Here is a 57,671-nt window from a genome sequence, read left to right as displayed (position 1 = left end):
GCCGGGTATGCGCCCGACCCTGCCGTGCGGCCCAGCGCGAAGCAGTGGGTCTTCGAGGTGCAGTACGCGAAGGGGAGGGGGTCGGTCGCGCGTGTCCGCCCGGTGACGCTCGACCGGCCGGCGGCGACGGCGAGGGTGATGGGCCGGTTCGCGCTCGAGCTGTACGTCGGCCAGGAGCTGCTCGATCGGGTCCGGTTCGACGTGCCGCTCACGGGCGACGCGCCCGAGCGGTCGACGAACATCCTCTATCGCCGGCCGGCGTTCGACGAGGGGGTGACGGCGCGGCTTCGCGTGCAGATGGCGGACAACCCGCGCGCGAGCTGGGCCAAGCTCGTCGACCGGAAGACGGGCGCGGAGGAGCGCTTCCTCTGGCCGCCGGATCCGGACGGCCGGCTCGTGTCGCTGAGCGCGCAGGGCGCGGCGGCGGTCGACGGCGGCCTGCCGGCGGACGGCGGGAGGCCGCCGGCGGACGCGGGCCGACCGGATGGCGGGTGGCCGCCGGCGGACGCGGGCCGACCGGATGGCGGGTGGCCGCCGACGGATGCGGGGCCGCCGGATGGCGGGTGGCCGCCGGTGGACGCGGGTCGCCCGGACGGCGGGTGGCCGCCGACGGACGCGGGGGTGCCGGATGGCGGGTGGCCGCCGGTGGACGCGGGGCGCCCGGATGCTGGGCAGCCGCCGGACCCGTTCAGGGCTCCGCGGCGGTAGCCTGCCGGGCCATCGGGGTCGCGCATGCCGGTCCGAGGTCCGGCGGCGTGCTGGGTCGGGCGCCGTCGCGCGCCTTGCTCCGGGCGGCGGGGACCGTCGCTCGTCGGTGCAGCAAGGTTTCCCCTTCGGGCCGTGGCTGCGGTACCTTGGCGGGCATGCAGGACCGCTCGCTTGCCGTCATCGCGTCGCTTGCTCTCGCTGTCGTCGTCTCTGCTTCGCCCGCGGCCGCCCAGCAGACGCCGCCTGCGGCGCCGGAGGCCGCGCCGGCCGCTGCCGCTCCGCCGCGCAAGGATCCCAGCGGGCACACCGGCATCAGCCCCTACACGGAGCAGATCCTGAAGGGCAACGCGTCGTTCGTGGCGCGCGACATCCCCGGCGCGATCGCGGCGTTCCAGGAGGCGATCAAGCAGGATCCCTCGAAGATGCTCGGCTTCTACCGGCTCGGCGAGGCGATGCTCGAGTCGGGCAATGCGGCGGAGGCCGAGACGGCGTGGACGACGGCGCTCGGCAAGAAGGGCTCGGAGGAGCTTCAGGCGAAGGTGCTCTTCTGCCTCGCGGATCTCCGCGAGCGCCAGAAGAACTGGCAGACGGCGCGGGAGGCGTGGGGCGCCTACGCCGCGTACCTGACCAGCAACCCCAAGGCGGGCGGTTACCCGGCGACGGCGACCGAGCGGCAGAAGCAGATCGATCGGCGGGTGAAGGACGAGAAGGACTACGCCACGGTCAAGGAGCGCATCGTCCAGCGCGAGGCCGAGCGCCAGAAAGAGGCCGAAGAGAACGCCAAGAAGGACAAGCTGAACCGGTAACCGGTTCGCGCGTCCGCCGCTGCGCGGGGGCGTCCGAGGGAGGCGCCTCCGCAGGGGTCGTGCGGTGCTTGGGGAACCGCCAAGGCGCCAAGGACGCCAAGAAATCTCAATCAACTGGCGTCCGTCGCGGGGACGAAGGCGTCCGCCGCGGGGACGAGGGCTTCCGTCGCGGGGACGAGGGCTTCCGTCGCGGGGACGAAGGCTTCCGACGCATGCCGGAAGCTTCCGGCGCGGGGCGGGACGCGGAATTCGCCGGAAATTCGACCTCCGGCGGACGCCGGAAGGCGTCGGGAGCAGGGCCGGCGCTCCTAAGTACGCGAAATGTCGTGCTCCGGAGCGCGCCGAAGGGCTTCATTTCGGCGACGGAAGCTTCCGGAGCGCGTCGGAAGGTCTCGGACGCGCGCCGGAAGCGCTTGTTGGTGTGCCAGATTACTCCAGATCGATCGCGTCGGCGTCGTCGAGCGGGTCGGCGGGCTCGGCGGGCTCGGCGGGGGCTTTGCGCTGGGGGGCCTTGCGGTTCGCGAGGCCGAGGCGGATGAGGTACCCCCGCTTCTTGACGACCGCGCGCGCCGTGGTTGACCACTCGTCGAACCAGCCGCGCAGTTTGACGAGCGCCTCGCGCCTGCGCGCGGTCTCCGGGAGCTCGGTTTGCTCGGGCAGAGGCGATGTCGGGCCGAGCGCGACGTCGACGAGCCCCTGGAGGCGCTTGCGTTCTGCCTTGTCGAGGCCGCGGGGGCCGAGGAACGCGACCGCCTTCTTGTCGCTCTGCTTGGTCCCGGCGCGACCCGGGTCGGCGCCGCTCTCGAGGGCGTCGAGCCGCGCGAGCAAGGTGGCCACTCCCCGGACGGCGGCAGCGCCGGTGGAGGGCGCGAGGTCCTTGAACACGTAATCGTGCACGTCTGGGAAACGCCGACGGAGCGCGGCGCCATAACGGGCATAATTGGGCTCGTCCCACTGGTCGAGCTCCGCCGTCGCGGCGCGCTGCGCCCTGGCATCCGCGGTATCGGGCGCCGCGCCGGCCCTGCGGGGCGCGGCGAGGACGTCGAGGAGGAGCGTGCGGCCCTCCACGATGTCGTCATCGGTCATCCCCGCCTCGGCCATCAACGTGCGAATCGCGGCGACGGCGCCAATCCCCAACAGGAACTTGGTGACGCGCTCGGGCGTGGCCTCGAGGACCTCATTCGAATAATCCATGTCGATTCCTCCCTGCCGGCCGGCAAAGCCGGACGGCGGCAATGAAACGGGAAGATACAATGGGAATCGGGGCAGTTGAAAAGAGCTTTGTCGCTCGCGCTGCCGTCGGGTTCTTGCTGCGTCGACGAGGCCCGTGTTCGGGGGCTGGCATAGGATCCGTCTCTCGTCTCCCGTCTCCCGTCTCCCGTCTCTCGTCTCCCGTCTCCCGTCTCCCGTCTCCCGTGCTCCTCTTCGTGCGCGTGCGCGTGCGCATTCCCGTGCTCCCTCCGGTCCAGCGCACCGGTGCCTCTCTACCAAGGACGGAGCGATGACGTCCCGGAGCGTTCTTGCTCGGCTGAGCAATGTCCTACTGCCCCCGTATGGACGCTTGCATCCGGTGGGCCTGCGGGCGAGCGTGCGCCATTGAGAAAAGTTGCAGGGGGAGGGAATGAAAATGAGAAGGAACACGAGGCGACCGAAGGCAATCCTCGTGGCGGCCGTAGCTGCCCTGGTGGCGCTCGGCGCGGTGGGGGTCGGGTGCTTGTGGGAGCGGGAGGATCACACGTTCGGGAGCTTCTGCGCGGTGGCGGAGGGCGGCGAGGAGCATTGCGTGGGCGAGAACCTTGGCCCGGCGGTCGCGTGGAGCCAGGCCGAGAAGGACGGCGCGCTGCCGATCGAGATGTGGGCCACGCGGCCAAACAACAAGACGCTGGATGAGATCGTCGCGAGCAGCTACTCGCTCGACGTTTGGTTCCGCCACCTCGATGAGGCGATCGAGCACGTTCGGGACGACGCGAGGAACGCCGAGTCGCTGCGGGCGACGCTCGCGGGCAAGCTCGCGTCGCTGCTCGACGAGGCAACACAGCGCCAGAGAGCGCTGCTCTCGCGGACACCGGTCGACGCGGCCGGCAACTTCAAGGCGGCGATGATCGACAGGGCGAGCGCCGAGGAGGAGCAGCGCGCCGCCGCGCTCGCGGCGGACAAGCAGGCGATGTCGGCCGTGCAGACGATCTTCGACCAGGCCCGGAGCGACGCCGCCCCGCTGCGATCGACGTACGCGGGCGTCGCGGCGCGGTTCGCCGCGTACCGCGCGACCGAGGCGGCGGAGACGGCGGCGTACGCGGCGCTGTCGGAGCAGGCGTCGCGGTCGGACATCGACGGCCTCGACGGCGTGGAGCAGGCGGTGCTCGCGGCGGCGCGCGAGGCGAGCCGCGCGCCCGGCGAGCTCACCGCGGAGATCCTGAGGTCGTCGGCGGCGCTCCAGGTCTTCGCGGCCTCCTTCGACGAGGCGATGGCGCCACACGGGGAGCTCCTCGCCACGCACGGCGCGGTGCTGCCGGACACAACGTCGGGGGCTCTGCGCTCGCTGAACGCGATGCTGGGTTACGTGCAGCGGCGCGTCACCCGGAGCGACGCGACCGCGGCGGCGCTGCTCGGCGGTATCGCGCTGCGCCGGCAGGCGCTCCGCGTGCTGCAGATGGACGAGGGGGCGCGCGAGGCGATCGCGCGGTCGCGGGCCCGCAAGGCATCGGATGCCTTCGAGCAGCGTGCGCGCGCGCAGGTCGCGGCGCTGTCGGCGGCGCCGCCGGTGAGCGAGAAGCTCGGGCTGCCGCTCTTGGCCGAGCGGTGCGGGGCGCTGCTGGCGGTGGTGCAGCTTCGGCCGCTCTGCGACGCGGCGGGGTCGTCGTGGCGCGAGGCCGGGTGCGCCGAGCTTCGAGGGCGGTTCGACGCCGCGGTGGCCGAGCTCAGGACGGACCTGCCGCGGAAGATCGCGGCGGGCCTCGCGGCGCTGCGGGAGAAGGGGATGACCGCGGCGGCGCTCGACGCCGTCGAGGCGAGGCTCGACGCGGGCGACGTGAAGGGCGCCGCGATCGCGTACGACGCGGCGGTGCGCGGCGCGGAGGGGAGATGAGAGGCTCCAAGGACGTTGCGCGGCCTGGCTGGCGTGCCGCGGCGCTGCAGAAGCTCGTCGCGCTGATCGCCGCGGTGGCGTTGGTGGCGCCCTCGTTCGCGTGGGCCGGCACGCCGTACACCCTCGACTGGGTCTCCACCCAGTTCAACCCGGGGTGCCTGACGCCCGAGCTCGCCGACCCAGGCGCGGCGTACTTCCGCGTGAACCAGACGCCGCTTCCCACCTACGAAGTCCCGGGCGAGTTCGCGTTCCATGACGACGGCTCGGAGAGCAACCGGATGGAGGCGACGTTCGATTCGGTGCTGCTCGGGATGGGCATGAACGACTTCCACTTTCACGTCAGCAGGGAGGGGGGCGACAACACCTGCGTCGACGCGCGCGAGGTGGTGCGCCTCGTGTCGGTGCCGCTCGGGTTGAACAAGCCGCTCTTCGACATCCGGCGCCGCGGGGTGGCGTTCTCCGGCGACACGACCCTCGACCTGAGCCTCGCGGAGATCAACCCGGCGCTGGCGCGCGACATCGAGATCCTGCTGGCCGAGCTCGCCAAGGAGCGCAAGGCGCTCGTGGGGAACGCGCCGCGGGTGGAGCGCCTGGCGGAGAAGATGGATTTGCTCCAGCAGCTCGACACCGAGCTGAAGGACCTGGTCGGCCGGCCGCTGGACGAGATCTCGCGGACCGACCTCGACGCGATCCTGGACCGGTACAAGGACGTGGTCGGCGCGGAGACGCGGGCGGCGATGGAGCAGCTCGTCGACGATCTGAAGAAGAGCGTCAGCGATCTCGCGGCGGAGCTCGCGCGGCTGATCGACGAGTTCGGCGCGCAGGCGGACGAGGTGGCGGACCTGGCGACGCAGGACGCGCGCGCCGAGGGGTGGAACCCGGACGATCCGCAGGCGTACGCGCTCGGGGAGAGCGAGGTGCCGTGGGTCGAGGTGCCGGACATCGCGGAGGTGGACGGGGCGTTCGACGAGGGGAGGGACCCGTACGCGGCATACGCGGACGCGGTGCTCGCGGCGCTGGAGGCCGACGTGAGCGGCGGGGTGGTGGTGCTCCGGGCGGATTTCGTGGCGAACGTGAGAGCGTGGCGGGCCAACAGCGCGGCGCTGGAGATCGCGCTGCGCGACCGGATGGGGCTATCGCTGGCGGAGACGAACGCGTTCCTGAACGCGCAGAACCGGATCACCGGGTTCGTGCGGCAGTTCATGGATGCGTCGGACTGGTTCGAGGACTCGCCGGTGCCGGCGGACCTGCGAGCGCAAGTGGATACGGTGCTCAAGCCGCGGTTCGATGCGCTCGCGGACCAGATGAAGGACAGCCTGAACCTGTGGAGGGGGGACGGGCTCGACCTGGAACAGACGCAGCTCTACCAGACGATCAGCGCGTTCGCGGGGGCGATGTCGACGGTCGGCGAGGGCGTCGAGGCGTACGCGGAGGTGATGCAGACGCTGGTGCACGCGACGACGCGCATCGGGGTGGGGTTCGTGCCGGTGGTGGGACCGGCGCTCGACCTCTGCGAGGCGGTGACGGGGAAGGCGTTCTGCCTGCCGTCGGGGCAGGAGCTCAGCGACGAGGAGCGGATCTTCTCGGGGGTGGGGTTCGGGCTCGGGGCGGTCGGGCCGATGTGGCGCGCGGTCAAGACCAGCAGCGGGCTGCGGCCGGCCGCGATCCGGGTGGCCGGGGAGATCGCCGAGATCGAGGAGGCGTTCGCGCAGATCGTGAAGACGAACCGCGTCAGGGGGTACAAGACGCTCACCGGGGCGATCACGACGAAGCCGGTGGACATCTTCGAGAAGAAGGCGGCGAAGTTCCTGGTGGACGACGGGAGATCGCTCATCGGGGTCGGCGACGACGGCGTGCGCGACGTGCTCAGGATTCCGAAGACGTCAAGCCCTGGTGGTACCGAGGGGGCGGCGCCCGACTTCTTGTCGATATCCAGCGGGCACAAGCTCATCATCAGCGAGGCGAAGGGCGGCGGAACGATCGAGGTCAGGAAGGTGCGCAACCAGCTATCGAACGCGATGAAGGCGCTGAAGCAGAAGGGGCTGGATGGAGACGTGGCCCGGGTCGAGCTCATCATGGAGCAGGGCGCCAAGTTTGATGACCCGAACATCACGGTTCGAGACGGCTACCTGTTCGACTGGAAAGCGGGCAAAACAGTGACCCTGATAGGCTCCGACGAATTCATCATGGTGATCCGGCTATGAGTCAATCAGAGCCTTGGTTTTATGCGTGGTGTGACGAGTCAGGACGGCTCGACGCGTTCGCAGCGGCCCTGTCGGCCCTCGTCGACCCGGGGGCGCTCCTCAGCCTGATGATGAGCCATCAGGAAGGGTGCGAGACGCGCTCCGTGGACGAAGTGCTCGCGATGATTCGCGACCACTTCGGAGAAACGAACAACGCTCATCTCGGGTCTGGCGTGAGGCTGCGCGATTCGGAGCGCACCATGATGTTCGAGCTCAAGTGCTACACTGACGAAAGCGAACGTCTCCACCCCTGGGGCCCGCTCCGCTTGACTGCGGGCGAACGCACGTGGGACTTTTTTCCGTACGAGATCCTCGTGGGCAGCTACGGCCCGCGCTTCGTGGAGGCCGAGGCCGCGGTCGCCTGCCACATGGTTCAGGGTGATATCGAGGAGCTGCTGCTTCGCCTCTGCGCACCCGACGCGAGCGGGCGCGTGCCGACCGGCGCCTGCACGATCAACCAGGAATGGCGCGCCCCGGTCGAGATGTGCGCGACTTATAACGCGAGCGCCGCGGAGCTCGCGCGCGACCTCGCCCTGTCGTGGGTGAGCCTCCACGACAAGGAGAGCGTCTCGCGCACCGCGGGTATGTCGCTGGAGGCGCTCCGCGCGCGGGTCGACGCCGCGCCGCGCGGCACGCGCGTGCCCATGAAAGGCATGAGCGAGCTCACGCGTTCCCTCTCGCGCGAGGCCGTCCTCAAGGCGCTCGCGACGCCGCCGGCCACGCTGCTCGAAGCGCTCGAGGCCGCGGCGGTGCCTGATGATGTGTGGCGCGCGGCCGAGCCAAAGGCGCACGAGATCATGGACCTGCTCCGGCAGATCGGGGAGGCTCCCGAGGGCGAGGGCCCGCCTGCATTTCGGGCAGACGTCACGACGCGCGGGCACACTCGATTCCTCGAAGAGCATGCTCCCTTCCGCGTGCGCCGCTTACCTAACGGCGGCGTGGTGCTGGCGACGCATCCCTTCCGCACGCTCTGGCCGCTCTGGTCCGACGCCCTCTTCGTGCTCGGCCTGATGTCCTGACGCAGGTCGTGCACCCCCTCGCTTCTCCGGATTTCACATCCGGGCAGCAGGTACCAGTCGGCGCACCCCTCCCTGAGCGCGCGGAGCGCGCGATTAGGGAGGGGCGGACCGCGCGCAGGCGCGAAGCGCCGAGCACGGGCCGGGGGTGGGCATCCGCTATCCGCTCGCCGACCAGATGAAGGACAGCCTCAACCTGTGCAGGGGGGACGGGCTCGACCTGGAGCACACCCGCTGCGCTCTCTACCCCCGCCGCCAGCCTCCACCCTCGATGGGCTGGGCCCCCGCCTCCGTCCACCGGTAGAACCCCTCCCCCGTCTTCTTCCCGAGCCTCCCCGCCCGCACCATCTGCCGCAGGATCACCGGCGGCCGGAACTGCTCCCCCACCTCGCGGTGGAGGTGCTCCAGGATCGCGAGCCGCACGTCCAGCCCCACGAGGTCCGTCAGCTTCAGCGGCCCCATCGGGTGCCGGTACCCGAGCTCCATCGCCCGATCGATGTCCACCGCCGACGCCACCCCGGACTCCAGCATCCGCATCGCCTCGGCGCCGAGCGCCACGCCCAGCCGGCTCGTCGCGAACCCAGGCGTGTCGTTCACCACGATCGGCGCCTTGGCCAGGCGCCTCGCCACCGAGAGCGCCGCCGTCACCGTCGACTCGTCGGTCTCGAGCCCCCGCACCACCTCGAGCAGCTCCATCACCGGCGGCGGGTTGAAGAAGTGCAGGCCGATCGTGCGCGCCCCCGCCCCGAGCCGGCGGCCGAGCTCCGTGATGCTCAGGCTCGACGTGTTCGACGCGAGCAGCGCCCCCGCCGGCGCCGCCGCCTTCGCCCGACCGAGCACCTCCACCTTGAGGTCCATCTGCTCGGGCACCGCCTCGATCACGAGATCGGCGTCCGCCGCCGCGCGCGCGAGATCCGGCGACGCGACGAGCATCCCGATCATCTCGCTGCGCGCCTCGTTGAGCATCTTGCCCTTCTGCACGAGGCGATCGGTCGCGCGCTTGATGTCCTCGATCGCCGCGCCGACGCGCGCGGCGTCGACGTCGTGGAGGCGGGTCACGTAGCCGGCGACCGCGGTGACCTGCGCGATCCCCTGGCCCATCGTGCCCGCGCCGAGCACGAGCACCGTGCGCATCCGCGCGGCGGCGTTGTCCACCACCGTCGCGCTCACTTCGGCGGCGCTGGCGGCGGCGCGTTCGAGGCGCCCTTCTGCCGCCCCTCGATGCGCTTGCGCACCGCCTCCACCTCCTGGGGCGTCAGCTTGCGCAGGTTCGGCGAGCCCGGCGCGGCAGCGCCCGCGGCGTGGTCGTGCCCCTCGTGCCCGGGCGCCGCGCGCATGGCCCCCCCGGCCGGCCCAGGCTCGGGCGCCGCCGGCGCGGCCGGGCGCGCCCGAGCCGGGCGCGCGTCGGCCCCGGGCGCCGGGCGCGCGTCGGCCCCGGGCGCCGGGCGCGCGGCCGCCGGACGCGCGTCGGCCCCGGGCGCCGGGCGCGCGGCCGCCGGACGGGCGTCGGCCGGGACCGGGCGCGCGCCGGCCGGCGCGGCCTCACCCGCGGCGTCGCCGTCGCCGCTCATCGCGAGGAACAGGACGCCCGCCACCGCGAAGACCGCGAGCCCCAGCGCAGGGACCCAGTTCGGGGTGGGCGGCTCGTCGGCCGGCAGCGCGCGAGCGGGCTCCCCGTCGAAGCCGTGGTGGTCGCTCACGTCGTGCGCCGCGGCCGCGTGAGCCTCTTGATGGGCCGTGCTCATGCGCGGACAGTTGCCGCACTTCGCAAGCGGCGTCGAGGGGGTTCCACGATCCGGCCGAAAGGGCGGCCGGCCGCGCTCAGCCCGCGAGCCGTCGGTGGCTGTCGAGCGCCGCGCGCTGATCCTCGAGATCGTCGCCGTACACCGCCTCGATCGCCTCGGCCGCGAGGCGGTGCTGCCGCTCCGCCGTAGCCTTCGGCTGCATCCCGTACGCCGCGTCGCGGATCAGCACCGTGCAGAACTCGAAGCGGTGCTCCCCCATCCGCGACCAGATCCGCTGCGCCTCGCCGAAGCGCAGGTGATCCACGAGGACCGACGCGTCCGGGATCATCCGGGCGAGCACGCGGGTGTCGAACTCGCGCCCGAGCACCGCCGCGGAGATCACCGTCTGCCGCGTCCGCGGCTCCAGCCGCTCGAGCCGCGCGACGAGCAGGCTGTTCACGGTCCGCGGCGGCATGAACCGGCTCGAGCGCGCGGCCTCGTGGGTCGACCCGTACCGGCCGTCCTCCAGCCAGTACGCGAGGATCTCCTGCGCGAAGAACGGGTTGCCGCCGGCGGTCTGGCCGAGCAGCGACTCGAGCATCGTCGGGATCGGGCCGCCGAAGAACGGCTCCGCCAGCGCGAGCAGCCGCTCCTGGGGCAGCGGCGCGAGCTCGATGACCTGCGACGGGATGCCGGCCTCGAGCGGGATGCGCACGTCCGCCCCCTCGCCGGCGGCCGCGGGCCGCGCCGAGCAGAGCACCGCGAGCGGCAGATCCCGGCAGGCGGCCGTGATCGCGCGCACGGCCTCGAGCGAGGTCGGGTCGGCCCACTGCGCGTCGTCGAGGTGCACCACCACCGGCTGCAGCGAGCTCTCGGCGACGAGCAGCGCGGAGAGCGCAGCGAGCGCCTCCTCGCGCCGCCCGGCCTCGGCCTCCGGCGTCGCCGGCTCCTCGCCCCGCAGCCGGAGCAGCCGCGCGAGCGCCTCGCGCGACCGGTCGATCCCCTGCCGCACCTCGGTCCAGGCCTCGGGCAGCCGCTCCAGGAGCAGCTGGAGCGCGAGATCGAGCCCCGCCTGCTTGGCGCGCTGGCCGAGCTCCGACGAGATCCCGAGGTACTCCTTGAGCGCGAACTCGAACGCGTAGAGCGGGGTCTTCAGCGTCTGGTCGCAGCGGGCCTCGATCCACAGGAGCGGGCGCATGTCCATGAGCTGCGCGCGCTGGTGGCGGTAGCTGTGCACGAGGTAGCTCTTGCCGATGCCCGCCTCGCCGAGGATGTACACGACCCCGGCGGAGCGCCCGGCGAAGAGGGGCTCGAGCGCGCGCGTGAGCCGCTCGAGCTCGGCCTCGCGGCCGATCGGGCCGAGGTCGTAGAACTCCTCCTGCACGGCGATGCGGCGCCGCTCGAGCGAGTAGACGAGGATCGGCAGGTCGAACCCGTCGAACCGGAAGATGTTCTCGGTGGACCACTGGTGGCTCGCCTCGCCCGCGAGGAACGCGCGCTCGTCCGCCCAGATCGACGACGGCGCGGCCTTGCGCGCGATCTGCGCGGCGAGGTGGACGGCGCGGCCGAGGCAGGCGAACTCGCGGCGGCCCCCGGCGCCGAAGAAGCCGGACAGGCAGCGCGCGCGGGTGATGCCCACCGCGAGCCGGGGCACGCCGAGGCCGTTGCTCTTCAGCTCGAGCGCGAAGTCGAGGGCGCGATCGTGGTCGCTCTCGTGCGCGACCGGCACGCCGAAGTAGAACAGCGCGCCGAAGCCGCGCTCGGTCACGTTCATGCCGGCGAACGTGGCGCCGAACATCGCCGAGATCTCGTGCAGCTGCTGGATGAGCTCCGTCGGGCTCGCCACCCGATCGAGCGAGAGCGCGACCGTCGTCACCTCGCGGATCTCGCCCTCCGGCGCGAGATCGCCCGCGCCCGGCGGCAGGAACGCCTCGGCGTCCGCGTCCGTCGGGGCCACCGTGACCGTCAGCGAGGGCGGACCGGTCAGGAGATCCGCCTCGTCGAGCTCCGCCACGCTCTCGCGGGCGCTGGCGGCGGGGAGCCGCTCGCGGAAGCTGCGATCGAGGTGCAGCTCGCTGTCGTCCGCCCCGCGATCGGTCGCCTGGCAGGCCTCGATCGCGGGGCCGTAGAGCAGAGAGTAGGCGCGATCCCGGGCGATCCGCACGATCGTCCAGTGGACCGAGCCCCACGCGAGCCCGATCCTGAACGGCATCGGCGCGCCGCCGGCGCCGAGCGCCCGCCGCGCGGCGAGCTCGAGGAGGCTGCGCCGCATCGCCAGGGCCGCGCTGCGCGCGAGGCGGGTGACGTTCCGCCCCGGCCGATCGGGGAAGAGCGCGGTGAACCCGCCGCCGGGCGAGAACGCCGCGACGAACCCGCCCGACTGGTGCACGGCCTCGAAGAGCGGCTCGAAGAGCGACCGCAGCGCGTCCGGATCGATCGCCTGACGCGCGATCATCTGCTCGGCGAGCTCCACGACGGCCGGGAGCGAGACATGCAGGACGGCCGCGTCGACCGCCCCCGCGTATTGCCCTTCGGCATCCTGTTCGAGGATGAAGTCCGGGACGAGCGGGTTCATGTCGAAACTGTATCGGGGATCTCCTCCCGACACGAGGGTGGCCGGGGGGGCTCCTCGAACCCCGGGCGAGCGCCCTCGAGAGTGCGCGGAAAAGGCCGTTCCGGCGGTGCGCCGGGCGGGTCGTTCAGGGCGAGGGGGCAGCGCGTGGGCGGGGGTCAGTCCCGGATGAACGGCGGGGGCGGCGGGACGTCGTCGACCGGCACCAGGCGGGAGGTGAAGAAGACGCGCACCGTGCCGAGCTCGAGGCGCGCGCCCTCGAGCGTGAACGGCACCTTGCGGGTCTCCCCCGCGAGGCGCAGGGTCAGCTCGCCGCGCACGGCGCCCGGCGCGCCGGCGAGCGCGGGCGCCGAGGCGCCGTCCCCGGCCGAGGCGCGCGCGATCTCGACGACGTAGCTCCCCTTGGGGAGGTTCCGCAGCGCGAGCGACTCCGCGCGCGCGCTCGTCGCGTCGCGCGAGCGCACGCCCACCGGCCCGAGCGTCGCGCCCATCCAGGAGAGGCGCCGCCCCCGCGCGTCGATGAGGGCGAGGTCGAGATCGGCGCCGCCGGTCCACGCGGCGCTGAGCTGCACGTCGCCCGGCAGGTCCGCGGAGGGCGGCGCGTCCGGCTGCGCGAGCAGCCGGTCGACCGTCGCCCGGACGGCAGACGTCAGATCGAGGCGGAGCTGGCCCGCGAGCTCGCTCATGCCGCCCTCGCCGGCGCACCGGATCGCGGCGGCGGCGAGCTTCGCGTCGGCGGGCGCGAGCTCGGCGAGCGTCACCCGGTGCTGGCACGCGTACGCGGGCCGGCCCGCCGCGTCCCAGAGCTCGGCGAGGCGCGCCTGGGCCGCCCGGTCGCCGGGGCGCACGTCGGCGAGGCCGCCGAGGATGCGCACCGCGCGGTCGCGATCGCCCTGCCGGGCCGCGAGGTCGGCGCGGGCGACGAGCGCGTCGGGGTCGAGCGCGTCGCGGCCGCTCCAGCGCGCGGTCAGCTCCTGGGCCTCGCCGAGGCGGCCGTCGTGGCGTAGAGGGCGTAGAGGCCCACGGTCCGGTCGCGGCTGTCCGGGGCCGCGGCGAGCGCCGCCTCGGCCTCCGCGGTCCTCGCCGCGCTCTCGGGCGCGAGCGTGTTCGTCGCGTCGAAGCTCACCTTGCGGTCGAACACCCGGCGCATCGGGATCATCCGCCGCGGCCGGGGCCACGGCTCGTCGGCGGCGCCGTCGGGCCAGCGCCTCTGGGCGCGGTCGTCGCTCTTGGGCTCCGGCCGCGGCGCCGCGGGCGCGGCGGTCGTCGGCGCCGGCGCCGGCCTATCGGCGTCGCGCGGGGCCGAGGGGGGGTCGAACAAGTCGGCGGGCATCTCGGGCGCGGGCCTGGCGGCCGGCGCCGGCGGGGGGAGGGGAGCCGACGCCGATTTGCGGCGCGGCGCTGCCTCCGCGGCCGCCCAACCGCGGCCGCCGCCGCCCAGGCCGCTGCCCGACACGCCGAGGCCGTTCGCGGGCCCCATCCCCTTCGCTTCCTCCTTCGCGGCGCCCTCGTCCGCCGCGTCGTCGGGCTGCTCCCCCTCGGCGCTCGCGGTCACGCCCTGGGCCTGCTCCTCGCCCGTGAAGGCGGAGGCGATGCCGTCCCGCTCCAGGCCGAACGCCTTGAACATCGCCTCGCTCTCCAGCACGAGCAGCGACGTGAACCGGCTCGCCACGGAGAAGCGCCGCGACAGCTCGATGATCGCGGGCTTCTGCGCCTCGCCGCCGGTCTCCTCGAGCTCCGCGATCTTCGCCGCGGCGTAGAGGCGCGGGACGAAGGCGTTGCCCGCGCCCGAGCCGGCGACGATGCTCACGGGGTAGGTCTGCTCGAAGCGCTCGCCCGAGACGCGGCCCCGGAGGCGGATCGCGCCGGTGACGTCGGCGCCGGAGCTCATCCGCGCCACGACGATCGCCTCGCCGCCGGCGCGGATCGGGTCGAGCCGCGCCGGCGTGACCTGCGTGAGGCCGGGCGGCAGCTCGAGCTCGGGATCGCGCAGCGCGAGGCCGTAGGCCGCGCCGAGGACCGACTGCGCCGCGCTCGCGACCTTCTGGCCGGGCACGTAGGGGACCATCACCCCGCCGCCGCCCCGCGCGAGCGCCCGGAGCGACGTCGTGTCCGCGTCGCTCCCGAGCGCGACCGCGATCACGGAGGCGCCGTCCGCGGGGACGGCGCCGCGCACCGCGGCCTCGATGTGGGAGGGGCGGGTCGGGCCGACCGAGGGCGTGCCGTCGCCGAGGTAGATGATCCGGAGCTCCTTGCCGTCGAGCGGGCCGGCGGCGGCGCGCGCCGCGATCATCGCCGCGGCGAGGTCGCTGCCGCCGTCGGGCTCGATGCCGCCGAGGAAGCGCTCGACCTCGCCGGCCGACGCGGCGCCGGGCGCCATGGGCCGCGCGGCGCCGCCCTGGGCGCCCTCGCCGAGGGAGCGGCAGAGGGTGTCGCACGCGAGCACGACGACCTCGTCGCGCCGGTCCATCTCGCGGACGATCGACGAGGCGAGCCGCGTCGCGCGGGCGAAGCGCTCGCCGACCATGGACCGGCTCGCGTCGACGACGATCGCGTGGCGCCGCGAGGTCGACTCCTCCCAGCGGGGGAGCCGGGGCCTTATCGCGATCGCGACGTAGGGCGACGCGTCGCTCGCGATGGCCCGCGCCGCGGCGAGCGACGCCTCGTGCTCGGCGCCGTCGCGCTTCAACGCGCCCGCGCCCGCGCCGCCGCTCCTCGGCGCGCTCGCGGCGCGGGGCACGGCCGGCCCCGCGGGCGGCTGCGGGGACGCGGCGGGGGGCGTCCGGTAGGCCCACGCGGTGACCGGCCGATCGCGATCGGGGAGCGCGTACTCGACCGTGAGGTCGCCGGCCGGCGTGAACCCCTGGGCGCGCAGCGTGCGCCGATCGGCCGCGCCCTCCGCGGGCGCGGCGGCGAGCTCGTAGCCGCGCGCCTCGACGCCGAACGCCCGGTCGTGGCCGAGCACCTGGAGGTCGAGCGAGAAGTCGCCGATGCTCGTCGTGCCGCTCTGGTCGTGCGCGAGCGGGTAGGTGAAGCGGCGGACGCCGCCCGACTGCTCGACGAGCTGCGTGTAGGTGAGCACGACGCGGCGCGAGCCGCGCTTCGGGATGGGGAAGATGCGGAGCTCGAACCGGCCGCCGCGCTGCCACTCGAGCAGCGCGGGGTCGCGCCACGGGCCGGGGACCCAGATGATCTCCTCGCGCGGCTTGGGCGCCTTGGGGGCGGCGTTCTGGAGGACGCCGCGCCAGATCGCGGCCCCGCGGTCGCGGTCGACGAACGCGCCCTCGATCAGCTTGCCGTCCACCTCGAGCGCGAGCCGCTCGATCTGGGCGCCCGGCGGGAGCGGGAAGCGGAAGATGCCCTCGAGCTCCTCGTCGGTGTCGTTGGCGAAGGTTTCGTCGATCTCCGTCCGGGCGACGACGTCGACGATCCGCACCTTGACCGCGTGCTTCGCGAGCCGCACGGCCCGCTCTTTCTCCTGGGTCGCGCCCGGCTTGCGCGCCCTGAGCTCGCCGAGGCCGCGGAGGGCCGGGGCGTCGGCCTCCTCGGCGGAGCGGTCGCTCCACGCGAGCGTGTCGGCGAGCGAGGTCGCGCTCGCGACGTCCGGCGCGGCGCCCTGCGCGAGCGTCGCCTCCTCGCCGGCGCGCACCTCGACGGGCTCGCCCCGCTCGCCGGTGACGCGCACGGCGCCGCGCGCGACCTCGACCGAGGCGCGCCCCGGGCTCGCGGTGACGGCGAGCTTCGTGCCGAGCACCTCGATCTCGCCGTGCGGCACCTTGATGCGCGCGGGCGGCGCGCCGGGGATCGGGGCGACGTCGAGGACGACGGCGCCCGCATCGACGCGCGCCGCGCGGGCGTCGCCGGCGATCCACACGCGAGAGCCGCGGTCGATGGCGAGCGCGGAGCCGTCCGCGAGCGCGAGGTGGGCGCGCGTCCGCGTGTCGGTGCGCAGGGTCGCGCCCTCGGGGAGCGCCGCGCCCGCTTCGAGCGGCGCGCAGGCGCCCGCGGCGTCGCACGCCTCGAGGCCCCCCGATCGGTCGGCCGACGCGCGCGAGACCGAGGCGACCTTGCCGGACCAGGGCGCGCCGGCCGTCACGGAGGCGGCCGGCTGCACCGTATCGCCGCGCCGCAGGGCGATCCCGGCCGTCACCGCCGCCGCGGCGGCCAGGGCGGCGGCGGCCATCACCGAGCGCCGCCCGAAGCCGGCGCCTCGCGCGAGGCGCGGCGCCGGCGCGGCCCGCTCCGGGCTGGAGGAGCGCGCCTCGCCGGCGTGCGCGCCGGCGGCCGCGCTGCCGGTGCGCGCGTCGGTCGCGGCGCCGCCGGCCATGTCGCCGGTGCGCGCGCCGGTCGTGTCGCCGGTGCGCGCGTCGGTCATGTCGCCGGTGCGCGCACCTGCCAGCTCCTCGCCCGCGCGCTCCTCGCTCGCGCGCTCCTCGCTCGCGCGCTCCTCGCTCGCGCGCTCCTCGCTCGCGCGCTCCTCGCTCGCGCGCTCCTCGCTCGCGCGCTCCTCGCTCGCGCGCTCCTCGCTCGTGCGCGCCTCGGGCACCGCCTTGAGCACCGCGCCGCTCGTCGCGCCCTCCGAGGGGCGGGCCGCCTCGAGCCGCCGGAGCAGCGCCTCGGCGAAGTCGCCCGCCGGCCGGAAGTCCGCGCCCGCCGCCGCCGCGACCTCCGCGGCCCGCGCCGCGTCGTGGCGGAGGTCGCGGCACGCGTCGCAGCCGGCGATGTGCTCGTACAGCGCCGGCCGCGCCGTCCCGTCGAGCACCTCCGCGAGCTGCTCCTCGACCTCGCCGCACAGCCCCGCCGAACCCGTTTCCGTCGCGCTCATCGCCCTACTCCTCGCCCAGATCGGCCCTGAGCCGCGCCAGCGCGCGGCTGACGCGCTTGCGCGCCGCCGCCTCGTCGATCCCGCACGCGATGGCCACCTCCTTGAAGGAGAGCCCCGCCTCGAAGCGCAGCACCACCGCCTCGCGCTCGCTCGGCTTGAGCCGCGCGAGCGCGGCGCGGGCGCGCTCGGCCCGCTCGCGCTCCAGCGCGAGATCGCTCGTGTCCGGCCGCGGCCGGGTGTCGTGCACGAGCCGCAGCCGCGCCTCCCGCCGCGCCCGGAGCTCCGTGTGCCGCCCGCAGATGCGCCGCGCGATCCCGAAGAGCCAGGCCCGCACGCTCCCCTCGGCGCGGTACTGCGGGAACGCGTCGAACGCCGCGAGCAGCGTCTCCTGCACCAGCTCCTCGCTCTCGGCCTGCGATCCGGTGAACGCCATGCACAGCCGCCCGAGCGGCATGGCGTAGGCCCTCGCACACCGCGACAGCGCTTCCCGGAAGTCGCCTGCCCCGATCAGCCCCTCGATCGCGCGAGCTTCGTCCGCCCGCGCGTCGCCCTCCGAGCCCACGAGCGCTAACCCAGCTGCCATCGCTGCCTCATCGCCGGCCATGTGCCCCCGTCCCCCGCGTTCGTGACCGGTTTTTTTTCGCCCCCCGCCCCGGCGGGCTCCGGTGCCCGATCCCACCGTACAGGGCGGTCCGGCCTTTGCCTTTTGCAATACGATCCCAGCCGCAGCAGAATCGGCAGTCGCCTCAGGAGCCGCGCTTATGAATGAGACACGCCCGTCTGTTTCCGCGAAGGCCACGTCGCCCGGGGGGGCCGGGCCGAGCGCTCCCGTTGACACCTCGCCTGTGAAGCGATGGCGACGGTCGCTGGCCCTCGCCCTCGCCGCGTCGCTCGCCGGCGCCCTCGCCGCGCCCGCGGCGCTCGCGCAGGGCGCGCCGGACGAGGAGCAAGCTCAGGGGGACGTCGAGGGAGAGGCCCCGCCGCCGGCCCAGAAGGCGCGCAAGCGGGGGGTGCTCCCGGCCCGGGCCGACGTGGACGTGAAGGAGAGGAAGGCGGCCCCCGCCGACCCGAAGCGGGGCCCGGCCGAGAAGGACAAGGACCGGGACAAGGCGGAGCCCCCGGTCGAGGAGCGCGCCGCGCGCGGCGTGGCGATCGTCGAGCGGGGCGGGCAGGTCCTCGGCCTCGGCGCGGTGCTCGCCGGCGACGGGCGCATCCTGACGGCGCTCTCGCCGCTCGGCGCGGGCAACGACCTCACGGCGCGCCTCGCCGACGGGACCACCGTGCGGGTGAAGCTCGGCCACCACGACCGCGTGTGGGATCTCGCGCTGCTCGTGCCGCAGACCGGCAGGTGGACCGAGGGGCTCACCGCCTCGTCGCGCGATCCGGTCCGGCAGGACGCGCAGATCCGCGCGTTCTCGGCGGCGCGCGGCAAGGTCGCGGCCGTCCCGATCGTGCTGCGATCGCACCGGACGCTCCTCGGCGGCGACGACCGGCAGCTCGACGACGCGATCGAGCTCGGGTCGCGCGTCTCGCCGCTCGACCTGGGCGCGCCCCTCATCGACGAGGACGGCCGCGTCGTCGCGATCCTCGGCCGCGGCTGCGCCCCGAACGAGGGCAAGCCGTGCACGCCGGTCGCGTTCGGGGCGCCGATCAGCGCGATCCGCGGGTTCCTCCGCGCCGTGCCCCCGACGGCGGTGCAGCCCGCGGGGTGGCTCGGGATCCAGGGCGTCAGCGAGGCCGCGCCGGTCGCCAAGGGGGTCCGGGTCACGGAGGTCCACCCCGGGAGCCCCGCGGACGAGGCCCGCCTGAAGGGCGGCGATCGCGCGGCGAGCGACATGATCCTCGCCGTCGACGGCGTGCCCGTCACGAGCCCCGAGGCGCTCGCCGACGCGATCCGCACGCACGCGGTGGGCGAGAAGGTCCCCCTGACCCTGCTGAGCGGCGGGAAGTACCGGCAGGTCACGGTCGTGCTCCGCGCCGCCCCGGATCCGAAGGCGGCCGCGGCGAAGCGGCCCGAGGCCGAGCTCCCGCCGCCGAGCTCGAGCGGCAAAGCCACCGAAGAGTACCGCAAGTAAGCGAAAAATGATGGGGGTCCGCGCCGGGATTCTATAAGCTCGGCGCTCGGGCGCGATCCGGTTGACACTGCGTCAATCAAACCTCCAGGATCGGGCCTGAGCGGCTCGATCGGGGCGCTCGCGGTTCTCATTCGGCCCCGCGCCTCGCGCGGGGCCTTCGATCGGGTGATCCGTGTCCCAAACGTTTCGAATCGAAGTGGCCGGCGAGACGAACGTCGGGCGCAAGCGCAACCACAACGAGGACAACTTCGGCATCATGGTGGAGTACGGCCTCTTCATGGTCGCCGATGGGATGGGGGGGCATGCGTCGGGCGAGGTCGCGTCGAAGATGGCTGTCGACGCGATGCAGGACTTCTTCGCCCAGACGCAGGACGACCCGGAGCGGACCTGGCCCTACAAGATGGACCGGTCCAAGGGGTATGAAGAGAACCGCCTGATCACGGGCATCAAGCTTGCCAACCTGCGTATCTACGAGACGGCGCAGCGCGAGGCGAAGAAGCGGGGAATGGGGACGACGTTCGTCGGCATCTTCACGGCGAACGACGGCGTCTACGTCGCCCACGTCGGCGACAGCCGGGTCTACCGCTTCCGCGAGGGCAGGCTCGAGATGCTCACCGAGGACCACTCGCTCCTCAACGACTACATCAAGATGAAGCGCCTCACGCCGGAGGAGATCGCGAACTTCCCGCACAAGAACGTGATCGTGCGCGCGCTCGGGATGAAGGACACGGTCAAGGTCGACACCCGGTTCGAGGTGCCGCAGCTGAACGACCTCTACGTCCTCTGCTCCGACGGCCTCTCCGGCCCGGTGAGCGACTCCGAGATGGCGCAGATCCTGTCGGACCACCAGGACATCCAGGTCGCGACCTCGAAGCTGATCGAGCGCGCGAACGAGAACGGCGGCCCCGACAACGTCACGTGCGTCCTCGTCCGCTGGACCCAGTGAGCGGCGGTCACCCGCTTCGGATACGGGCCCACCTCGACGTTTTCGGTGCTCGGCGTGCTGGAGCACGCCTGCGCGCCGAAAACGCCGATCTGGGCCCGTCTCCTGTGCGGGTGACCGCCGCTCGGCGACCGTCGCTCCGCGGGAGCGCGGCTCAGGGGAGGACGCCGCCGCTCCAGGGGACGAGGATCAGGAACACGAAGGCGATGAGGGCGAGCATGAACAGGCTCGTCATCAGGTAGGTCGAGCGCGGCGAGCGCGCGGTGCTCCAGCCGTCCCCGTAGAACTTGCCGCGGGAGCGCACGCGGATCCGACGCTGCACACCGCTGAGCAGGCTCGGCGGCGCCGCCGGGGGCGCGCGCATGGCGCCGCGGACCAGCTCGCGCAGATCGACCTCGTCGACGAGCGGCAGATCGCCGTCGTCGGGCAGATCGCCGTCGTCGGGCAGATCGCCGTCGTCGGGCAGGTCGCGCGGCGACGCGACCGCGTCGCGCGGCGGTGCAGCGCCGCCGCGCGACCGGTCCGCGGGGGGCGTCGTGGGACGGCTGCCGCTCTCCACGCCCGGAGCGGCCGGCTCCTCGGCCTGCCCCGCGCCCCTGGGGTCGTCCGCTCCGCTCATTTCCCGCCTCTCACCTTCTCGCCCATCACCTTCTCGACGAGCGCGCGGAGCTGCCCGCGCGCGCGATGGATCCGGCTCTTCACGGTCCCGTCCGGTAAACCCGTCACCGAGGCGATCTCTTCGTAGGACATGTCCTCGACGTCGCGAAGGATGAGCGCCTCCCGAAACTCGGGATCGAGCTGGCCGATGGCGTGCTTCACGACCGCCTCGAGCTGCATCCCCTCGACGAGCTCGTCGGGGCGGCTCACGTCGCCGACGCTCACGCCCTTGGCGGCGGACAGCGGCACCCGGTCGACCATGGCATCGACGTCGTCCTGGGCGCCGGCGTGCCGCCGCGAGAGGTACTTCGTCCGGTTCTTACAGAGGTTCACCGCGATGCGGTAAATCCAGGTCGAGAGCTTCGATTCGCCGCGGAACTGATCGATCGCCTTGAAGACCTGCACGAAGACCTCCTGGGACAGGTCCTCGGCCTCGTCGCGCCGGCCAAGCATCCGGTAGACCAGCGCGAACACGCGGCGCTCGTACATGATCACGAGCTCGTTGAACGCGCTCTCGTCGCGCGCGACGAGCCGCGCGATGAACTGGGCCTCGCTCACCTCGATCTGCGCCGCGGGCTCCACGCCCGCATGGATCGCGGCGCCGCGCGCGCGATCGGCGTCGGCGCGGATCGTGGCGCCGCGCATGCGATCCGCATCTGCATGGGTCGGGGAACCGCGCCCGCGATCGGCGTCGGCGCGGCTCGCAGCGCCGCGCCCGCGGTCCGCATCTGCATGGGTCGGGGATCCGCGTCCGCGGTCCCCTTCATCGCTCGCCACGCCGTCCGGTCCTCCAGGATCCAGGATCTCGCCCCCGCCCCGCGGCAGGCGCAGAGCCTTCGGTGAGACCACGGTAAACAACCCCGGCTCGACCGCGCCAGACAATAGCGAGCAGGCAGCGGCGCCGGACGCGCCCGCGACGCCGTGCGGCCGCGCCCGAGGCGCTCCCGTCAGCCCGATGGAGATCGCCCGCCACGATCCCCCTCAGAGGGCGCGGGCGCTCGATTGGTTCCGGCGCGTGGATTCGAACCACGATTAGGGGATTCAAAGTCCCCCGTCCTGCCCTTGAACGACGCCGGAGTGCCGCGGGACCGGTGCCGGCCGCCGCGCGGCGCGCACCTTAGCGCGAGTCGCGCAAGATGGCACCCGTCCCGACCGACGGGCCGGCTCCGCGGCCCGGATGGCCGATGCCGCGCGCGCCGTCCGGCTCGTACCGACCTCGCCGCAGGCGGACCTGCCCGCGCTCACGCCGACCCAGGGGCGCCGGCTTCGCGCCCGCCGCCGGAGCCTTCCCCGCCCGCTGCGGCGGCAGCTCGGGCGCATCGGCGCCCTCGGCCGGAGCCGCGCCGGCGCCCTCGGCCGGAGCCGCGCCGGCGCCCTCGGCCGGAGCCGCGCCGGCGCCCTTGGCGAGCGCCGGGGCCGGCGCGAGCGCCGGGGCCGGCGTGGGGGCCGCGGCGGGGAGGGCCGCGGCGCCGGCGCTCGCCAAGGGCGCCGGCGCGGGCGCGACGACCTGGGCGGCGGCCGCCGCGACGCCATGGGCGACCCCGAGGCGCGCCGCCGGGGCGGCCGCGGCCGTCGAGGGCGCTGCCGCAGGGGCGAGCGCGCTCAGCACCGACAGGCCCAGCGCGAGCACGATCGCCGCGCTGCCCGCCGCGAGCGAGACCGCGCTGCGCGAGGCGCGGGCGCGCCGCGCGAGCCGCGCGAGCCGCGACCAGGTGCCCGACGGGCGCCCGCGCGGCGCCTGGTCCGCGTCGCGCGCGCCGCGCGCCGGCCCGCGTCCCGGCTTCGCGGCGCCGGCCCGCGCGGTCCCGGCGCTCGGCAGCGTGTCGGGCGGCGACGACGGGACCGCCGGGAAGCACGACGGGATCTCGAGGGAGATCGGCGGCGAGGTCGTCTCGTGCCGCGCCGCCGCCTCGGCCGGCGGCAACGGGGCGAGGAGGAACGAGTCCGCGCGCTCGTCGCGGGGGCCGCCCCGGTGCGGGCGCGGCGCGACGGGCCGGAGGTGGTCGGGGGTCAGCGCGAAGCTGAGCGGGCCGGTGGACTCGGGCCCCTCGCCCGCGGCGGAGAGGGCGGGCGCCTCGTCGCGCGGGGGCGGCTGGGAGACGGTCCAGCCGAGCGCCTTCACGTCGCCGGCGGGCGTCCAGCACTCGAGGCCCTCGCGCCACACGCGCGTGCTGTGCGGAAGCTCCCCCAGCTCCAGCGCGCGCCACAGCGCGACCGTGCTCATCGCCTCCAGCCAGTCGCCGTGGTCGACGCACCAGGGCCTCGATTCCGCCGGTTCGTCCGCGCGTTCCTCCGCGCTGCTCGCGTGCGAGCTGAACGGCATCGTGGGGGCGCTGCAGAGGCTCAGATGCCCCTGCCTACGCCCCTCCACGCCGCTCGGCGCCGGCACCCCGTCGCAAAGCCCCTCCACCTTGTACGCCGCGCTCGGGCCCATCGCTGTCTCCCTAGCGAGCTGCGGCGATCCACCCGATGCTTCCGGGTCCACCTCCGCTGCTCTCGTGCGTCGGTAGCGGATGCTGGCGAGGTGGGCCAAGAAAGTGCCGGGTCGGGCCGGGCCCCCGGGACCGCCGCGCCGTGCGGGAGCGCGCGTGGCACGCGCTGCGCGTGAGGGCGCGCGCGGCACGCGCTGCGCGTGAGGGCGCGCGCGGCACGCGCTGCGCGTGAGGGCGCGCGTGCTGCTCGGCCCGGCGGCTGCGGTCAGAGATCCGTGTAGTTGTCGGAGAACATCGCGCGCTGGCCGAGGAAGCTGATCTCGAGCATGCCGCCGACGTCCGTCTCGCCGGTCGAATGCCGGTCGATGCTGAGCGCCGGCATCAGCCGGATGAGCCCGCGGTACTTCGTCCCTTCCGGCGCGCGCGCCAGCGTCACGTAGACCGGAGCGCGCAGGCTGATGCGGACGTCGTCCGGCGCCTCGTCGTTGAGCGCGACCGCGACGCGCGCGCCGAACGCCGCGCGGAACGTGGCGTTCGCGACCTTGTCGACGATCCCGGCGTGCGCCGTGAGGGTGAGCTCCTGGCTCTTCCTCGGCGCGCCGAGCACCTCGCGCTTGCAGCGCGCGGCCGGGGCGAAGGTGGTCGACTTGGTGATCGGATCGACGCCGGCGACGACGTCGCCCGCGGGCTCGCACCACTCGATCGTGTCGCTCGACGCCGTCCAGCGCGAGTCGAACGCGACCTGCCCCTCGATGGTCGGCGCGAGCTTCTTGCCGCCTTGGCCGATATAGACGGCCGCGGCGCCGGCGCTCCAGGGCACGGCGATGAGCTCGCGCGGCGCGTAGGTCGGCGGCAGGCTCGTGTCGCGCCGCCCGGGGCCGGGGCCGAGATAGTTGAACCGGGTGCGCCCGACCGCGCCGCCGACGTAGAGGATCAGCGGCGGATACGCCGAGCTGCCCTCGCCCTCGAAGTCGAGGCGCGCGAACGAGGCCGACAGGCGCAGGCTCCCGATGGGCGCCTGGGCCGTCTCGTCGGCGCTCGAGAGGCCGATCAGCGTGGCGAGGCCGTTCGCGGTCGCCACCTCGGCCTCGAGCACGGTGCTCACGTCCCACGCCGTCGGATCGGTCACCTCGCCGAAGCCGGCCAGCACCCCGAAGCCGACGCGCGCGAGCGCCGCGCCCCCCGAGGTGCCCGTGACCTCGGCCGGCACGAGGTAGACGAGCTCGCGCCCCGTGCCGGCCGGCGCGATGGGTGCGCCGGCGGCGGGCGAGGCGGGCGCGATCGGCGCGATGGGTGCGCCGGCGGCGGGCGAGGCGGGCGCGACCGGCGCGATGGGGGCGCCCGGCAGCGCGGGCGCCGCGGCTGCGCCGGCGTCCGGCGGCGGTGCGGCAGGCGCGCTCGGGGCGGCGGGCGGGGCGGGCGCCGGGGGGGCGGGCGCGGCGGGCGGCGCGGGCTCCGACGGCGGCGCCGCGCCCTGGGCGCGCGCGGGCGCCGCCAGCGAGAGCGAGAGCGACAGCAGCGCAGCGGTGTGCAGGAGCAGCAGGGATGTTCTCATGGCGCCACCGTGAACTTGAAGGTGAGGTTCTCGGCGCCGTTCGAGGTGTCGTACTCGGCGCGGGTGCTCTGGTTCGTCTTGGGGTCGAAGGCGAAGATCTGGAACTTGCCGCTGCCGTTCCGGACCCTGAAGCGGAATACGTAGCTGCCGGGCTCCAGGTCGAACTCGGGGAAGACCGTGTTGCGGATCGAGAATGGCCTCACCCCGGCCGGATCCCCGGCTGGGGCGGGGTCCTCGAACAGGTAGCCGACGGCGCTGAGGTGGTACTCGTCGCTGTGGAGCTTGAGCTTGATCCTCTTCATGGCGAGAGCGATCCTCTCACACGCGCGCGGCACGGTACAGCGGCTGGCGGCCGCGCGACACCTCGCGAAGATCACGGGATCGAGGGGTGCTCCTGCGAGGGCCCGACGGTCTGGCCACCGTCGCGCGGCGTCGCCAGCTACGTCATCCTGCCGGCGTCTCCCGAGGCGGGCACGTGCCCGGCCGGCCCCGCCGAGCGGAATCGGCTGCGAGGCGGCTCGGCAGCCCGGCCGTCCGTGACCGCGCTTCCGGCGGGCTTGGTCGCTGGCGCCGTTGGCTCCGAGATCGTCGCTGGTTCCGTGATGGGAAAGATTTGAACCACAGAGGCGCAGAGGGCACAGAGGGAGAGAGAAGAGATGAATCTTCTCTCTTTTCTTCTCTCCTCTGTGCCCTCTGCGCCTCCGTGGTTCCCCATCTCATCATTCAGGGATGAGTCTTGACGACGCGGTATCAGCAGCGGCCGCAGGTGTCGTTGCAGAACCCTTGCATTCAGGGTTCGTTGCACTCGCCCCAACCTGCCTCGCCAAGGAGCGCGCGGCAGACCACGGCACCGCCGGGGCCGGTTGCCGGCGTGAGTGGAGAATTATTTCGATAGGTTACATGGTGACTGGATACGTTTTCAGGAGGTTTTCTCGGTCGCTGTACTTCATCGGTTCATCTGGGTGGACCTTGATCCACCACCCCGCGCCCCGGGGGCCGGGGACGGTCTCGCCCGCTGGCCGCGCGCACGAGCGGCCCCCCGAATTCCCGGCGAGCCTCTTACCCCCCGGCCCGGCGGCCGCCAGGCTCGCCCCATGAGCCGCCGCTTCAATACGGCCGGTCCCTGTCGACCCGACCTGCACTACATGGTCCCTGCGGCTCTCGGCCTGGTCGCGCCGGACAGGCCGCTCCGGATCGCCAACACCGCCGGCCCGGGGCCGACCCCGAGTCGGGCACCCGCTTCGAGGAGGCGCTCACCCCGTCGGGGCGCCGGGTCACGGTCCTCCGCGCCTGATCGAAAGGCCCGACCGAAGGCGCTCCCCGCCGCGTCGACGGGCCGTAAGGCGATGGGCGCGAGCGCGCCGTCACGAGGGCGATGGGCGCGAGCGCGCCGTCACCGCCGCCGCACGACGAACATCGCCGCGAAGTACCCGTCCGTGCCGTGCACGTGCGGCAAGAGCCGGAACGCGTCCCCGCCCCCCGCGAGCTCCCGCGCGAGCTCCGCGTCGAACGGCGCCGGCTCGAGCCGGACGCCGAGGTCGTCGTCCGCCGGCCCCGCGAGCCGCGCCGCCACGGCCTCGCACTCCTCGCGCAGCACGCTGCACACCGCGAACACGAGCCGCCCGCCGTCGCGGGCGCGCGTCGCCGCGCGGCGCGCGATCGCGACCTGCAGATCGGCGAGGCGCGGGAGGTCGTCCGCCGCGCGCCGGAGCGCGATCTCCGGGCGCCGCCGCAGCGTGCCCACCCCGGAGCAGGGCGCGTCCACGAGCACCCGGTCGTAGCCCTCGGGGACGTCGCCCGCGCCCACCGTCCAGTCCACGGCGTACGTCTCGCGGACGAACGCCGCGGCCCGCTCCAGCCCGCCGCGCGCGCCTGCGCCCCCGCCCTCCGCGCCTGCGCCCCCGCCCTCCGCGCCTGCGGCCTCGCCGCCCCCGCCCTCGGCGCCTGCGCCCTCCGAGCTCGCCGGGGGCGCGCTCAGCGCCGCGCGCAGCTGCGAGAGCTTCGCGGGATACAGGTCCGCCGCGTCCACCGCGCCCCCCGGGAGCACCGCGCGCGACAGGAGCCACGACTTGTTGCCCCGGCCGGCGCACGCGTCGAGCACGCGCTCGCCAGGCCGCGCGCCGAGCGCGAACGCGAGCGCCTGCGCCCCCTCCTCCTGGCCGATCCACGCCGCGCCGAAGCCGGGGAGCCGCCGCAGATCGCCCGCCCCGCGCGCGACGATCGCGGCCGGCGAGACGCGCCCCGCCTCGAACGTCGCGGCGGGCGCGGCGCCCCGCAGCGCCGCGAGCCACGCGTCGCGGTCCTCGCCGGGCGAAAGGCAAAGGCCGGTCGGCGGCGGCACCGGGCCGGCCGACAGGAACGCCTCGGCCGCGGCGCGGCCGAGCGAGCGGCGCAGCGCCCCCCGCAGCCACCCCGGCGCCGAGGCGACCACCGCGTCGGCGAGCGGCGGGCGACCGCCGGCCTCCACGGCCGCCGCGACCTTGCGCAGCACGGCGTTCGCGAACGCGCCCACGCGCGGCCCGCCGGCCGCCTGGGCGCCGTCCACCGCCTCGGAGACGGCCGCGAACGAGGGGACGCGATCGAGGAAGCACAGCGAGTACGCGCCCATCAGCACGTGCGCGCGCACCAGCGGGTCCGCCGTCCAGCGGCCCTTCGCGGCGAGCTCGGCGATCCGCGCCTCGAGCGCCGCCTGCGCGCGCAGGACGCCGTAGACGAGCTCGGTCGCGAGGCCCACGTCCCGCGGGTCGAGCGCCGGGGCGCGGCGCAGCTCGCCGTCGAGGGCCGCCGACGCGAACGCGTCCGAGCCCCACACCCGCGCGAGCACGCGCGCGGCCACCGCGCGCGCGGCGCTCTCCCCGGAGCGCGCCGCGGCGCCGCCGCCGTCGCGCCCGCCGCGCCCGTCGCGTTGCGCCCGGTCAGCCAACGAGCTCCTTGAACTGCCCCTGGATCACGTCCCAGCGGCGCTCGACGTCGTTCTTGAACGCGATGCCCATCAGGCCGATGAGCACCATGAGCCCGACCAGGCTCGCGATCTCGCGGACGCGCAGCGGCAGCGGGCGCCGCAGCACGGCCTCGAACGTGAAGAACAGGAGATGACCGCCGTCGAGCACGGGGATGGGCAGGAGGTTGATGAGCCCAAGGTTGATCGAGATCACCGCCATCGCCCAGACGAAATAGCTGACCCCCTTCGCGCCCTCCTCGCCGATCACGTCGTACACCGTGATGGGGCCGCCCAGCGTGGAGATGCTGACCTTGCCCTCCATGATGCGGACGATCCCGACCACGATGAACCGGATGACGTCGTACGTCTCGTCGATGGCGCTCTCCAGGGCGAACTGGAACGCGGACGGGCTCTCGACGTAGGGCTCGGCCACCATCGGCGACCAGTTCGACGCGCGCAGGTAAAAGCGCGGGCGGTGCTGGCCGTACTCGTCGACCCAGTCCTCGCGCCGGAGCTCGATCGTGCCGCTCTTGCGCTGGCCCGAGCGCTGCCAGGTGATCACGTGCGGCCGGTCGGGCGCCGCGAACAGCCGCTCGACGAACGTCGACCAGGCGGTGACCTCGACCCCGTCGACCTCGGTGATGCGATCGCCCGGCCGGAGCTCGGCGTCCCACTCGGCCGAGCCCACGGGCACCTCGGCGACGTAGAGATCGGCCGGCTCGATGCCGGTCCGCGCGAGCAGATCGCCGTGGCCGCTCTCCGGGGTCAGCGCGGCGACGCCGGACTCGTAGACGGCGAGCTCGGCCAGCCCGCCGAGCGCGTGCGGCACCGGCATCGGGCGCAGGTACGTGACCGGCACCGTGGCGCCGCGGCTCTCCTCGAGCGCGAGCTCCAGGTCGGCGAACGTCTTCACCGGCGTGCCGCGCACCTCGGTCACGACGTCGAAGGTGCGGAGCCCGGCGCGGAACGCCGGCGAGTCGGGCCGCGAGACGCCGACCACGGCGGCAGGGCGGCTCGGCTTGATGCCGATCTCGCCCACCCGATCGACGATCTCGAGCGGCTTCTGGACGACCTTCTCCTCCGGGACGACCGTGACCTCGACGTGATCCTTGTTGCGGAACACCTTGAGCCGGAGCTCCTGGTTCGGGCTCTTGGCGACGATGCGGTGGAGCTCGGCGAAGGTGCTGACGCGCTCGCCGTCCACCTCGAGGATCCGATCGCCGGGGAACAGCCGGCCCTCGGCCGGGTGCCCCGGCAGGACCACGCCGACCGTCGGCGGGACGAAGCGGCTCTCCCCGATGAAGACGGCGAAATACAGGAGCACCGGGAAGAGCACGTTCATCGCCGGGCCGGACATGACGATGATCACGCGCTTCCAGAGCGCCTGGGACTCGAAGGTGCGCTTGCGATCCTCGGGGAGCACCGCCTCCTGCCGGTTCTCCTCGAGCATCTTCACGAAGCCGCCGAGGGGCAGGAGCGCGATGCAGTACTCCGTCTCCCGGCCCCGCAAGCGCAGCACCCGGGGGCCGAAGCCGATCGAGAAGGTGAGGACCTTCACGCCGAAGATCTTCGCGCACACGAAGTGGCCGAGCTCGTGCACGAAGATGAGCACGGAGCAGAGCAGCGCGAAATACAGGAGGTCCACGGCGGCGGCTCTCTTTACGCGAGGCCGGGCGCGGTGACCACTGGGGAGCGACGGCTCAGCGGGGCGGCGGCCTCGGCAGGTCGCCGTCAGCGCCGCTCGCGCCGTTCGCGCGGGCGCGCGCCCCGCGCACCCTGCGCCGGGCGCGGCGGAGCGCGAGCTCGGCGGCCTCCTCCTCGGTCCGGAAGCGGTCCTCGAGCGCCGCGAGCAGCTCGTCCGACCAGGGCTTGCCCTCGGTCGCCTCGATCGCCTCGAGGAGCAGTCGCGCCCGCGCGCGCCGCTCGATCTCGGCGCGGTAGCGCTTGCGCTGCACGAGCAGCATCGTCACCCAGACCGCGAGCGCGACCGCGGCAGCGCCGAGCAGCCACGTGATCGTGCTGACGAGCTGCGCGCCCTGATCGGCGAGGTGGCCGATGCGCGAGAGCATCGAGTCGTCCCGCCGCTCGCCCCGCTGCTGCGCCTCGATGAGCGCGTCGTTCGCGCCGGCGACCATCTCGCGGGCGACGACGCGCGCCGTGTTGCCCAGCGCGCGCTGGAATTCCTCGCTGCCGAGCAGCGACGTCACCCCGGGGCCGAGGTTCTCGGCGATGACCGCCTGGAGCGCCGGGCCGAGCTGCTCGCGCATCGCCGCCGCCACGGACGGGCCGAGATCGGCCTCGTCGAGGCTCTCCTTGAGCTGCTGGACGCTCGCCTCCACCAGCGATCCGGCCGCGCGCTGGAGCTCGCGCCGGCCGTCCTCGCCGAGCGCCCCGTCGAGCGCCCCGCGCATCGCGCTCCGCACGACCCCGCGCGCGTACTGCGCGGTGAGCGCGTCGATGCGCGCGGCCCGGTCCTCCTCGCCCAGCGAGGCGAGCGTGCCGTCGAGCAGCCCGGCGACGAGCTGCCGCTGCGCCGCCCTGATCTCCGGGCTCGCCATCATCCGCGCGACGCGCCGCTGGGTCTCCGCCTCCTCCAGCTTGCGGAGCCCCTCGTCGATCGCCGCCGGCGTCTGGACCCGGGCCACCTCCGCGTCCACCGAGGTGATCCGCGTGGGGAGGGCGCACCCGCCGGCGCCGAGCGCCAGACAGAGCGCGGTGAGGAGCCCTCCCAGGAGACCGCCGGATCGAGCGCCTCGCGCACGCATGAGAGGGCGCTTTGCATCGCCGGTGCCCGCCCCCGGTCCGTCGCGCCGCATGCGCCCGAGCCCAGCGCGCACGCGCGAGAGCTCACAAAAACCTGCAATTCCGCCTCGTGGCGAAATGCCACAGAGCACAGAAGTGAGTCAGTCGCGCGCCGGAGGCCCGCGAGACCCGCGCATCCGTGATATCTCACCGATGGAAATCGGCCGGGCGCCGCGCCCGCGAGCGGACGCCCCCGGCGGACGGTAACCGGGCCGGTTCTCGCGATGTGCCCCCCAACGAACTGCGAGGTCCCATCATGAAGCACACGATTGAGCACGACCTGAACGACAGCGAGGCGAAGGTGGCCACCGAACGAGCGATCGCGCAGTACCGAGAGCGGTACGCGGAGTACGAGCCGTTCCTCGTGTGGCGCGACGAGAAGCGCGCCGAGCTCGGCTTCTCGGTGAAGGGGGTCAAGCTGAAAGGCAGCATGGAGCTGCGCCCCGGCGCCGTGGACGTCGATCTCGACGTGCCGTTCCTCCTGCGCCCGTTCAAGGGAGTGGCGATCGCCGCCATCGATAAAGAGGTTCGCCACTTCATCCAAGAGGCGCACAAGGAACGGGCGCAGGGCGGGGGCAAGACCGCCTGAGCGAGCGGCCTGTTCCGCCGTGGACATGAGCGTCCGCCGGCGCTATGTTGGTGCGACAGAATTCACTTCGCCGGCCGAAGCACGCCTCGCAACATGACTCACTCCAGTGCTCGGCCGGCAGAGGCTGTCTCCTCGCCGCGCGCCCTTCGTCCCGCCGCGGCGCTCACGGCGCGATGGCCCTGACGGCCGTCAGCTTCTGCGAGGCGAGCACGAGGTGGATGGCCGCGATGCGGCCGCGCGCGTCGACGTCGCAGCGGATGACGTACCGAGGCGCCACCTTGTCGACGGGGGCCCCGCGCTCGACGACGAGGCCGACGAGGCCGTTGAGCAGGCGGCTCTCGTAGCGGAGGTCTCCGCCGCCCTCGTGCCGCAGCAGGCCGATGAAGAGCCGCGCGACCCGGCTCGGGCCGACGACGATCCGGCGCGCGGCCCTGTACTCGCCGTTCGCGTCGCTGACGACGCGGACCCCCTCGCTGAGGAGGGCCTCGATCGCGGCGACGTCCTGTGTGGCCAGGGTCTCCAGGAAGCGCGCGAGCGCCGCGCCCGACCGCTCGACCAGCTCGGGCGAGGGGCGGCAGCGCTCGCGCTCGTACGGCTCGAGGGCGCGGCGGGCGCGGTGGTGCGTCGTCTTCACGCTCGCCTCCGACAGGCCGAGCGCGTCGGCGGTCTCCAGCACCGAGTAGTCGAAGACGTCGCGGAGCAGGAGCACGGCGCGCTGCTGCGGGGTGAGCGCCTCGAGCGCGATGAGGAACGCGAAGGACGCGCTCTCGAGCAGGTCGTAGCGGCCCTCGGTGCCGTCCTTGCCCGGGATCTCGAACGACGGCGGCTCGGGCTCCGTCTCGATGGGCGAGGGGAGCCACGGGCCGTCGTAGGCGCGGCGCTTGCGGCGCCGCAGGGCGTCCCGACCCAGGTTGAGCGCGACGCGCGCGAGCCACGGCCGGACGGGCTCGTCCGTCCGCGCGGGCGGGCGCTCCAGCGCGCGGACGAACGTCTCCTGCACGATGTCGTCCGCGTCGGCGGCGCTGCCGGTGAGCCGGTAGCAGAGCGCCCAGAGGAAGCGCTCGTGCTCGCGGTAGCTCGCGGCGACGAAGCTCGGCGGCGGGGCGAGCGCCGCGCGGGCAGCGGAGGAGGCCGTGGAGCTGCTCATGGATCGCCCGGGTAACCCCGTCACGCCGCGCGGTCGAGCGTCCGTCGCGCGCGCGCGAGGAGGGCCGCGGCGGCGTCCCGCGCGCTGCCGAGGCTCGCGTCGGCGAGCATGCCCGTCGGCCCGACCCAGTCGCCCGCGACGTAGAGCCCGTCGACCCCGGGGACGCGGACGCCCGGGCGCCCCGCGTAGCCGCCCCCCTCCGCGGCGACCACGGCGTTGGAGACGACGAGCGAGGGCAGGAAGCGCCGCTCGACGAGCGCGTCGCGGTAGCCCGGCTGCGCGCGCTCGAGGAGGTCCTCGAGCTCGCGCTCGGGGTCGCGGCCGGCGAGCTCGGGGCCGTACTGGACGGCGTGGAACAGGGCGCCGCCCTGGGGGGCGAGGCGCGCGACCTCGGAGTGGAGCGACAGGTAGAGGGGGCGGTCGACGCCGAGCACGACGCGGCAGCGCGGGCGGGGCAGCCGGGACAGCGCGACGTCGAGGCACGCGGCGCGGACCGGGACGGCGCGCTCGGCGTACGCGGCGAGCGCCGGGACGTCGGGCGCGAGCGCGGCGGCGGCGCGCGGGCTCGCGGCGACCAGCGCGGCGCCCGTGCGGAGGCGGTCGCCGTTCGCGAGCTCCACGAAGGAGACGGCGCCGCCCTCGGCGGCGACGCGCGTCGCCCGCGCGCCCGTGAGGATCTCCACGCCGGCCGCCGCCGCGGCGGCGCGCAGGCCGTCGACGAGCGTCTGCCAGCCGCCGTCGAGGTAGAGCACGCCCTGGCTCAGGGCGAGCTGCACCTGGGCGAGCGCGGCGCCGGCGCTCTGGCGATCGGCGTCGGCGCAGTAGGTCGTCAGCCGGACGAGCATGCCGACGAAGCGGCGCACCTCGGGCGTCCGGAAGGCGTCGCGGAGCCAGGTCGAGACCGGGACCGCGTCGAGCGAGGCGGGGCGCATCGCGGCGAGGCCGCCGAGGACGCGGCCCACCTCGAGCTTCGCGGCGAGGCCGAAGAGCCCCGTCGTGAGGAGCGACAGGGCGCCGGACGGCAGGGTGTGGAGGGCGCCGCGGTCGAGCGCGAGCGCGCCCGATCCGGGCGGCGGCGCGCCGGTGTACCGGACCCCGAGCTCGCGGAGCACCTCCTGCGCCGGCCCGCCGCGGTAGAGCGCGTGGGCGCCGAGGTTCAGCGAGAAGCCGTGGCTCTCCTGCGTGACGGCGCGGCCGCCCGGCGCGTGCGCCTTCTCGATCACGGCGACCGACCGGCCCGCCCGCCCCAGGTACGCCGCGGCGGCGAGGCCCGCGAGCCCGCCGCCGACCACCACCGCATCTTTTGTGCGTTCCATCACAGTTCCCCTTTCCTGGCGGTACCACGATCGGGGGTCCGGAAAGGTTACGCGCGGCCGGTCGATTTTCGGGGGCGGGCCCGGACGGGGGAGGGGAGGCGGGCCGCGGTTCCGGTGGCGCGGACGAGGGGCGTGTCGACGAGGTGCTCGGAGAGGAACCACACGTGCATCTCGTTCGTGCGCAGGACGTCGCTCATGAGCAGGTCGGCGGTGCCGTCGTCGCGGCTGTCGGTCGTGAGCTTCACCGCCGCGCGCGTCTCCGCGAGGATCGCCTCGTGCGCGTCGAGGAGGCGCGACAGCTGGGCCGGGACCTGCTCACGACCGCGGGGCGGCCGCTCGATCTTCGTCATCTCCGCGACGTCGTGCGCCATGGCGACGGCGACGCCGCCGAGGGTCTGCACGCGCTCGCCGAGCAGGTCGATGAGCGCGGTCTGCTCCTTGAAATGCTTATCGAAGAGCAGGTGCAGCTGATAGAAGGTCGGCCCGGACACCTGCCAGTGGTGCTTCTTGTAGAGATCGCGGAGGACGAGGGTGTCGGCCAGGATCTGATTGAGCGCCTTGACGCTCGCCGCGCGGGCCTTTTCGTCGAGCGCGAGCGGATACTCCACGATCGTCCCGAAAGGCTGGATCTCTCGGCTCCGCTGGCGCAGCAGCGGCTGGGCCTCGAGGGCCCGCGTTTCTCCGTGCTTGCCACGTTGTTGTCGCTGCTTTCGGCTCGATCCCATGGTCCCCTCCGCGTCGCTCGGTACATCGGGTATCTAGAGCGGCGGCCTGGTCCGTCCAAGGGCGGAGCGGCGGGCTGCTGGCCGCGCAGCAGCCCGCGCGCCGGGGCGCATCGGCGCTCGCCTCCGGCCGGGATCTCGTGCAAAGTCCGGCGCAGCATGAAGAGGCTCCTGCTCACCAGCGCGCTCCCCTACGCCAACGGGCACATCCATATCGGCCACCTCGTCGAGTACACGCAGACGGACATCTTCGCGCGCTACTGGCGCATGGCCGGGCGTCGGTGCATTTACCTGTGCGCCGACGACACCCACGGCACGGCCATCATGATCCGCGCGCGGCAGGAGGGGCGGAGCGAGGCCGACGTCATCGCCGACATGAGCGCGGCGCACCAGCGCGATTTCGCGGCGTTCCAGATCCGGTTCGACCATTACGGCAGCACGAACTCGCCCGCGAACCGGGCGCTGTGCGAGCAGATCTGGGCGTCCTTGCGCGAGCGCGGCATGGTGACGACGAAGGACGTCACGCAGCTCTTCGACCCGAAGGAGGGCATGTTCCTGGCGGATCGGTTCGTCAAGGGCACTTGCCCGAAGTGCGGGGCGGAGGACCAGTACGGCGACAGCTGCGACCGGTGCGGCTCGACCTACGCCGCCACGGATCTGGTCGAGCCGAGGAGCGCGCTCACGGGCGCGCGGCCCGAGGTGCGGAGCGCGCAGCACCTCATGGTGGCCATCGAGCCGGAGCGGCCGTTCCTCTCGACCTGGACGCAGGGCGAGGGGCGGATGCCGAAGGAGATCGCGAACTACCTGGCGGGCCACTTCCTGTCGGAGCCGCTCCGCGACTGGGACGTGTCGCGCCCGGCGCCGTACTTCGGGTTCGAGATCCCCGACGCGCCCGGGAACTACTGGTACGTCTGGTTCGACGCGCCGATCGGGTACATGGCCGCAAGCAAGGAGTGGTGCGACCGGGAGGGCGAGGCGTTCGACGACTGGTGGCGATCCGAGGAGACGGAGATCGTCCACGTCATCGGGAAGGACATCGTCTATTTCCACACGCTCTTCTGGCCGGCGATGCTGCGGGCCGCGCGCTTCTCGCTGCCTTCCCGCGTGCAGGTGCACGGGTTCCTCACGGTGAACGGGGAGAAGATGTCGAAGAGCAAAGGCACGTTCGTGCTGGCCTCGACGTACCTGAAGCACCTCGACCCGGCGTACCTCCGCTATTACTACGCGAGCAAGCTGAGCTCGAAGGTCGACGACATCGATTTGAACCTGGAAGAGCTCGTCAACAAGGTGAACGCCGAGCTCGTGAACAAGGTGGTGAACCTGGCGAGCCGGTCGTCGCGCTTCGTGGCCCAGACGGGCCTGTCGGCGGCCTATCCGGACGACGGGGGGCTGTTCGCGGCGGCCGCGACGGAGGCGGACGCGATCGGGGCGGCGTATGCGGCGTTCGATTACGCGCGTGCGACGAGGATCATCGTGTCGCTGGCGGATCGGGCGAACGAGTATGTCGATCGGATGCAGCCGTGGGCGCTCGCGAAGCAGCCGGAGAAGAAGGCCGAGGTGCAGGCCGTGTGCACCGTGGCGCTCAACCTGTTCCGGCAGATCGTGATCTACCTGGCGCCGGTGCTGCCGAAGCTCGCCGACGACGTGGCGCGGCTGCTCGGGTGCCCCATGGACCGGTGGGAGCTCGCGAAGACGCCGCTTGTGGGGACGCCGGTCGCCGCGTATGAGCACCTCATGAAGCGGGTCGATCCGGGTGCGGTGGAGAAGATGATCGCGGAGGGCCGTCCGGCGGAGGCGCCGGCGGCGGAGGCGCAGGCGGCGGGAGCGCCGGTAGCGGCCGCGAGCCAGGCGGCGGGCGGCGGCGCGGCCGTCGAGGACGACGGCGCGGCGCTCGCCAAGGAGCCGCTCGCGCCGGAGTGCACGATCGACGACTTCACCAAGGTCGACCTGCGCGTCGCGCGCATCGTCGCGGCGGAGCACGTGCCCGAGGCGAAGAAGCTGCTCAAGCTGACCGTCTCGCTCGGCGGGGACGCGCGGCGGACGGTGTTCGCCGGGATCAAGGCGTACTACAAGCCGGAAGACCTGGTCGGGAGGCTCGTCATCGTGTGCGCCAACCTGGCGCCGCGGAAGATGAAGTTCGGCCTCAGCGAGGGGATGGTGCTCGCGGCCGGGGACGAGACGGTGCACCTCCTGGCGCCCGACTCGGGGGCGAAGCCGGGGATGCGGGTGCACTGAGGCGAGCACCTCGCTTCCCCGCTGCCTCCAGCGTTATCGTGCCGGCCTCCGGATCGCCGAGGCCCCATGAGACCGCTGGTCGCCCTCGCCTATTACCCGCTCTGGGCCGTGGCCGTGACCGTCGGCGTCACCGCGCTGCGCCTCGGGCGCAACGTGGGCCGCGGCCTCGTCGCCCTCTGCTTCTTCCTCGCCTTCTGGGTCACGGGGCTCATCCTGCTCGAGACCGACGGCACGGTCGCCCTCGCCGAGCGCGTCCTCCCGAGCGGGATCATCGTCGCCGCGGGCCTCGCCCACGCCTACGCCGACGTCGCCGGCGCCTCGCGCCGCCCCGTGGCCGTGGCCTACGCCGTCAGCGCCGCGGTGGCGCTGCTCGGGGCCGTCTCCCCGCGCGTGCTCTACGGCCCCGCCGCCCGCTCGCCGGGCCCGCTGTTCCTCCCGCTCGCCGCCGTCATGGGCGCCGCCGCGATCGCGCTCGAGGTCCAGATCGGGCGCGCCGCGCTCGCGGCCCGGGGCCTCCTGCAGCGGCGCATCGCCGCGCTCTTCTTCGGCAGCGTGCTCGCGACGCTCGGCGGCGGCTTCCTCGTGGTGCTACGCGTCCATGGGCTCGGCGACGTGCTCCTCGGCGCGCCGGTCCTGCTCCTCGCCATCCTGCTCGTGGCCTACGCCGCGCTCATCGGCGAGCTGGGGCGCTCCCGCCGCGTCTTCGCGCAGGGGCTCGCCTACGCCGGCCTCACGGCGCTCGTCTCGTCGCTCGGGCTCATGGTCTTCTTCAAGGTCCTGCCCGCGCTCGCGCCCGGCGGCGGCGCGTCGCTCCCCTGGCTCGTCTTCGTGATCTTCCTCGTCGCGCTCCCGTCCGATCCGCTGCGCCTGCTCGTCGTGGAGCACCTCGGGCGCCGGCTGTTCGAGCGGCCGATCGGCGTCCGCGACCTCGCCGAGGAGATCGAGCGCGTCGAGGTGCGCGCCGACCAGGCCGAGCGGCTCGCCGAGCTCGGGCGCCTCGCCAGCGCGGTGGCGCACGAGATCCGCAATCCGCTCGGGGTCATCGCCGCGCAGACGAAGCTGCTCGAGCGGCAGGGCGCGCGGCCCGAGACCGTGGCCTCGCTGCGCGGCCAGGTCGACCGAGCGAGGCGGTTCCTCGACGACCTGCTCCGCTACAGCCGCCCGCGGCCGCTCGAGGTGAGCGAGGTCGACGCGCTCTCCACGCTGCGGCTCGCGGCGAGCCACGTCCGGCAGATCGTCGGCGAGGGCGCGCCGCCCATCGAGATCGCGCCCGAGGCGGGCAAACCGATCTTCGTGGAGGCCGATCGCGGCGCCTTCCTCGACGTCGCGACGGCGCTGCTGCAGAACGCGGCCATCGCGCTCGACGGGGTCGCCGAGGGGCGGATCCGGGCGGTGGTCGCGCGCGAGGGCGGCTCGGTGATCGTGCGCGTGGAGGACAACGGCCCGGGGGTGCCGGCCGAGATCGAGGGGATGCTGTTCCAGCCGTTCGTGACGGGGCGGGGGCGCGACGCGAAGCACCCGGGCACGGGGCTCGGCCTGGCCGTGGCGGCGCGCTGGCTGGAGCGGCACGGGGGCGCGCTGCGCTACGAGCGCGCCCCGGGCGGCGGCGCGCGCTTCGAGGCGCGGTGGCCCGCGAGGGCGGCGGAGGCGGCGGGGTGAGGCCTGGCCGGTGACCCGTACCGATCGGCGACCGGCGCTGGTCAGCGATCAGGTCAGTGCGCGCCGTTGGCCCGCGTGAACGGCGTGGTCACACCGTTGAGGATCCGCGTCGTCTCGCAAACCCGGCGCCACGGCTCGTGGTACGAGAACATGGCGCCCGTGCCCGCGGGATCCGGCACGGTGAGCTCGGTGCCCGGGGCGGGCAGGCCGACGGCCCCGCCGGCGGGGATGGGCGGTGAGGAGAGGAACGGCGAGAGGCCGGACTGCGCGCCCGGCGGGCGCGGGTCGATGTGCGTGAACGGCGTCGCCAGCTCGGTCGGGCTGTGGCAACCGTTGCACGTGGCGAGCGCGAAATGGTGGCGCTCGATGGCCTGGAGCGGCGTCGTCGCGGTGTGATCCCAGAACGGCCCCGGCGCGGGCGGGGGCGGGGGCGAGGTCGATTCGCCGCCGAGCAGCGGGGCCGGGACCGGCGTCTGGGTGAAGTCGATCAGGTTGGGCGAGCCGGTCCAGAGCGCGTTGGCGTCGAGGTAGCCGTCGAGCGCGGCCGACGCGTTCAGGCTGTCGTCCGGCGTCTGCTTGGTCGTGTCCGGCCGGAGCAGCGCGGCGTTCGGCCCGAGGCCGACCTGCTGGAGCGTGCTCTCGCGGAGCTTCCAGTCCGGCCCGAAGATGATCTCGTTGGTGCGCACCTGGGCGATGGAGCTGCCGAAGTTGATCGCGCCGGGCTCTGCCCCCGGCGAGGTGATGTCGGTGAGCAGCGACTCGAGATACGCGAGGTACGCGGGCGAGCCGATCGGCCCGAGGGACGGGTCGCTCAGCTTGTGAAACGCGTTTGCCCAGTCGAAGGTCGTGGCCGGAGCCCCGCCGCGCTGCGACGGGAGGTTGTACTCGAGGATGACCGTGGCCGGGAGCGGGCCGCCGCTCGGCAGATCGACGATGCCGAAGACGAAGCGCACCTCGCCGGCGCTCGGAGGGCCGCCGTAGAGCGGGGAGGGGTCCTGCAGATCGGCGCGGTTGAGGATCGCGAGGAGGCGGAAGGGCGCCTGCGTGATGTCGAGCGGACAGGCGCCCGGGCCGACGATGGGCGCCCCCGGGGCGCAGCCGCTGGCGATGAGCCACGGGTCGATGAGCGTGGGCCGGATGCCCGGCCGCGCCGGCACGGGGAAGCCGTTGACGACGTTCGGCACCTCCCACGCGTGCAGCCACTCGGCCACGAACTCGTGGACGGGCGTCGCGCCGGCCATCTGGCGCATGAGCATGCCGAAGGTCCACGCGGCCGGGGTGCCGCCGGAGGGACAGGAGCCAGACCAGGTGGTGCGGCAGACGTCGTCGACGACGGCGACATCGCGGATGAGCAGCTCGCGGTCGAAGTCGACGGGCAGCGGGAGCGGCGGCCAGAGCGTCGGATTCAAGTAATCGCAATCGGTGACGAGCGACTGCGCCGCCTCGCCGAGCGGACCGTCATCCCCGGATCCCGAGGTCCCGGTGTCGAGGGTGCAAGCCCCGATCGCGAGGCTGGCCAGTGCGCACAGGATCGATGTTCTTTGCATGAATGAGGAGGCACCTTTCTCGCGTGGCGCGGCTCCATGCCCGCTGGAGCCCGCGGCACGAACGCCCTGGCTGGAGCGCCGGGCGTGGGCGCCTGTTCTAAATAAGGAATATCTGTATGTAAAGTCGCGCGAACCACGTGATCGTGGCGTCCTGCGACGGTCCCTGCGTGTGGGGGTGTGTTGGAGTGTGAGATGGCCCGCTGCGCGTCGTGGCCGGGCGCGCGGCGTCAGCCCAGGACCTCGGGGGTCACGCCTCGGTCATCTTGAGCTGGGCGGTCGTGGCTCCCGCCTCGAGGGCACGAAGGGACCATGCTCCCTCCGCGGCCTGCGGGCCGCCGGCGCCTCATTGCTCGCGGAACGTGGCGTCGGCCTGCTGGGCGCTGCCGGACACCGTGCCGACGATCATCAGAAAGCCGGAGTGCCTCATGTACTGCCCGGGCGCGCTGTAGGACTCGAAGGACGACCAGCCGCTGTTCGCCAGGCCGGGGCGGCGATGCCAGGTGGCGTCGCCCCGGAAGCCGGACGACCCGTCGTTCGTGTCCAGCCAGACCTCGCCGCCGCGATGCCGTAGGAAGCGGCCGGGGAAGTTCACCGACTCGAACGAGACGGCGCTCGAGTTGGCGAGCCCGGGCACCACGCGGAACTGCGCGTCCTGGATCGGCGACACCGCCTCATCGATCCGGGCGCGGAAGCCCTGGTGGCGCAGGTACCGGCTCTGGAAGTTGTAGGACTGGAGCTGGCGGATGGTGCCGACCGGCGTCGTGGTCGAGCCGGCCGCGTAGTTGCGGATGACGCCGAGATCCCAGGGGAGCTGCTGGTAAGGGGGACCCGACAGGTTGAGGTTCCCCTGGATGAGGAAGTCGACGCGGTTGATGTCGTTGATCTCGAGCTTCTGGTTGACGCCAGCGCGGATGAGCTCGCCGTGGGAGACGCTCGTGGTCCACCGATCTGCGTTGTACACGAGATTGCCCCGCCAGGCCCATTTCTCGGCGATCTGCCGCCACGGCCCGCCGGCGCTCGTCGACGTCCACAGCTCGTAATACCGGTTGTCCTTGAGGTCTTCGACGATGAGGTAGTACTGGCCGTCGGCGAGCGACTTGTAGACGTGCGCGCCTTCGAACGTATCGGTGATGGCCACCGAAGGTGATCCCCAGCCGCCCGGGAAGCTCCCCCGCGCCGTCTTGCGCACGTAGAGCCTGCGCGAGCCGTCGTCGGGGGTGTTGTACAGGTAGCAGCTGGCATCGTCGCAGATCACGTAGTAATCCCAGCCCATGTTGCCGGAGGCGCCCAGGGATTTCGGGCCGGACCACGAACTCGGGTCGGCGATGTTCGAGGTCGTGGCATAGGCCGCGCCGTGTTTCCCATCCTGGTAGACCAGGTACCACAGGTTGTGCGGCTCGAAGTAGAACACCTGCGGCGCGCAGAAATAGCTCTCGCCGATCTTGCTCAAGTAGATGTGCGGGGCGGTCCGGAAGCCCTCCATCGTCGTCGCGGACGAATACAGCATCTGCCATCCGCCGCTGGCGTTGGCGCCGGTGTAGAACATGTGATACTTGCCGCCTGAATACACGATCGTCGGATCTTTGACGGCGTAGTGGTCGTAGGGCTCCGCCTTGGCTTTGTACAGGACCGGCGCGTCCACGTACCAGGTCGGGTTGGCGATGGCGGCGGCGCCCTCGAGCGAGCCGGCCTCCTCGCTATCGCTCTCGATCTCCTCCGGGCCGACGACACACGACACGGCGATGGCGCCGGTCGCGGCGGCGAGCAAGGCGTGTCTGAATACGAACCCCATATCGTTCTCCTCGTCCTGCTGAACAAGTGCTACGCGATCAGCTCGCGGCTCGACGCTGCGATGACGGGCAAAGAGGGCGCAGAGGCATCGGTCGTCGATGCGCTCTGCGCCCTCTGCCGCGTCGTCAGCTCGATGTATCGACGCGCTGCGGGGGCAGCGGCCGTTCCCTCCGGGCCGTCAGCGGCCGAGGAAGTTCATGAGCCAGCTCATGGCCGGCCGCATGGTGCCGTTCGAATGCTGGAGGCCGGTGTTGTCCCTCCAGGTGGCGCCGACGATGTAACCCCAGAGGGTGATGCCGGGGACGGCGGGGTGGTTCCAGAACATCTTGAACTGCTCCTCCATCACCTGCTTCTGCCGGTTGTCGTCCGCGATGCCGATGTCGTACTCGGTGATGTACACGGGCTTGCCCAGCGAGGCGAGCTTGTCGATGTACCCCTTCACGGTGTTCGTGTTGATCTTGTAAGCGTCGTGGGCCTGCGCGCCGAGGGCGTCGACGGGGGCGCCGGCGTTGATCACCGCCCGCGCGATCCGCATGAAGTTCTGGTGATCGTTCTCGTACTCGATGTTGTTGTAATCATTGAGGATCAGGACCGCGTTCGGGCAGTACTCGCGCGCCCACTTGAAGGAGTTGACGATCCAGTCCCAGCCGCTGGCGCCTGCGCCGCCGATGCCGTTGATGTAGGAAGGCGTCGTGTGGGGCGGCGGCTCGTTGACGACGTCGATGTACTTCGTGTCCGGGTAGCGCGCGCAGAACGACCGCATCCAGTCCTTCAGGGCCGCCTGCTGCTCCGACCCGGAGAGGCTCGCCATCCAGCTCGGCTGCTGGGCCCCCCACACGAACACGTGCTGCTTGAAGATGACGTTGTTCGCCTTCGCGTAGTTGTAGATCCGGTCGAGCGCTGCCCAGTTCTTGTTCCCGCGCGTCCGCTCGACGGAGTCCCACTTGCCCTCGTTCTCGGGCGTGATCTGGTTCCAGTACCTCGAGAAGCCGTCGCGCACGGCACCGTTGGTCGTGATGTTGCCCACGAACTTCGCCCCGGTGGCGCCGCCGCCACCGCCGCCACCGCCGCCCGCGCCGCCGGAGCCGCCGGAGCCGCCGGAGCCACCCGCGCCCGAGCTGCTGGAGCTGCTGGAGCTGCTGGAGCTGCTGGAGCTGCTGGAGCTGCTGCTCGAGGTACCCCCGCCGCCGGTCCGGAGCGAGAACTTCTGGTTGTCGCCGTTCGCCCAGCCCCACTGCTGGAGGCCTGCGCCGTCCGTCCTGCCGGCAACGTCCAGGGACTTGCCGCTGTGGCGCGCCGTTATACGCACGCCGCCGTTGACGTCCGTGAACGACCACTGCTGGTTATTTCCGTTCCAGCAGGAGTATTGCTGGACGCGGGCGCCGTCGCTGGTGGAGGCGCCCGCGACGTCCAGGCAACGGTTGCTGGCCACGTTGCGGATGCGGTAGTAGCCGCCGTCTGCCGACTCCACGCGGAACTGTTGCCGCGTCGAGCCGTTGCAGGTGGCGATCTGCAAGGCCGCTCCGTCAGCGGTGCTGCCTCCTGCCACCTCGACGCACTTTCCGCTCTGCACGCCGGCGATCGTGTAGACCGCGCCCGTATCGATCGTGATGGCGCCGTCGAGCGACCCCCCCTCCTCGGTCTCGGCGTCGTACGCCTCCTCGGGGTCGATGACGCACGACACGGCGAGGATACCCGTCGCCGCCGCAAGCAAGGCCTGCATCGTTCCAAATCTCATCGTGTTCTCCTCTTCCTGTTAAGTAAGTGAAACTAGAATCTTCCCACCGCTCGACGCTGCCCTCGCGTGGGTCGGGATCGCTCTCCGCGCGCGCTGAAGGCCCCCGAGGGGCCGCCGCGCTGGGCATTGCCGCTGCGCTGGCCATTGCCGCTGCGGGTGAACCTCGAACGAGATGCGCGCGGAGCGGATAAGTTCATTCGATGCGCGTCAGGCAGCGCGTCGAGGGTGTTTCTTGCTCCGGACTGGCATGTTCGTCAAGTCGATTGTGCATCGCGAGCGGGCATGAGCCTCATCAAGGTGCGATATGCACAGATGCGAAGTCACGATGGTGGTTTGGCCCCGACATGGATCGAGGCCTCGACGGGCGCGATCGCCAGGAGCGCCAGGCGCGCGAATATGATGGAAAATCGATCGCGATCAGCGGGCTGCGCCGGCCGCGGCCGCGCTCGGCAGGCGAGCGCGTTCGAAGAGCTGGAGTGATATGGATGAGGAGCCGCGCGCCAGCAGGCGCCGCACAAGGCTCCTCCTGGCGTGAAGCGGCTCGATCCGACCGAAGCAGCGCGGACAGGCGAGCGCTGCACAGCGGCCCTGCCGCGGGGCCCGCGCTCGCTCGGCCGTATCAACCGTCTCGGCCGCCGCGCGCTGCCCTGGCTCCCCAGGGTCGCCAGCGCCCATCAGCCGCCGAGGGCATCTATGGTATGGCGGGTCGTAAGCGAGTGAAAATATCGAGTTTCATCGTACTCACCTTCGCGAGAGGGTGATGGCCGACAGACCGACCGGCATACAGCAACAAGCCGAAGAATGCGACGATTGTGAGCGCTAACAACCGGGATGTCAATTCTGATCCGTCCTCCCACGGCGTCGCGCCTGCGGAATGGCGCGCGCGTAGCGCTCGCGGAGTGATCCACCAGCGCGAAGGCAAGGTGGTGGCCGCGGAACACACATCCTGCGCCACGACAGCCCGCGCAGGCAGCGCACGGACACGGCCGCAGGCCCTCTGATATCCTGCAAAGCCTCTGCGAGGAGGCTCTGCCCAGATGACCCCTGAGACCGTCGACATCCTCGATCCGGACCTTTACCTCGCGGGCGCGCCGCACGACCGCTTCGAGATCCTCCGCCGGGAGGCGCCCGTCTACTGGCACCCCGAGCCGGGGGGCCGGGGGTTCTGGGCGATCACGCGGCACGACGACGTCGCCCGCATCTCGCGCGACCCGGCCGCGTTCTGCTCGGGGCGCGGCCTCTTCATCGAGGATTTCGCGCCGGGGGACATGCGCGACAACCCCGATGTCATGATCATGATGGACCCGCCCAGGCACGGCCGCTTCCGGGCGCTGGTCAACAAAGGGTTCACGCCCCGTGTCATCCAGCGCCTCGAGGCGCACGTGCGAGAGCTCGTGACGCGGCTCATCGACGAGGCCTGCGCGCGCGGCGGGTGCGACTTCGCCAGCGACATCGCGGGCAGGCTGCCCCTGACCGTGATCCTCGAGATGCTCGGCGTCCCCCGCGAGGACCAGGAGCAGATGCTCGACTGGACGATGCGGTTCTTCGGGGCCAGCGACCCCGATTATCGCATCACGCCCGAGGAGCTGAACACCGTGCTCCGCAACATGAACGCCTACGCCCACGGGCTGGCGGAGGAGCGGCGGAGGTCGCCCAAGGACGACATGCTGAGCCTGCTCATGGCCGCCGAGGTGGACGGCGAGAGGCTCTCTTACACGGAGTTCGGCGGCTTCTTCAACCTGCTGCTGACGGCCGGCCACGACACCACGAAGAACCTCATCACGAACGGGATGCTCGCCCTGATCGAGCACCCCGACCAGCGCCGGCGCCTGCTCGACGACCCGTCGCTCCTCCCGACCGCCATCGAGGAGATGCTGCGCTTCTCGCCGCCGGTCTATTATTTCCGGCGCTCGGCGGTGCGGGACACCGAGCTTCGCGGGCAGCGGATCGCGGCCGGGGACAAGGTGGTCCTGTGGTACGTCTCGGCCAACCGCGACGAGGAGGTCTTCCGGGATCCCCACACGTTCGATGTCGGCCGGACGCCCAACGAGCACCTCTCCTTCGGCGTCGGCCCCCACGTGTGCCTGGGCCTCGCGCTCGCGCGCCTGGAGGCGCGGGTCGCCTTCGAGGAGCTCCTGCGAAGGCTCCCCGATCTCGAGCTCGCCGGGCCGGTCGTGCGGCTCCGCTCGAACTGGGTGAGCGGCGTGAAATCGATGCCCGTCCGCTGCGCGCGCCCTGCCGGGTAGCGCGCGGCGCGACGGCCGCTCATGACCCGTTCTTCTCGCTGAAGCGGTACACGACCGTCCCGAAGGCGTGCACGAGCCCGGAGGCGCTGCCGGCGACGGTGACGTCGGTCCAGCAGATCCGCGCGTCGCGCGCGCGCACGACGGCGCGCGCGACGAGCTCGTCTCCGGGCAACGCCCCGAGGAACTGCGCGCTCAGGGCGATGGTGGCGCCCGAAGCCCCCGGCGACGGCGGGGCGGCCGTCCATGGGCAGGTGGCGCCTGCGGCGTCGATGAGCGTCAGGACGGCCCCTTCGTGCATGGCGCCGCCGCCGTCGAGGTTCGCCGCTGCGGGGGCCATCGCCATCTCGATCGCCCCGCGGCGCATGCCCAGGAGGCGCAGCTGCCTTCGCGACAGGAAGGGGCTGCCGGCCATCGCCGCGCGGATCGCCCCGGCGACGCCGCTCGCCGCCCCGTCGGCGGGCGCGACGAAGGCGGGCCCGCCGTCCGGGGGATCGGCGAGAGGAGGGGCGTCCGCCGGCGCGCTCCCGGCCTCGCTCACGGTCGACGACGCGTGGGCCACCGCGTTTCCGTCTGCGTCCCTGATGAGCGCCTCGAAGAAGCCCAGCTCGCGCACGCGGCGCACGGCGCGCGTCTCGACCGTCACCGCCTTGCGCGCCGCGCGCACGTAGCCCACGTGCATCGAGACGGTGCGGAGCGGCGGCGCGACCGCGCGGGCGGGCTCGCGCGCGATGGCGTGCGCGGCGATCGGCACGAGCGACGCGAGCGCGCCGCCGTGGACCAGCCCGAACATGGTATTCCGCTCGTCGAAGGGCAGGACGAGGCGCGATTGCGCGTCGTCGGCGGCCTCGATGTTCACCCCGAGGTCAGCCGGGTAGGAGCCGTCCTCGAACCGCGTCTCGGTGTTCTCGGTCATGCCGCAGTCTCCCGGGATCGGCCGGAGTGGTCCAGCCTCGCGCACCTTCGCGGCGCGCTCCACCGCTCCGCCGCGCGCCGTCGCGGACAGCGCTGCTCGGTGGAGCGGGGGAGAGCGCCGCGCGCCGCGCCCCCCGACAGGCCTGGATCCACGCCTGGGCGACGCGGTACGGTCACCCGTGACCGAGACTGTCCTGCTCATCGACGACGATCCGGGGTTCCGCGACGCCTACCGCGAGCTGCTCGCGCAGGAGGGGTACGCGGTCGCGGAGGCCGGGGCCGCCCCGAAGGCGCTCGCGGAGCTCCGCCGCACGAGCGCGCGCCTCGTCGTGCTCGACCTGATGCTGCCGCCGTCGGGCCGCCCCGAGGAGGGCGCCGCGCTCGCCGACAAGATCCTCGCCGAGCGGCCCGCGGCCAAGGTGATCGTGGTCTCCGGCGCGGGCGAGACGCCGCTCGCCTTGCGCCTCGTCGAGCGCGGCGCGTACGACTTCCTGGCCAAGCCCGTCGATCCGGACGTGCTGCTCGCCGTGGTCGCGCGCGCGGCGGCGCGCCTCGCGCTGGAGGACCGCGTGACGGAGCTCGAGCGCTCGCTCACGGCCCGCGAGGGCGACGCCTCGGCGCTGCTCGGGCAGTCGCCGGCCTTCCTCGAGGCGAAGACGCTCTGCGAGCGCGCGGCGCCGACCGACGTGCCGGTGCTCATCACGGGCGAGTCCGGGACGGGCAAGGAGGTGTTCGCGCGCTACCTGCACGCGAGGAGCCGGCGGAAGGACAAGCCGTTCATCGCGGTCAACTGCGGCGCGCTCGCGCCGACCCTCCTGGAGTCGACGCTGTTCGGCCACAAGAAAGGCGCCTTCACGAGCGCGATCAAGGACGCTCCCGGCCTGTTCGTCGAGGTCGACGGGGGGACGCTCTTCCTCGACGAGATCGGCGACATGGATCCTGCGCTGCAGGTGAAGCTCTTGCGGGTGCTCGAGACGGGCGAGATCCTGCCCGTCGGCGCGGCGCGCCCGCTGACGGTGGACGTGCGCATCGTGTCGGCCACCCACCGGTCGCTGGAGTCGATGGTCGCGAGCAAGACGTTCCGCGACGACCTCTACTGGCGCGTGCGCGGGATCGAGATCGGCTTGCCGCGCCTGGCGGACCGCGTGGGCGACCTGCCGCTGCTCGCGCAGCACTTCCTGAACCTGTCGCGCGCGCTCGTGCCGCGCTCGCCCGCGACCGCGATCTCGCCCGGCGCGATGCGGCGGCTCGAGGCCTGCGACTGGCCCGGCAACCTGCGCGAGCTCCGGCACGAGATGCAGCGCGCGCTCGTGATGGCCGGGGGCAGGGGAGAGATCCTCGAGGAGGACCTCTCGCCGGCGCGGCGAGGGGGCGCGCCCGCGGCGTCTCCAGGCGACGAGCCGGCCGAGGGGGCGACGCTGGAAGAGAAGATCGCGGCGCTGGAGCGGCGGGAGATCGCCGCCGCGCTGCGGGCGACCCAGGGGAACAAGAGCCAGGCGGCGGCGCGGCTCGGGCTGTCGCGCCAGGGGCTGCTCAACAAGATGGATCGCCACGGGCTGAAGTGACCTCGATCGCTCATGCAGTGATGGAGGAAAAGTTTGCTCCGGTAAAACCGACATCGGATCTGCAGGCGACCGAAAAAACATGAGCCGCGCCGGGCGCGGGCCGGCACTGAAGGACCGAGAGCGCGGCTCGCCATGACCTGTCGCCGATCGGTGCGACGTCGGCCGCTCTGCACGCGCGATGTCGGTGGCTCGCTCCTCACGGGGGCGAGCGCTGCAGACGAGCAACTTCAGGAGGAGTCACGATGCTTGGCAGGATGGTGCTTGTGGGGTGCCTGTCGCTGGTCGGTTCCGCCCTCGCCGCGTGCGCGAACAGCGACGCGGATCGGCTCGGCGAGGGGAACGGCAACGTGGTCGTGAGCCCGCCGACGTCCGAGGGCGACGGCTGTACGCTCACCCAGGGCTACTGGAAGAACCACGAGGAGAGCTGGCCGGTGTCGTCGCTCACCATCGGCGGCGCGACGTACTCGCAGGAGGAGCTGCTCGAGCTCTTCCGGACGCCGCCGAAGGGCGACGCCAGCCTCATCCTGGGCCACCAGCTCATCGCCGCGCTGCTCAACGTGGGGAGCGGCGCGAGCGACGCGGCCCTCGACGGCGCGCTCGCGGACGCCGAGGCGTGGATGGCCGCCAACAAGGACGCCGACGGCCGGCTCCCGTACGGCGTGAAGCGCGGGGGCGCGGCCGACGAGGCCGTCTCGCTCTCGGGCTCGCTCGCGGACTTCAACGAGGGGGGCATCGGCCCGGGTCACTGCGACGACGGCCCTGGCAGCGGCTCCGGCAGCACGGGCGGCGGCGACGACTGCGGCTGCGGCGGCGACCCCGGCGACGGCTCGGGCAGCACCGGCACGGGAAGCAGCGACGGTGGCGAGGGCGGCGGCTGCTCGCACGGCGGCGAGGGCGGCAGCGACGGTGGCGAGAGCGGCGAAGGCGGCAGCGGCGGCGACCCGAGCGGCGGCGAAGGCGGGTCCGGGCCGGAAGGCCCGGTGTGCTCGGATCCATGCAGCGACGGCTGCGCCGACGGCTACGTCTGCATCCTCGGCTGCTGCGCGTTCGTTCCCAACTGAACCGCCTTCCCTTCATGTTCAATTTTGAGCATGCCCCCGGCAGCGGCGACGGCGTGCTCCGGAGAGGCGTCTACCGGTCGATGGGCGCGAGCCCGTCGTGACGTGTTCGACCTCGTCGAGCCGGCCGCCAGCGAAACCCCCCGTCCAGCAACTCCCGCACGAGCGGTAAATCGAGGACAGCCGCGCGCGGTCCTTTTTTTGATTGACGCCGACAATGTGAACGCTCACATTGGCGTCTGGGTATTCTTCCGCTTTGTCATGGACAGGCGGCCATGCGCACCGACCCTTCCCACGGGAGTCGGTCCGTATCGCACTCTCTGCCTTTCTTCCTGGAAGATTTCATCGGCACGCGCTCGGGCGACCGCGGACGCTGGTCGCACCGTCGAGCGTGATGCCGGTGGGTGCTATCAATCGCCTGAGCTCATCGCGGGATCGCCACGGGGAGAGTGCCGAGAGGCGATTCGCGCGATCACGATGGGGTCCAGACCATGCTGAAACTGGGTGCTCGTTCCTCTCTCCCCGTCGCCTTGATGCTCCTCGCATGCTCGTCCGAGACGGGCTCTCCCGGAACGGGAGGGGGCGGCGCCGGGCAGGCCGCGGGCGGCACCGGCGGCGCCGGCGCTTCCACGACCAGCGCGGAGACCACCTCGACAGGGGTCACGAGCGCTGGCGGCGGCCCCGCCAGCAGCGGGTCGACCGGGGGCGAGTCGTCGGCGGGGGGCGGCGGCATGGGCGCCGGGGGCGCTGAACCGACCGCGGGCAACCCGAGCCCAGGCTGCGGCAAGTCGGGGAGGCCCGCGAACGGTACCGTGAAGGTCGACAACGATCACATCTACACGTTCCCGGACAGCTACGACGGCAGCACCCCTCTCCCGCTCTTGATGGGCTTCCACGCCTGCGGCAACCCGATCGACCAGTTCATCAACCTCACGCGGGGGTCCGCCTTCGAGACCGAGTACGTGCGCGCCGTGGGGAGGTCGTCGGACGCGGGGGGGTGCTGGAACTACAACAACGACATCGCCAAGGTCCTTCGCATCTACGACGACCTCATGGACAACTACTGCATCGACATGGACCGTGTGTTCGCCACCGGCCACAGCTCCGGTGCCCAGATGATCGTGCAGATCTTGGCGCACAAGTCCGACGCCGAGCACCTGAATTTCAAGGCGGTCGCGCCCGTCGCGGCCTCCGATTACGGCGCGCTGCAGGTGTCCATGCCCGTGATGTACATCCAGGGCCAGAACGACACCGTCCGCGGGGGGGACGGGGCGAGCACGGTCGCCAGGTTCCGCACCGCCAACATGTGCCAGATGAGCTCGACGCCCTATTCCGAGGTCATGGGCTGCCAGAGCAGCGGCAAGGCGGTGAACCCCGGCTGCATCTCCTACAGCGGCTGTTCGGCGCCGACGATCTGGTGCTCGCACGACGACCCCGCGTACAGCAACACGAGCCACGGCGTGCCGTGCTTCGCCATCCAGGCGATGTACGACTTCTTCACGGGCATGCCGTAAGGAAGCCCCGAGCCCGCTCGCTCGTCGCCCTCTATCACCTCCGTCACGGCGTCCGCCGCTCGCCCTCGAGCGACGCCGGAGCGCCGATCACGTCGATCGACCGAGACGTGAACCTCCAAGGACGCCACGAAGAGAAGAAGGTCTTGGCTTCCTGGCGGAGAGCGGTTTTCGCCCGTCTCCGATACATGCGTCGCAGAGCGGTGGTCACCCGCACAGGAGACGGGCCCAGCTCGGCGTTTTCGGCGCGGAAGCGCACTCCAGTGCGCTGAGCACCGAAAACGTCGAGATGGGCCCGTATCCGCAGCGGGTGACCGCCGCTCCTAGAAGCACGCGAGCCCGCGGCGACCTTGCGTCGCCACGGGCTCGATGGGGAGGCTCCAGCGGGGAGCCGCCTCGGGCGGACCGGAGCTACTTCTCGAGCGTGAGCAGCCCGAGCTTGTAGGGCAAGCGCCCGTACTCCCCCCCGACGTTCGGATCCCTCCCCTGGTAGAGGAACCGCAGGTCGCACGCGTTGATGGTCATGCGCTCGTCGTGCCCGGAGCGGATCAGCTCGCCGTGGCTGATGTCGTCGCTCCAGTCCGCGCCATCGTACGTCACGTTCGCGGGGCCCGCGAAGGGCTTCGCCTTGGTGTCGGCCAGGGCGGCCCAGGGCCCGTCGAGGCTCTCGGAGGTCCACGACCTGAAGAAGCGAGGGCTGTTGTCGAACGCCTCCACCAGGAGCAGGTACTTGTTCGTCCCGTCGACCTTGTAGACGTTGCTGGCCTCGAACAAGAGCCCCGAGCTGGGGGCCGTCATGACGACCTCATAGCCGTCGAACTTCGGGAAGTTGTCGATGCTGACCTTGGAGCGGTAGAGCTTGCCGTCGTCCCGCGAGAAGAAGAGATAGCAGTTGGCGTCGTCGCAGATGGTCCAGAAGTCCAGCGCGCCGAGGACGTTCCCCATGGCGCCCGGCTCGCCCTTGAGCAGCGGCTGGGGGCGGCTCCAGCCGTTCATGTTGTTGATGTCGTCGTTGGTCGAGTACCTGCCGTTCCACTGGTAGATGAGGTACCACTTGTTGTGCGGCCTGAAATAGAAGACCTGGGGCGCGACCGTGCTGCCGGTGGGCCAGCTCCCCATGAAGTGCTGCTCAGCGGCGTTCGCCTGAGGGAAGTCCGTGAAGCTCGTGTAGATCGACTGCCAGTTGTTGCTCGGAGCGGTCTCGAACACGGTGGCAAAGACGTGGTACTTGTTGTCGAAGAACACGATGGTCGGGTCCTTGACCGAGGCCCAGGTGCGGCCACCAGGCGCCTTGGGGCTGATCACCGGCTGGCTCGACTTCCACTTGAACGTGGTGGGCAGGTCGCAGGTCACCGGCGGGCTGCCTCCCTCGCCGCCGCCACCCCCTTCCCCGACGGAGCCGCCGGTCCCCGCGGCCGACGTGCTGCTGCTCGTGCTCGTGACGCCTCCCCCGGTCCCCGTGGCAGGTGACCCGCCGGTGCCCCCTCCACCCGATCCCGACGTGACGCCGGCGCTCGTCGTCGTGCTCGTTGAGCCGCTCGTCCCATCGGCGGGCTCTTGCCCATCGTCCGGATCGCTGCCGCAACCGGCGAGCGCCGCGAGCACGCAGCCGAGGGCAGAGAGACCAAGGGTGGAGCGGCGCAGAGTAAGGGGTTGGCGGGGCAGATCGAGGTGAGTGGTCATGCTAGTCTCCAGAGGGATGCCCGACAGGGCCAGCGAGCTCCTCAGAGCCCGACCGTCGAGGTTGATGCGGATGAGGAAGAAGGGCCCGGTGCACAGGACGGCCCATCCAGGGCAAAGCTGAAGGATCCCCGGAGTCCTGATTGTGAGCGTTAACATGGCCGGCGTCAATCAGAAACGGGCGCGCGGCCACCCTCGATCACGACGGTCGCGCGGCGGCGGCCGGCAGCGATGCTCACGTGAGCCGCCCCACGAGGAAGGAGGCGTCCGTCGCCCTGGCAGGCTGGTCTGAGCCCCGCGGAGCTGCGGCGGGAGGCTACACCGCAGCTCCGAGCGCGTCGCGGCGCGGGACGGTGCTGCTGGAAAGATGCGAGCTGGGCTTTCCGGAGGCCAGAGCGCTCGAGCCAGCGGTGACGTCGTCGAGCGGGGTCCCCGCGCTCACTCGCTCAGCAGCGGAGCGAGCCAGGGCACGACCGGCAGAGCGTTGCTGTTTTGGACCTTCAGCTTCCATTCCTCGTCGGTGAGGCGCACCAGGCCGTCTTGGAGGACTTCGTGGTAGGCGGAGACGACGCCCGCGTACGCGCGGGGACCCTGGCAGGAGTCGACGGTTACCACCATCAGGAGCGGCATGCCGGTGCCCACGTGAAGCACGCTGGGCTGGCGAGGGACCGGCAAGTCGCCGCCGATGTCGGTGTGCACGTCGGTGATGGCGGGATCCATCTTCACGGCCTGCAGCGGGTCGAAGTGGAGCTCGCTGTACCAGCCGGAGTGGCCGAGGACGGTCCCGTCGCAGTTCACGTTGGCCGTGACGGCCCGGTTGATGAACGCGAGGTGCTCCGCGCTGTGCGGCTGGCCGCTGCGCTGGGCGCGCGCCATCTCGGCGAGCGTGAGGCTGATGCGCGCGACGCGCGCGAAGTAGTCCTCGACCTGGCCGCCGAAGCTCGGCTCGAGCTCGAGCGTGGCGGTGAGCTCCTGCGCGCGCTCGGCGAAGCGGATCACGGCCTCGAAGAACTCGGGGTAGGGGTCGACGTAGGCGTCGGGATACTCGCACGACGCGTTCGACGTGTACGACTGCTTCACGTAAAGCACGTTGTTGTGGCGGAGCTGCGCCCACGAGCTGAGCTGGGTGTTGAGCAGCCGGCGGCCCCAGGCTTCGCTGCGGGCCACCGAGGGCAGGTCCGAAGGCGGGGCGCCTGCTGCGGGCGACAGCGCGCGGAGCGCTCCGAGCCAGCCCGTGTACAGGCTGCCTTCCCAGTACTGCTCGGGGTGCTCGTCGACCAAGAGGCGCAGCGCGGAGAGCTCACCGGGATAGCCGGCCTCGACGTCGAGCTCGTCGCCGAGCAGGCCGAGCGCCTGGTCGTTGCCCAGCGCGGCGAAGGCCACGTCGAGCGGGTCGGGCACGACGCGCGTGGGCAGGCGGTCGTAGACCAGGTTCGAGAAGACGTGGCTGTCGACCGTGTAGCGCTGACCGAACAGCGCGAAGCTCAGGTTCAAGGGGAAGGTGCTCGCGCCGCCGGCGCTTCGCTTCATCACGTGGCTGGCGATCCGCTGCTCGCCGAACTGACCTTCGACGAGCGCGCCGGCGAGGGTCGCGTCGTCGACGGCGGCGATCCCGCCGGGAGCGTCGAGCGCGGTGAGCAGCTCGTCCACCTCCGGCAGCGTCATGTAGTCGTGCTCGCCGACGAACGCGCTGATGGTCGCGTCGATCGACTGGTATTGCGCGAACGTGCTCTCGTCGAGGAGCCGGCGCAGCGCGATGACGCTCTCGACCTGCCTGCGCCGCAAGACCTGCTTGCCGTCCTCCTGCGTCTCGATCAGACGAAAGTCGATGCGGCCGAGCCACATCATGCTGCGGAAGTAGCTCTCGAGGTCCGGATCGCCGTCGTAGTGCCCGCGCGGCTTGAACTGGGAGAAGTCGATGTTCCGCTTCACGCCGAACAGCACGCGCTCCTGAATCCCCGCGGCCTGCATGGCGGCGTCGACGAAGCTCTGGACCCCTGAAGGCTCGCGGGGGTCGACCTTGCCGCCGTTCAGGAGCGACACGGCCACGCCCAGGTAGAAGTTCAGATCGGACGCCGCCTCCGGCTCCAGCCTGTCGGCCGCGTGGATCAGCGAGCTGCGAATCGCGGTCAGCAAGAGCTTGAGCCGAGGCCGCAGCGCCTTCTTCTCCAGCTGCTGGAGGATCTTGTCGTGCGAGCGGTAGATGGCTTCCAGCACCATGTCGCTGCTGATGAACACCGGCAGATCCTCCATGTAAATCTGGGAATAGCCGAGGGCGAACGACGGGAATTGGTGGCCCGCGGCGATGGCGAAGCCCATCTGCGACAGGCGCTCTTTCGGAGCGCTGTCAGCCGAGAAGAAGGCGTTCAGGATCGGGTCGAGGTTCGCCGCGGCGAGCGGGTCGTAGCCGAGGTTCGGCGCGAACTCGACAGCGTGGCGCGCTCGCAGCTCGTCCGCGGTCGCCAGCCGCGCCTCGTCGAGCTCCTGGAGCAGCGGGTCGACGCTGGCCGGCGTGGAGACCGTGATCTCCGTGCCAGGGTCGATCTCGCTTGGCACCTCGGCGATCGCGCTGGGATCGGGGCCGACGGGTCCACACGAGCTGGCGCAGAGCAGCGCCAGCAGGGGCAGGGTCACTCTGGTCCCGCGCCCGAGCCAGGTCATCGTCCTTCGCGTCATGCCATTCATGTCATGCCTCCTGCTCTCCCGGTCAAAATGTGCCACCCGATCGGGGAGAGCCGGGGCTCGCGAACGGCAACCGGCGTGCCATGCGTGGCGACGCCCGCTCCGGTGGGAACGGCCTTCGACCAAGCGTCGATTTCGTGCTGGGGATGTCGAGCCGGGGAGTGCGGTGTTTGGCCGAACGCGCGGGACTCTGGATCACGCCGCCGCGCCGGCCACGCGCGCGAGCAGCGACGGCCAGCTGCGGGGCGGCTTGAACCGGTGGGCCGGCGCGGGCCCATCGACGATGTGCTCGACCTCGTCGAGGCGGCCTCCAGGGAGCAACACCCCGCCCAGCGACGCGCGCACGAGCGGTATCCGCGCCGGATCGAAGCCCATCACCTGCGACGCGATCGCGTCGACGACGCTCGGGTCGAACCCGCCGATCAAGAGCCCCGCGCGCACCGGCGTCGCGCCGAGCGGCCCCTCGCCCTCGCCCCCGACGATGCCGTCCACGATCGTCAGATACCGCCGCTGCGGCTCGCCGCGCAGGGCGCCGGCGCGGTCCGCGAAGAACAGGATCCGGTTGAGATCCAGGATGGTCCGCCAGAGCGTGTTGTTCCCCTCCCAGCTCCCGTCGATGACCTTCGGCGGCGCCGCGAGCCGCGGCGCGCGCGCGACGAGCGAGTGATCGCCCGGGAGCGGGAACCGGCTCAGCTTGTTCTCCACCGCCTCGCCGAGGCCCTGGGGACGATCGAACTCGTCGCCGCCCACCGACGGATCCCCCTCGCTGAAGTGCGGGAGCCAGTACTTCTCGTTGGTCAACCCGATCACGCTCTTCAGCGAGAGCGTGACGCCGGTCTTCTTGTGCGTCTTCAGCTTGGGCAGGTTGATGACGACATCCGCGTCGAGGAGCGTCTGCGGAATGCTGTATTCGTGCCGCTCCCCGGTGTGGTGCGGCACCGGCGTCGCGTAATGGCTGCGGTGGAAGCGGAGCGCGCCGGGGCGCGGGGCGCCCGCGCCGGCGAAGAAGCTGTCCCGGCCGAGATCGACCACGCGGTAGCCCCGGGGATCGCCGGGCAGCGGGCGGCGGAGGAGCAGCCCGAGGTTCCACGAGCGGCCGAAGCGGCGCACGTCGTCGAGCGCGAACACGGGCGCGACCCGGAAATAACGCAGGTCGATGAAATCGACGTCGTGGCCCTGGGACTTCAGGTGATCGATGACGTCGAAGATGCCGAGAGGGCCGGCGACCTTCTCGACCTCGCAGCCCTCGACCGGCGAGTCGACGACGCGCACCCGCCCGCGCGGGCCGGCGGCGCGGAGCGCATAGTCGAGCACCGGCCGGAGGAGCGAGCCGTGCGTGCTCGAGGCGGCGAGCCGCTCGCCCGTGATCTTCTGGTGCAGGTTCTTCGACGAGACGAGGTTCGGCTTGATGATGACCCGGTCGCCCGGCGCGATCAGGTCGCCGAGCGGGTTCCACGCGGGCGTGCCGGCGCGCGCCGCGTCGAGGCCGAGCCCCCGGAAGAGCGCCTCGACGGCCTCGTAGACCGGGCCCGGCGGCCCGTAGGGCGCGCGATCGGCGTAGCCGAGGCCCGGCCTCGATACCGTCACCACGCGGCCCGTCGCCTTTGCCATCCGGATCTCCCCTCTCAACCGCCGGCGCCGTTCGGGCCGGGCGACAGGATCTCCGCCGGCGCGGCGCGCTGGAAATCGACGTTCAGGCGCGAGACGCTCGCGAGGTGCTTGCCCGTGCGGACGAGCGCGATGTCGTCCGCGAACTCGACCTGGATGCGCATCCGCTCGCCGAGGAAGCGGCGGAACGTGGCGAGCACCTCGTCCAGCACCTGCTGCGAGAACCGCCCGCCCTTGACCACGCGGAACGTGATGGCGTCGCGCTCCTCCTGCACCACCTGAAAGCGCTTGATCGCGTAATCGAACTCCTTGAGGTAATGCGCGAAGAACGTGCCGGGCAGGTAACGCCCGTCCGTCCCCCGGATGATCGACTGGACCCGCCCCTCGATGCGGCCCACGCGCGGCGCCCCGCGGCCGCAAGGGCACGGCACGGCCGGATCCATCGCCTCGGCGAGATCGCCGATGCGGTAGCGGACGAAGGGCATGCAGAAGTTGTTGAGGTCGGTGATCACCACCTCTCCGATCTCCCCGGGCTCGGCCGGGCGCCCGTCGCGGAGGATCTCGACGATGTACCCCTCGGCCACGACGTGGTGGCCCTCGTGCGCGTCGCACTCGTAGGCGATGCCCGAGAACTCGCGGCTGCCGTACTTGTCGAAGACCTTGCAGCCGAACGCCTCCTCGATGAGCCGGCGGCTCGGCAGCGGCAGCGTCTGCGCGCTCGACATGATCGCGCGCGGGCGGGCCGCGACCTTGCCGGTGCCCTTCGCGTAGTGCGCCAGGAAATCGAGCGCCTCGGCGTAGCCGTCCATGAGCACCGGCTGCACCTCGGCGATGCGCGCGATCATCTTGCCCAGGTTGTCGTCGGACAGCTCGAAGATGGGGATGAACGTCCGGTTCGACAGGATGGCGTCCGCGCGCTCGCGCGCCGCCTGCCACCGGGTCATCCCGATGGTCTGGTGCCACAGCCGCAACGTCGGGTCGCCGAAGCGGTAGCCCGTCCACTCCTGCGCCCGGAGCGTCGCCGCCCAGCGGAACTCGAGCTGCGCCCGGTCGGCGTAGCAGACGAACGGCTCGCCCGTGGAGCCGCTCGTCGTGATCTTGAGGACCTGCGATTTGTCGTGGTTCTCCGACATGATGTCGAAGTAGAGGTGGCGCCGGATATCCGCCTTGGTGAGGAACGGCAGCTTGTGGAGGTCCTCCTGGCCGCGGATGTCCTCGGGCCGCAGCTTGAGCTCCTGCATGCGGGCGCGGTAATAGGGCACGTTGCGGTAGCAGTGGCGG

General features: G+C 72.6%; 40 protein-coding genes and 1 tRNA gene (2 of these 41 only partly in view). 14 read left to right on the top strand and 27 right to left on the bottom strand.

Going from position 1 to position 57,671, the window contains the following annotated elements; all coding sequences use genetic code 11:
* Positions 1-708: the 3' portion of a hypothetical protein gene (locus tag WMF33_RS43710; RefSeq protein WP_437334143.1), read on the top strand. The gene continues 39 nt to the left of window position 1, outside the view; only the last 708 of its 747 coding nucleotides appear in the window; the start codon falls outside the window, past its left edge; it ends in the stop codon at positions 706-708.
* Positions 709-863: 155 nt separating this feature from the next.
* Complete coding sequence (locus tag WMF33_RS43705; protein ID WP_437334142.1) at positions 864-1,514, top strand: tetratricopeptide repeat protein; 651 nt, start codon at positions 864-866, stop codon at positions 1,512-1,514.
* Positions 1,515-1,943: 429 nt separating this feature from the next.
* Here the strand turns inward: WMF33_RS43705 and WMF33_RS43700 are convergent, their stop codons facing one another.
* Entirely contained in the window at positions 1,944-2,708 is a 765-nt protein-coding gene (locus WMF33_RS43700; protein ID WP_437334141.1) for a hypothetical protein, read from the bottom strand.
* Positions 2,709-3,177: 469 nt separating this feature from the next.
* Between WMF33_RS43700 and WMF33_RS43695 the strand changes: the two genes are divergently transcribed.
* From WMF33_RS43695 to WMF33_RS43685, 3 genes are read left to right on the top strand one after another with little or no spacing between them, the layout of a single operon-like run.
* On the top strand, positions 3,178-4,599 hold the full coding sequence (locus WMF33_RS43695) for a hypothetical protein (RefSeq protein ID WP_437334140.1): 1,422 nt from the start codon (positions 3,178-3,180) through the stop codon (positions 4,597-4,599).
* Positions 4,596-6,803, top strand: a complete 2,208-nt coding sequence (locus WMF33_RS43690; protein WP_437334139.1) for a hypothetical protein — start codon at positions 4,596-4,598, stop codon at positions 6,801-6,803. Before WMF33_RS43695 ends, WMF33_RS43690 begins: the two co-directional genes overlap by 4 nt.
* Positions 6,800-7,861, top strand: a complete 1,062-nt coding sequence (locus tag WMF33_RS43685; protein ID WP_437334138.1) for a hypothetical protein — start codon at positions 6,800-6,802, stop codon at positions 7,859-7,861. Before WMF33_RS43690 ends, WMF33_RS43685 begins: the two co-directional genes overlap by 4 nt.
* A 240-nt stretch (positions 7,862-8,101) precedes the next feature.
* On the opposite strand, the gene WMF33_RS43680 is transcribed toward WMF33_RS43685, so the two are convergent.
* From WMF33_RS43680 to WMF33_RS43655, 6 genes are all read right to left on the bottom strand, one after another.
* Positions 8,102-8,992 carry a 3-hydroxyacyl-CoA dehydrogenase family protein gene (locus tag WMF33_RS43680; RefSeq protein WP_437339574.1) on the bottom strand — a complete coding sequence of 297 codons (891 nt, stop codon included), beginning with the start codon at positions 8,990-8,992 and terminating at the stop codon, positions 8,102-8,104.
* A 32-nt stretch (positions 8,993-9,024) separates the two neighbouring features.
* Complete coding sequence (locus tag WMF33_RS43675) at positions 9,025-9,603, bottom strand: hypothetical protein (RefSeq protein WP_437334137.1); 579 nt, start codon at positions 9,601-9,603, stop codon at positions 9,025-9,027.
* A 76-nt stretch (positions 9,604-9,679) separates the two neighbouring features.
* The gene (locus WMF33_RS43670; RefSeq protein WP_437334136.1) at positions 9,680-12,157 is read right to left on the bottom strand and encodes an AAA family ATPase; all 2,478 of its coding nucleotides are present in this window, start codon (positions 12,155-12,157) and stop codon (positions 9,680-9,682) included.
* A 155-nt stretch (positions 12,158-12,312) separates the two neighbouring features.
* Positions 12,313-13,029, bottom strand: a complete 717-nt coding sequence (locus tag WMF33_RS43665; RefSeq protein WP_437334135.1) for a hypothetical protein — start codon at positions 13,027-13,029, stop codon at positions 12,313-12,315.
* Positions 13,030-13,121: 92 nt separating this feature from the next.
* Positions 13,122-16,979 (bottom strand): VIT domain-containing protein, encoded by a 3,858-nt coding sequence (locus WMF33_RS43660; protein WP_437334134.1) that lies wholly within the window; start codon positions 16,977-16,979, stop codon positions 13,122-13,124.
* Between the two features lie 4 nt (positions 16,980-16,983).
* The gene (locus WMF33_RS43655) at positions 16,984-17,562 is read right to left on the bottom strand and encodes an RNA polymerase sigma factor (RefSeq protein ID WP_437334133.1); all 579 of its coding nucleotides are present in this window, start codon (positions 17,560-17,562) and stop codon (positions 16,984-16,986) included.
* 262 nt (positions 17,563-17,824) lie between these two features.
* Between WMF33_RS43655 and WMF33_RS43650 the strand changes: the two genes are divergently transcribed.
* Both WMF33_RS43650 and WMF33_RS43645 read left to right on the top strand, forming a co-directional pair.
* Positions 17,825-19,054 carry a S1C family serine protease gene (locus WMF33_RS43650; protein ID WP_437334132.1) on the top strand — a complete coding sequence of 410 codons (1,230 nt, stop codon included), beginning with the start codon at positions 17,825-17,827 and terminating at the stop codon, positions 19,052-19,054.
* Between the two features lie 172 nt (positions 19,055-19,226).
* Complete coding sequence (locus WMF33_RS43645; protein ID WP_061626148.1) at positions 19,227-20,000, top strand: Stp1/IreP family PP2C-type Ser/Thr phosphatase; 774 nt, start codon at positions 19,227-19,229, stop codon at positions 19,998-20,000.
* Between the two features lie 151 nt (positions 20,001-20,151).
* On the opposite strand, the gene WMF33_RS43640 is transcribed toward WMF33_RS43645, so the two are convergent.
* The 9 genes from WMF33_RS43640 to WMF33_RS43600 form a co-directional block, all read right to left on the bottom strand.
* Positions 20,152-20,616, bottom strand: coding sequence for a hypothetical protein (locus WMF33_RS43640; protein WP_437334131.1), 465 nt, complete (start codon positions 20,614-20,616; stop codon positions 20,152-20,154).
* Positions 20,613-21,431: a sigma-70 family RNA polymerase sigma factor gene (locus WMF33_RS43635; protein ID WP_437334130.1), complete on the bottom strand. Its 819-nt coding sequence runs from the start codon at positions 21,429-21,431 to the stop codon at positions 20,613-20,615. Before WMF33_RS43635 ends, WMF33_RS43640 begins: the two co-directional genes overlap by 4 nt.
* A gap of 226 nt (positions 21,432-21,657) precedes the next feature.
* Positions 21,658-21,731, bottom strand: a tRNA-Gln gene (locus tag WMF33_RS43630).
* A gap of 40 nt (positions 21,732-21,771) precedes the next feature.
* Positions 21,772-23,088 (bottom strand): hypothetical protein, encoded by a 1,317-nt coding sequence (locus WMF33_RS43625; protein ID WP_437334129.1) that lies wholly within the window; start codon positions 23,086-23,088, stop codon positions 21,772-21,774.
* A gap of 263 nt (positions 23,089-23,351) precedes the next feature.
* Positions 23,352-24,641: a hypothetical protein gene (locus WMF33_RS43620; RefSeq protein WP_437334128.1), complete on the bottom strand. Its 1,290-nt coding sequence runs from the start codon at positions 24,639-24,641 to the stop codon at positions 23,352-23,354.
* Positions 24,638-24,943, bottom strand: coding sequence for a hypothetical protein (locus WMF33_RS43615; RefSeq protein WP_061629550.1), 306 nt, complete (start codon positions 24,941-24,943; stop codon positions 24,638-24,640). The genes WMF33_RS43620 and WMF33_RS43615 overlap by 4 nt, the downstream gene beginning before the upstream one ends.
* A gap of 1,091 nt (positions 24,944-26,034) precedes the next feature.
* On the bottom strand, positions 26,035-27,564 hold the full coding sequence (locus WMF33_RS43610) for an RsmB/NOP family class I SAM-dependent RNA methyltransferase (protein ID WP_437334127.1): 1,530 nt from the start codon (positions 27,562-27,564) through the stop codon (positions 26,035-26,037).
* On the bottom strand, positions 27,557-29,227 hold the full coding sequence (gene rseP, locus WMF33_RS43605; protein WP_437334126.1) for an RIP metalloprotease RseP: 1,671 nt from the start codon (positions 29,225-29,227) through the stop codon (positions 27,557-27,559). Before rseP ends, WMF33_RS43610 begins: the two co-directional genes overlap by 8 nt.
* Positions 29,228-29,282: 55 nt before the next feature.
* Positions 29,283-30,347 carry a hypothetical protein gene (locus WMF33_RS43600; protein WP_061621817.1) on the bottom strand — a complete coding sequence of 355 codons (1,065 nt, stop codon included), beginning with the start codon at positions 30,345-30,347 and terminating at the stop codon, positions 29,283-29,285.
* Between the two features lie 293 nt (positions 30,348-30,640).
* On the opposite strand from WMF33_RS43600, the gene WMF33_RS43595 reads away from it, so the two are divergent.
* On the top strand, positions 30,641-30,973 hold the full coding sequence (locus WMF33_RS43595; RefSeq protein WP_020740911.1) for a polyhydroxyalkanoic acid system family protein: 333 nt from the start codon (positions 30,641-30,643) through the stop codon (positions 30,971-30,973).
* A gap of 163 nt (positions 30,974-31,136) precedes the next feature.
* Here WMF33_RS43595 and WMF33_RS43590 read toward each other — a convergent pair whose 3' ends face one another.
* The 3 genes from WMF33_RS43590 to WMF33_RS43580 are packed head-to-tail and all read right to left on the bottom strand — an operon-like array spanning position 31,137 to position 34,161.
* The gene (locus WMF33_RS43590) at positions 31,137-32,120 is read right to left on the bottom strand and encodes a sigma-70 family RNA polymerase sigma factor (RefSeq protein WP_437334125.1); all 984 of its coding nucleotides are present in this window, start codon (positions 32,118-32,120) and stop codon (positions 31,137-31,139) included.
* Between the two features lie 20 nt (positions 32,121-32,140).
* Positions 32,141-33,436, bottom strand: coding sequence for a phytoene desaturase family protein (locus WMF33_RS43585; protein ID WP_437334124.1), 1,296 nt, complete (start codon positions 33,434-33,436; stop codon positions 32,141-32,143).
* A 47-nt stretch (positions 33,437-33,483) separates the two neighbouring features.
* Positions 33,484-34,161, bottom strand: a complete 678-nt coding sequence (locus tag WMF33_RS43580; RefSeq protein WP_437334123.1) for a Dps family protein — start codon at positions 34,159-34,161, stop codon at positions 33,484-33,486.
* Positions 34,162-34,317: 156 nt separating this feature from the next.
* Between WMF33_RS43580 and metG the strand changes: the two genes are divergently transcribed.
* Both metG and WMF33_RS43570 read left to right on the top strand, forming a co-directional pair.
* Complete coding sequence (metG, locus tag WMF33_RS43575; protein WP_437334122.1) at positions 34,318-36,393, top strand: methionine--tRNA ligase; 2,076 nt, start codon at positions 34,318-34,320, stop codon at positions 36,391-36,393.
* Between the two features lie 66 nt (positions 36,394-36,459).
* A complete protein-coding gene (locus tag WMF33_RS43570; protein WP_437334121.1) occupies positions 36,460-38,052 on the top strand; it encodes a sensor histidine kinase in 1,593 nt (530 codons plus the stop codon).
* 53 nt (positions 38,053-38,105) lie between these two features.
* On the opposite strand, the gene WMF33_RS43565 is transcribed toward WMF33_RS43570, so the two are convergent.
* The 3 genes from WMF33_RS43565 to WMF33_RS43555 form a co-directional block, all read right to left on the bottom strand.
* Positions 38,106-39,599: a hypothetical protein gene (locus WMF33_RS43565; protein ID WP_437334120.1), complete on the bottom strand. Its 1,494-nt coding sequence runs from the start codon at positions 39,597-39,599 to the stop codon at positions 38,106-38,108.
* Between the two features lie 343 nt (positions 39,600-39,942).
* Positions 39,943-41,391, bottom strand: coding sequence for a non-reducing end alpha-L-arabinofuranosidase family hydrolase (locus WMF33_RS43560; protein ID WP_437334119.1), 1,449 nt, complete (start codon positions 41,389-41,391; stop codon positions 39,943-39,945).
* 177 nt (positions 41,392-41,568) lie between these two features.
* Positions 41,569-43,128 carry an RICIN domain-containing protein gene (locus WMF33_RS43555; protein ID WP_437334118.1) on the bottom strand — a complete coding sequence of 520 codons (1,560 nt, stop codon included), beginning with the start codon at positions 43,126-43,128 and terminating at the stop codon, positions 41,569-41,571.
* Between the two features lie 1,037 nt (positions 43,129-44,165).
* Between WMF33_RS43555 and WMF33_RS43550 the strand changes: the two genes are divergently transcribed.
* On the top strand, positions 44,166-45,374 hold the full coding sequence (locus WMF33_RS43550; RefSeq protein ID WP_437334117.1) for a cytochrome P450: 1,209 nt from the start codon (positions 44,166-44,168) through the stop codon (positions 45,372-45,374).
* 19 nt (positions 45,375-45,393) lie between these two features.
* On the opposite strand, the gene WMF33_RS43545 is transcribed toward WMF33_RS43550, so the two are convergent.
* Positions 45,394-46,287, bottom strand: coding sequence for a PaaI family thioesterase (locus tag WMF33_RS43545; RefSeq protein WP_437334116.1), 894 nt, complete (start codon positions 46,285-46,287; stop codon positions 45,394-45,396).
* 178 nt (positions 46,288-46,465) lie between these two features.
* Here WMF33_RS43545 and WMF33_RS43540 point away from each other — a divergent pair, with 178 nt between their 5' ends.
* The 3 genes from WMF33_RS43540 (at position 46,466) to WMF33_RS43530 (ending at position 50,423) form a co-directional block, all read left to right on the top strand.
* On the top strand, positions 46,466-47,851 hold the full coding sequence (locus tag WMF33_RS43540; protein ID WP_437334115.1) for a sigma-54-dependent transcriptional regulator: 1,386 nt from the start codon (positions 46,466-46,468) through the stop codon (positions 47,849-47,851).
* 242 nt (positions 47,852-48,093) lie between these two features.
* The gene (locus WMF33_RS43535; RefSeq protein ID WP_437334114.1) at positions 48,094-48,912 is read left to right on the top strand and encodes a hypothetical protein; all 819 of its coding nucleotides are present in this window, start codon (positions 48,094-48,096) and stop codon (positions 48,910-48,912) included.
* A gap of 530 nt (positions 48,913-49,442) precedes the next feature.
* Entirely contained in the window at positions 49,443-50,423 is a 981-nt protein-coding gene (locus tag WMF33_RS43530; RefSeq protein ID WP_437334113.1) for an alpha/beta hydrolase family esterase, read from the top strand.
* 408 nt (positions 50,424-50,831) lie between these two features.
* Here the strand turns inward: WMF33_RS43530 and WMF33_RS43525 are convergent, their stop codons facing one another.
* From WMF33_RS43525 to WMF33_RS43510, 4 genes are all read right to left on the bottom strand, one after another.
* On the bottom strand, positions 50,832-52,103 hold the full coding sequence (locus tag WMF33_RS43525) for a non-reducing end alpha-L-arabinofuranosidase family hydrolase (RefSeq protein WP_437334112.1): 1,272 nt from the start codon (positions 52,101-52,103) through the stop codon (positions 50,832-50,834).
* A 435-nt stretch (positions 52,104-52,538) separates the two neighbouring features.
* Positions 52,539-54,776, bottom strand: a complete 2,238-nt coding sequence (locus tag WMF33_RS43520) for a DUF3160 domain-containing protein (RefSeq protein ID WP_437334111.1) — start codon at positions 54,774-54,776, stop codon at positions 52,539-52,541.
* Between the two features lie 201 nt (positions 54,777-54,977).
* Positions 54,978-56,393: a DUF362 domain-containing protein gene (locus WMF33_RS43515; RefSeq protein ID WP_437334110.1), complete on the bottom strand. Its 1,416-nt coding sequence runs from the start codon at positions 56,391-56,393 to the stop codon at positions 54,978-54,980.
* Between the two features lie 14 nt (positions 56,394-56,407).
* On the bottom strand, positions 56,408-57,671 hold the 3' portion of the coding sequence (locus WMF33_RS43510; protein ID WP_437334109.1) for a glycosyltransferase. It continues 983 nt past the right edge of the window; only the last 1,264 of its 2,247 coding nucleotides appear in the window; its start codon lies beyond the right edge, outside the window — the gene reads right to left on this strand; the stop codon is at positions 56,408-56,410.

It is taken from the genome of Sorangium sp. So ce394, from assembly GCF_051474665.1.
Lineage (GTDB): Bacteria > Myxococcota_A > Polyangia > Polyangiales > Polyangiaceae > Sorangium > Sorangium cellulosum_D.
This window is presented reverse-complemented; position numbering and strand designations above follow the sequence as displayed.

Bases quoted from the DNA above. Each gene is read 5' to 3' on its own strand.
- WMF33_RS43705 (WP_437334142.1), top strand. From the start codon at position 864: ATGCAGGACCGCTCGCTTGCCGTCATCGCGTCGCTTGCTCTCGCTGTC.
- WMF33_RS43565 (WP_437334120.1), bottom strand. From the start codon at position 39,599: ATGCAAAGAACATCGATCCTGTGCGCACTGGCCAGCCTCGCGATCGGG.
- WMF33_RS43560 (WP_437334119.1), bottom strand. From the start codon at position 41,391: ATGGGGTTCGTATTCAGACACGCCTTGCTCGCCGCCGCGACCGGCGCC.
- WMF33_RS43525 (WP_437334112.1), bottom strand. From the start codon at position 52,103: ATGACCACTCACCTCGATCTGCCCCGCCAACCCCTTACTCTGCGCCGC.
- WMF33_RS43535 (WP_437334114.1), top strand. From the start codon at position 48,094: ATGCTTGGCAGGATGGTGCTTGTGGGGTGCCTGTCGCTGGTCGGTTCC.
- WMF33_RS43545 (WP_437334116.1), bottom strand. From the start codon at position 46,287: ATGACCGAGAACACCGAGACGCGGTTCGAGGACGGCTCCTACCCGGCT.
- WMF33_RS43620 (WP_437334128.1), bottom strand. From the start codon at position 24,641: ATGAGAACATCCCTGCTGCTCCTGCACACCGCTGCGCTGCTGTCGCTC.
- WMF33_RS43530 (WP_437334113.1), top strand. From the start codon at position 49,443: ATGCTCCTCGCATGCTCGTCCGAGACGGGCTCTCCCGGAACGGGAGGG.
- WMF33_RS43570 (WP_437334121.1), top strand. From the start codon at position 36,460: ATGAGACCGCTGGTCGCCCTCGCCTATTACCCGCTCTGGGCCGTGGCC.
- WMF33_RS43625 (WP_437334129.1), bottom strand. From the start codon at position 23,088: ATGGGCCCGAGCGCGGCGTACAAGGTGGAGGGGCTTTGCGACGGGGTG.
- WMF33_RS43670 (WP_437334136.1), bottom strand. From the start codon at position 12,157: ATGAACCCGCTCGTCCCGGACTTCATCCTCGAACAGGATGCCGAAGGG.
- WMF33_RS43600 (WP_061621817.1), bottom strand. From the start codon at position 30,347: ATGCGTGCGCGAGGCGCTCGATCCGGCGGTCTCCTGGGAGGGCTCCTC.
- WMF33_RS43595 (WP_020740911.1), top strand. From the start codon at position 30,641: ATGAAGCACACGATTGAGCACGACCTGAACGACAGCGAGGCGAAGGTG.
- WMF33_RS43515 (WP_437334110.1), bottom strand. From the start codon at position 56,393: ATGGCAAAGGCGACGGGCCGCGTGGTGACGGTATCGAGGCCGGGCCTC.
- WMF33_RS43655 (WP_437334133.1), bottom strand. From the start codon at position 17,562: ATGGCAGCTGGGTTAGCGCTCGTGGGCTCGGAGGGCGACGCGCGGGCG.
- WMF33_RS43660 (WP_437334134.1), bottom strand. From the start codon at position 16,979: ATGAGCGCGACGGAAACGGGTTCGGCGGGGCTGTGCGGCGAGGTCGAG.
- WMF33_RS43585 (WP_437334124.1), bottom strand. From the start codon at position 33,436: ATGGAACGCACAAAAGATGCGGTGGTGGTCGGCGGCGGGCTCGCGGGC.
- WMF33_RS43640 (WP_437334131.1), bottom strand. From the start codon at position 20,616: ATGAGCGGAGCGGACGACCCCAGGGGCGCGGGGCAGGCCGAGGAGCCG.
- WMF33_RS43685 (WP_437334138.1), top strand. From the start codon at position 6,800: ATGAGTCAATCAGAGCCTTGGTTTTATGCGTGGTGTGACGAGTCAGGA.
- WMF33_RS43590 (WP_437334125.1), bottom strand. From the start codon at position 32,120: ATGAGCAGCTCCACGGCCTCCTCCGCTGCCCGCGCGGCGCTCGCCCCG.
- WMF33_RS43520 (WP_437334111.1), bottom strand. From the start codon at position 54,776: ATGACGCGAAGGACGATGACCTGGCTCGGGCGCGGGACCAGAGTGACC.
- WMF33_RS43615 (WP_061629550.1), bottom strand. From the start codon at position 24,943: ATGAAGAGGATCAAGCTCAAGCTCCACAGCGACGAGTACCACCTCAGC.
- WMF33_RS43555 (WP_437334118.1), bottom strand. From the start codon at position 43,128: ATGAGATTTGGAACGATGCAGGCCTTGCTTGCGGCGGCGACGGGTATC.
- WMF33_RS43580 (WP_437334123.1), bottom strand. From the start codon at position 34,161: ATGGGATCGAGCCGAAAGCAGCGACAACAACGTGGCAAGCACGGAGAA.
- WMF33_RS43680 (WP_437339574.1), bottom strand. From the start codon at position 8,992: ATGCGCACGGTGCTCGTGCTCGGCGCGGGCACGATGGGCCAGGGGATC.
- WMF33_RS43690 (WP_437334139.1), top strand. From the start codon at position 4,596: ATGAGAGGCTCCAAGGACGTTGCGCGGCCTGGCTGGCGTGCCGCGGCG.
- WMF33_RS43700 (WP_437334141.1), bottom strand. From the start codon at position 2,708: ATGGATTATTCGAATGAGGTCCTCGAGGCCACGCCCGAGCGCGTCACC.
- WMF33_RS43550 (WP_437334117.1), top strand. From the start codon at position 44,166: ATGACCCCTGAGACCGTCGACATCCTCGATCCGGACCTTTACCTCGCG.
- metG (WP_437334122.1), top strand. From the start codon at position 34,318: ATGAAGAGGCTCCTGCTCACCAGCGCGCTCCCCTACGCCAACGGGCAC.
- WMF33_RS43675 (WP_437334137.1), bottom strand. From the start codon at position 9,603: ATGAGCACGGCCCATCAAGAGGCTCACGCGGCCGCGGCGCACGACGTG.